Annotated in this window: 41 protein-coding genes and 3 pseudogenes (1 of these 44 only partly in view); 22 read left to right on the top strand and 22 right to left on the bottom strand. The window is 69.7% G+C overall.

What is annotated here, in order from left to right; all coding sequences use genetic code 11:
* The 3 genes from ACWDEW_RS28685 to glgB all read left to right on the top strand — a co-directional run.
* On the top strand, positions 1 to 1,156 hold a 1,156-nt coding region (locus ACWDEW_RS28685; protein WP_450516248.1), incomplete at its 5' end, for an alpha-amylase family glycosyl hydrolase.
* A 96-nt stretch (positions 1,157 to 1,252) separates the two neighbouring features.
* Entirely contained in the window at positions 1,253 to 2,626 is a 1,374-nt protein-coding gene (locus tag ACWDEW_RS28680; RefSeq protein WP_450516246.1) for a maltokinase N-terminal cap-like domain-containing protein, read from the top strand.
* A 25-nt stretch (positions 2,627 to 2,651) separates the two neighbouring features.
* Entirely contained in the window at positions 2,652 to 5,225 is a 2,574-nt protein-coding gene (gene glgB / locus ACWDEW_RS28675; protein ID WP_450516244.1) for a 1,4-alpha-glucan branching enzyme, read from the top strand.
* On the opposite strand, the gene ACWDEW_RS28670 is transcribed toward glgB, so the two are convergent.
* The 6 genes and pseudogenes from ACWDEW_RS28670 to ACWDEW_RS28645 form a co-directional block, all read right to left on the bottom strand.
* On the bottom strand, positions 5,222 to 7,459 hold the full coding sequence (locus ACWDEW_RS28670) for a HelD family protein (protein ID WP_450516264.1): 2,238 nt from the start codon (positions 7,457 to 7,459) through the stop codon (positions 5,222 to 5,224). The two genes, glgB and ACWDEW_RS28670, sit on opposite strands and share 4 nt — an antisense overlap.
* Before the next feature lie 167 nt (positions 7,460 to 7,626).
* Positions 7,627 to 7,941, bottom strand: coding sequence for a thioredoxin family protein (locus tag ACWDEW_RS28665; protein WP_450516262.1), 315 nt, complete (start codon positions 7,939 to 7,941; stop codon positions 7,627 to 7,629).
* A gap of 14 nt (positions 7,942 to 7,955) precedes the next feature.
* Positions 7,956 to 8,340: pseudogene (locus tag ACWDEW_RS28660) on the bottom strand (MerR family transcriptional regulator).
* 56 nt (positions 8,341 to 8,396) lie between these two features.
* Positions 8,397 to 9,890, bottom strand: a complete 1,494-nt coding sequence (locus ACWDEW_RS28655; protein WP_450516242.1) for an AAA family ATPase — start codon at positions 9,888 to 9,890, stop codon at positions 8,397 to 8,399.
* A 146-nt stretch (positions 9,891 to 10,036) separates the two neighbouring features.
* Complete coding sequence (locus tag ACWDEW_RS28650; RefSeq protein WP_450516260.1) at positions 10,037 to 10,801, bottom strand: DUF2127 domain-containing protein; 765 nt, start codon at positions 10,799 to 10,801, stop codon at positions 10,037 to 10,039.
* 210 nt (positions 10,802 to 11,011) lie between these two features.
* A complete protein-coding gene (locus ACWDEW_RS28645; protein WP_450516241.1) occupies positions 11,012 to 12,424 on the bottom strand; it encodes a cation:dicarboxylate symporter family transporter in 1,413 nt (470 codons plus the stop codon).
* 167 nt (positions 12,425 to 12,591) lie between these two features.
* On the opposite strand from ACWDEW_RS28645, the gene ACWDEW_RS28640 reads away from it, so the two are divergent.
* The 5 genes and pseudogenes from ACWDEW_RS28640 to ACWDEW_RS28620 all read left to right on the top strand — a co-directional run bounded on the left by ACWDEW_RS28640 (position 12,592) and on the right by ACWDEW_RS28620 (position 18,384).
* On the top strand, positions 12,592 to 14,304 hold the full coding sequence (locus ACWDEW_RS28640) for a sensor histidine kinase (RefSeq protein ID WP_450516239.1): 1,713 nt from the start codon (positions 12,592 to 12,594) through the stop codon (positions 14,302 to 14,304).
* Positions 14,301 to 14,984 carry a response regulator gene (locus ACWDEW_RS28635; RefSeq protein ID WP_450516238.1) on the top strand — a complete coding sequence of 228 codons (684 nt, stop codon included), beginning with the start codon at positions 14,301 to 14,303 and terminating at the stop codon, positions 14,982 to 14,984. Before ACWDEW_RS28640 ends, ACWDEW_RS28635 begins: the two co-directional genes overlap by 4 nt.
* Positions 14,985 to 15,195: 211 nt before the next feature.
* Positions 15,196 to 16,573: pseudogene (locus tag ACWDEW_RS28630) on the top strand (extracellular solute-binding protein).
* The gene (locus tag ACWDEW_RS28625; RefSeq protein WP_450516236.1) at positions 16,570 to 17,541 is read left to right on the top strand and encodes a carbohydrate ABC transporter permease; all 972 of its coding nucleotides are present in this window, start codon (positions 16,570 to 16,572) and stop codon (positions 17,539 to 17,541) included. Before ACWDEW_RS28630 ends, ACWDEW_RS28625 begins: the two are co-directional and overlap by 4 nt.
* Positions 17,542 to 17,544: 3 nt before the next feature.
* Complete coding sequence (locus tag ACWDEW_RS28620; RefSeq protein ID WP_450516234.1) at positions 17,545 to 18,384, top strand: carbohydrate ABC transporter permease; 840 nt, start codon at positions 17,545 to 17,547, stop codon at positions 18,382 to 18,384.
* Positions 18,385 to 18,481: 97 nt separating this feature from the next.
* Here ACWDEW_RS28620 and ACWDEW_RS28615 read toward each other — a convergent pair.
* Together ACWDEW_RS28615 and ACWDEW_RS28610 are read right to left on the bottom strand one after the other, a co-directional pair.
* Positions 18,482 to 18,652, bottom strand: a pseudogene (locus ACWDEW_RS28615) (IS3 family transposase); the annotation flags it as partial.
* A gap of 1 nt (position 18,653) precedes the next feature.
* On the bottom strand, positions 18,654 to 18,962 hold the full coding sequence (locus ACWDEW_RS28610) for a transposase (protein ID WP_450516232.1): 309 nt from the start codon (positions 18,960 to 18,962) through the stop codon (positions 18,654 to 18,656).
* A gap of 519 nt (positions 18,963 to 19,481) precedes the next feature.
* Between ACWDEW_RS28610 and ACWDEW_RS28605 the strand changes: the two genes are divergently transcribed.
* Positions 19,482 to 20,204, top strand: a complete 723-nt coding sequence (locus ACWDEW_RS28605; RefSeq protein ID WP_450516230.1) for a helix-turn-helix domain-containing protein — start codon at positions 19,482 to 19,484, stop codon at positions 20,202 to 20,204.
* A gap of 46 nt (positions 20,205 to 20,250) precedes the next feature.
* On the opposite strand, the gene ACWDEW_RS28600 is transcribed toward ACWDEW_RS28605, so the two are convergent.
* Complete coding sequence (locus tag ACWDEW_RS28600; protein ID WP_450516228.1) at positions 20,251 to 21,276, bottom strand: ATP-dependent 6-phosphofructokinase; 1,026 nt, start codon at positions 21,274 to 21,276, stop codon at positions 20,251 to 20,253.
* A 200-nt stretch (positions 21,277 to 21,476) separates the two neighbouring features.
* Between ACWDEW_RS28600 and pta the strand changes: the two genes are divergently transcribed.
* The 3 genes from pta (at position 21,477) to pyk (ending at position 26,288) form a co-directional block, all read left to right on the top strand.
* On the top strand, positions 21,477 to 23,576 hold the full coding sequence (pta, locus tag ACWDEW_RS28595; RefSeq protein ID WP_450516226.1) for a phosphate acetyltransferase: 2,100 nt from the start codon (positions 21,477 to 21,479) through the stop codon (positions 23,574 to 23,576).
* Positions 23,573 to 24,784 (top strand): acetate kinase, encoded by a 1,212-nt coding sequence (locus ACWDEW_RS28590; RefSeq protein WP_450516225.1) that lies wholly within the window; start codon positions 23,573 to 23,575, stop codon positions 24,782 to 24,784. The genes pta and ACWDEW_RS28590 overlap by 4 nt, the downstream gene beginning before the upstream one ends.
* Positions 24,785 to 24,857: 73 nt before the next feature.
* Positions 24,858 to 26,288: a pyruvate kinase gene (gene pyk, locus ACWDEW_RS28585; protein ID WP_450516223.1), complete on the top strand. Its 1,431-nt coding sequence runs from the start codon at positions 24,858 to 24,860 to the stop codon at positions 26,286 to 26,288.
* A gap of 99 nt (positions 26,289 to 26,387) precedes the next feature.
* On the opposite strand, the gene ACWDEW_RS28580 is transcribed toward pyk, so the two are convergent.
* The 4 genes from ACWDEW_RS28580 to ACWDEW_RS28565 all read right to left on the bottom strand — a co-directional run bounded on the left by ACWDEW_RS28580 (position 26,388) and on the right by ACWDEW_RS28565 (position 30,683).
* A complete protein-coding gene (locus ACWDEW_RS28580) occupies positions 26,388 to 27,701 on the bottom strand; it encodes a hypothetical protein (protein WP_450516221.1) in 1,314 nt (437 codons plus the stop codon).
* Positions 27,691 to 28,305, bottom strand: a complete 615-nt coding sequence (locus ACWDEW_RS28575) for a DUF6114 domain-containing protein (protein WP_450516219.1) — start codon at positions 28,303 to 28,305, stop codon at positions 27,691 to 27,693. Before ACWDEW_RS28575 ends, ACWDEW_RS28580 begins: the two co-directional genes overlap by 11 nt.
* A gap of 117 nt (positions 28,306 to 28,422) precedes the next feature.
* Positions 28,423 to 29,058 (bottom strand): DUF6230 family protein, encoded by a 636-nt coding sequence (locus ACWDEW_RS28570; protein ID WP_019073132.1) that lies wholly within the window; start codon positions 29,056 to 29,058, stop codon positions 28,423 to 28,425.
* Between the two features lie 647 nt (positions 29,059 to 29,705).
* Complete coding sequence (locus tag ACWDEW_RS28565; protein WP_450516217.1) at positions 29,706 to 30,683, bottom strand: tetratricopeptide repeat protein; 978 nt, start codon at positions 30,681 to 30,683, stop codon at positions 29,706 to 29,708.
* Between the two features lie 216 nt (positions 30,684 to 30,899).
* On the opposite strand from ACWDEW_RS28565, the gene ACWDEW_RS28560 reads away from it, so the two are divergent.
* The gene (locus ACWDEW_RS28560) at positions 30,900 to 31,541 is read left to right on the top strand and encodes a TetR/AcrR family transcriptional regulator (RefSeq protein WP_450516215.1); all 642 of its coding nucleotides are present in this window, start codon (positions 30,900 to 30,902) and stop codon (positions 31,539 to 31,541) included.
* 520 nt (positions 31,542 to 32,061) lie between these two features.
* On the opposite strand, the gene ACWDEW_RS28555 is transcribed toward ACWDEW_RS28560, so the two are convergent.
* Positions 32,062 to 33,762, bottom strand: coding sequence for an acyl-CoA mutase large subunit family protein (locus tag ACWDEW_RS28555; protein WP_450516213.1), 1,701 nt, complete (start codon positions 33,760 to 33,762; stop codon positions 32,062 to 32,064).
* 136 nt (positions 33,763 to 33,898) lie between these two features.
* On the opposite strand from ACWDEW_RS28555, the gene ACWDEW_RS28550 reads away from it, so the two are divergent.
* The gene (locus ACWDEW_RS28550) at positions 33,899 to 34,507 is read left to right on the top strand and encodes a hypothetical protein (protein ID WP_450516211.1); all 609 of its coding nucleotides are present in this window, start codon (positions 33,899 to 33,901) and stop codon (positions 34,505 to 34,507) included.
* 43 nt (positions 34,508 to 34,550) lie between these two features.
* Here the strand turns inward: ACWDEW_RS28550 and ACWDEW_RS28545 are convergent, their stop codons facing one another.
* The 3 genes from ACWDEW_RS28545 to ACWDEW_RS28535 form a co-directional block, all read right to left on the bottom strand.
* Positions 34,551 to 34,889, bottom strand: a complete 339-nt coding sequence (locus ACWDEW_RS28545) for a DUF3817 domain-containing protein (protein WP_200715382.1) — start codon at positions 34,887 to 34,889, stop codon at positions 34,551 to 34,553.
* An 88-nt stretch (positions 34,890 to 34,977) separates the two neighbouring features.
* On the bottom strand, positions 34,978 to 35,487 hold the full coding sequence (locus ACWDEW_RS28540) for a MarR family winged helix-turn-helix transcriptional regulator (protein ID WP_019073137.1): 510 nt from the start codon (positions 35,485 to 35,487) through the stop codon (positions 34,978 to 34,980).
* A gap of 11 nt (positions 35,488 to 35,498) precedes the next feature.
* Positions 35,499 to 36,776 (bottom strand): MFS transporter, encoded by a 1,278-nt coding sequence (locus ACWDEW_RS28535; RefSeq protein ID WP_450516208.1) that lies wholly within the window; start codon positions 36,774 to 36,776, stop codon positions 35,499 to 35,501.
* Between the two features lie 86 nt (positions 36,777 to 36,862).
* On the opposite strand from ACWDEW_RS28535, the gene ACWDEW_RS28530 reads away from it, so the two are divergent.
* A complete protein-coding gene (locus tag ACWDEW_RS28530) occupies positions 36,863 to 37,846 on the top strand; it encodes a DUF5937 family protein (RefSeq protein ID WP_450516207.1) in 984 nt (327 codons plus the stop codon).
* A gap of 454 nt (positions 37,847 to 38,300) precedes the next feature.
* Positions 38,301 to 39,293: a glycoside hydrolase family 6 protein gene (locus tag ACWDEW_RS28525; protein ID WP_450516205.1), complete on the top strand. Its 993-nt coding sequence runs from the start codon at positions 38,301 to 38,303 to the stop codon at positions 39,291 to 39,293.
* 12 nt (positions 39,294 to 39,305) lie between these two features.
* Here ACWDEW_RS28525 and ACWDEW_RS28520 read toward each other — a convergent pair whose 3' ends face one another.
* Both ACWDEW_RS28520 and ACWDEW_RS28515 read right to left on the bottom strand, forming a co-directional pair.
* A complete protein-coding gene (locus tag ACWDEW_RS28520; protein ID WP_450516203.1) occupies positions 39,306 to 41,261 on the bottom strand; it encodes a galactose oxidase-like domain-containing protein in 1,956 nt (651 codons plus the stop codon).
* A gap of 3 nt (positions 41,262 to 41,264) precedes the next feature.
* On the bottom strand, positions 41,265 to 43,049 hold the full coding sequence (locus ACWDEW_RS28515; protein ID WP_450516201.1) for a glycosyltransferase family 2 protein: 1,785 nt from the start codon (positions 43,047 to 43,049) through the stop codon (positions 41,265 to 41,267).
* A 233-nt stretch (positions 43,050 to 43,282) separates the two neighbouring features.
* Between ACWDEW_RS28515 and ACWDEW_RS28510 the strand changes: the two genes are divergently transcribed.
* Positions 43,283 to 44,248 (top strand): phosphotransferase enzyme family protein, encoded by a 966-nt coding sequence (locus tag ACWDEW_RS28510; RefSeq protein ID WP_450516199.1) that lies wholly within the window; start codon positions 43,283 to 43,285, stop codon positions 44,246 to 44,248.
* 8 nt (positions 44,249 to 44,256) lie between these two features.
* Here the strand turns inward: ACWDEW_RS28510 and ACWDEW_RS28505 are convergent, their stop codons facing one another.
* Both ACWDEW_RS28505 and ACWDEW_RS28500 read right to left on the bottom strand, forming a co-directional pair.
* Complete coding sequence (locus tag ACWDEW_RS28505) at positions 44,257 to 44,550, bottom strand: MTH1187 family thiamine-binding protein (protein ID WP_450516198.1); 294 nt, start codon at positions 44,548 to 44,550, stop codon at positions 44,257 to 44,259.
* On the bottom strand, positions 44,547 to 44,897 hold the full coding sequence (locus ACWDEW_RS28500) for a DUF3817 domain-containing protein (RefSeq protein ID WP_450516196.1): 351 nt from the start codon (positions 44,895 to 44,897) through the stop codon (positions 44,547 to 44,549). The genes ACWDEW_RS28505 and ACWDEW_RS28500 overlap by 4 nt, the downstream gene beginning before the upstream one ends.
* A gap of 123 nt (positions 44,898 to 45,020) precedes the next feature.
* Between ACWDEW_RS28500 and ACWDEW_RS28495 the strand changes: the two genes are divergently transcribed.
* The 5 genes from ACWDEW_RS28495 to ACWDEW_RS28475 all read left to right on the top strand — a co-directional run bounded on the left by ACWDEW_RS28495 (position 45,021) and on the right by ACWDEW_RS28475 (position 48,080).
* Entirely contained in the window at positions 45,021 to 45,344 is a 324-nt protein-coding gene (locus ACWDEW_RS28495) for a DUF6191 domain-containing protein (RefSeq protein WP_450516194.1), read from the top strand.
* A gap of 88 nt (positions 45,345 to 45,432) precedes the next feature.
* The gene (locus ACWDEW_RS28490) at positions 45,433 to 46,065 is read left to right on the top strand and encodes an AIM24 family protein (RefSeq protein WP_317880806.1); all 633 of its coding nucleotides are present in this window, start codon (positions 45,433 to 45,435) and stop codon (positions 46,063 to 46,065) included.
* Position 46,066: 1 nt separating this feature from the next.
* Positions 46,067 to 46,717 (top strand): AIM24 family protein, encoded by a 651-nt coding sequence (locus ACWDEW_RS28485; RefSeq protein ID WP_450516193.1) that lies wholly within the window; start codon positions 46,067 to 46,069, stop codon positions 46,715 to 46,717.
* Positions 46,714 to 47,511, top strand: a complete 798-nt coding sequence (locus ACWDEW_RS28480) for an AIM24 family protein (RefSeq protein WP_362981862.1) — start codon at positions 46,714 to 46,716, stop codon at positions 47,509 to 47,511. The genes ACWDEW_RS28485 and ACWDEW_RS28480 overlap by 4 nt, the downstream gene beginning before the upstream one ends.
* A 92-nt stretch (positions 47,512 to 47,603) precedes the next feature.
* A complete protein-coding gene (locus tag ACWDEW_RS28475) occupies positions 47,604 to 48,080 on the top strand; it encodes a MarR family winged helix-turn-helix transcriptional regulator (RefSeq protein WP_362981864.1) in 477 nt (158 codons plus the stop codon).
* 96 nt (positions 48,081 to 48,176) lie between these two features.
* Here ACWDEW_RS28475 and ACWDEW_RS28470 read toward each other — a convergent pair whose 3' ends face one another.
* Positions 48,177 to 49,274 carry the 3' portion of an MFS transporter gene (locus tag ACWDEW_RS28470; RefSeq protein WP_450516191.1) on the bottom strand. 141 nt of this gene lie beyond the right edge of the window, so only the last 1,098 of its 1,239 coding nucleotides appear in the window; the start codon falls outside the window, past its right edge; it ends in the stop codon at positions 48,177 to 48,179.

The following is a 49,274-nucleotide window of genomic DNA, read 5'->3' as shown; positions in this document are numbered from 1 at the left end:
CTTCTCCCACCAGCCGGACCTCAACTACGAGAACCCGGCCGTCCAGGAAGAGATCATCTCGGCGCTGAAGTTCTGGCTGGACCTGGGTATCGACGGCTTCCGCCTCGACGCGGTCCCGTATCTGTACGCGGCCGAGGGCACCAACTGCGAAAACCTTCCGGCAACCCATGAGTTCCTGCGCCGGGTGCGGAAGGAGATCGACGCCCAGTACCCCGACACGGTGCTGCTGGCGGAGGCGAACCAGTGGCCCGAGGACGTCGTCGACTACTTCGGCGACTTCCAGAGCGGCGGCGACGAATGCCACATGGCGTTCCACTTCCCGGTGATGCCGAGGATCTTCATGGCGGTACGCCGGGAGTCCCGCTACCCGGTGTCGGAGATCCTCGCCAAGACCCCGGCGATCCCGTCGAGTTGCCAGTGGGGCATCTTCCTGCGCAACCACGACGAGCTGACCCTGGAGATGGTCACCGACGAGGAACGCGACTACATGTGGGCCGAGTACGCCAAGGACCCGCGGATGCGCGCCAACATCGGCATCCGGCGCAGGCTCGCCCCGCTCCTGGACAACGACCGCAACCAGATCGAGCTGTTCACCGCCCTGCTGCTGTCGCTGCCCGGCTCGCCGATCCTCTACTACGGCGACGAGATCGGCATGGGCGACAACATCTGGCTCGGCGACCGCGACGCCGTGCGCACCCCGATGCAGTGGACACCTGATCGCAACGCAGGTTTTTCGTCCTGTGACCCGGGTCGGCTGTCGCTGCCGACCATCATGGACCCCGTCTACGGCTACCAGGTCACCAACGTCGAGGCGTCGATGTCGTCGCCCTCCTCGCTGCTGCACTGGACGCGCCGCATGATCGAGATCCGCAAGCAGAACCTGGCGTTCGGCCTCGGCTCGTACCGGGAACTGCCGTCGTCGAATCCCGCGGTGATCGCGTTCCTGCGCGAGTACGAGGACGACCTCGTCCTGTGCGTGAACAACTTCTCCCGGTTCGCGCAGCCGACGGAACTCGACCTGCGGGCGTTCAATGGAAGGCATCCGGTCGAACTGTTCGGCGGGGTGCGCTTTCCGGCCGTAGGAGAGCTGCCGTACCTGCTGACCTTGGCAGGACACGGCTTCTACTGGTTCCGGCTCCGTAAGGAAGCCGCCTAGTCACCCCGTGGGGCGGGGTGGATCCGGTTTCCCCCGCCCCGCCCGGGGCACGCAACAGTGACACCCCACCACCCCCGGGGAAAGGAACGTGACGCCATGGCGGAAACTGTCACACTTTCCGGCCGGACCAGTCCCGGTCCCGGCCTCCTCGCGTCCCTCGACCCCCTCCTGCGGGAGTGGCTGCCGAGGCAGCGGTGGTTCGCGGGCAAGGGCCGTCCGGTCACCGGTTTCTCGCTGGTGGCCGCCACCGAACTCCTTCCGGCGGACGGCGCGCTCGGCCTCCACCACCTGCTGGTCCGCGCCCATCAGTCACCCGCTCCGGGCGACTGCTACCAGCTCCTGATAGGGGTGCGCGAGGCGCTGCCACCCCGGCTCGCGCCCGCGCTGATCGGACATGTGGAGGAGGGCCCGCTCGCCGGACGCACGGTGTACGAGGCCCTGTACGACCCCCGGCCCGCCGAGGTGCTCCTGGAGGCGCTGCGCACCCAGGCCCACATCGGCGGGCTGCGCTTCGAACGGGACCCGGCCCAGGAGATCGCGACCGGTCTCACCCCCCGTCTGATGACCGCCGAGCAGTCCAACTCGTCCGTCGTCTACGGCGATACGTTCATCCTGAAACTGCTGCGCCGGATCGTCCCCGGCACCAACCCCGACCTGGAACTCCCGCTGGCCCTCGCCCTGGAGGGCTGCTCCCGGGTGCCCGCGCCGACGGCGTGGCTGCGGGCGGAGTTCTCCGAGGAGCCGTACGTCCTCGGGGTGCTCCAGCCGTTCGTTCGGGGCGCGACCGACGGCTGGGAACTGGCGCTGCGCGAGCTGCGCAAGGGCGAGGACTTCGGCGCGGAGGCGCGGGCCCTCGGGCGGGCCACGGCCGAGGTGCATGTGGCGCTGGCCCGGGCACTGCCGACCGCGACCCTGGGCCGCGTACAGCTGGACCAGCTGGTCACGGGCATGACCGAGCGGCTCGACGCGGCGGCACAGGCGGTGCCCGCGCTCCGGCCGTACACGCCCGGACTGCGTACGGCGTTCTCGGCGCTGGCCGATCTCGCGGCCGAGGGGCACACCTGGACCGCCCAGCGCATCCACGGCGACCTGCACCTCGGCCAGTGCCTGCGCTCGCCGTCCGGGGAGTGGTCGCTGATCGACTTCGAGGGCGAGCCGTCCCGGCCGCTGGCGGAACGCCGGCTGCCGCAGCCGCCGGTGCGGGACATCGCGGGAATGCTGCGCTCCTTCGACTACGCGGCCCACTCCGCCGACCCTCCGGACCCGGCCTGGGCGAACAGGTGCCGGGCCGCCTACTGCTCCGGGTACGCGGAGGTCAGCGGCGCCGACCCGCGCACCGACCCCGTCCTGCTGCGCGCGTACGAGACGGACAAGGCGGTCTACGAGGTCGTCTACGAGGCCCGGCACCGCCCCGACTGGCTCCCGGTCCCGCTCTCCGCCGTACGCCGCCTCGCCAACCCCACCACCTGACCCACCCCGCCCAGGAGGCCCCGCCGTGACCCCGCGCACCCCGTCCAACGGACCGGATCCGAAGAAGGCCGCCGCGAAGAAGGCGACGGCCAAAAAGGGTGCCGGTGCCGGGAAGAAGAGCTCGGCGAAGAAGAGCTCGACGAAGAAGAACGCGCTGAAGAAGGCCGGGGGCCAGAAGGCTTCGGCAAAGAAGACGAGCGCCGCCGAGAAGGCCACGCGCAAGACGGTGACGGCCGACACGGGCACCGGCTCGCCCGCCACCGAGCCGACGCCGGCACTCACGCCTGCGCCGGAGCAAGACGCACCCGCGCTCACATCCGCATCATCACCCACACCCGAAATCGACCCCGTACCCACGCCCGCACCCGCACCCGACCCCGCCCCCGCACCCGCACCCGCACCCGCACCCGCACCCGCACCGGAGATCGCCATATCCCCTGCCCTCGATGCCGTGGACCGCGACCGCCTCCTCCACGGCACCCACCACGCCCCGCACTCCGTCCTCGGCGCGCACCCGGTCCCCGGCGGCGTCGCGTTCCGGGTGTTCCGGCCGTTCGCGCTCGGCGTGACCGTCGCGACGGGTGACTCGACGACCGAACTGCATGACGACGGAGACGGCTTCTTCTCCGGACTGCTCCCGCTCCCGGACGTACCGGAGTACCGGCTTCTCGTGGCCTACGACGGCACCGTGCAGGACACCGAGGACGCGTACCGGTTCCTGCCCGCGCTCGGTGACCTGGACCTGCATCTGATCGGCGAGGGCCGGCACGAGCAGCTGTGGCGGGCACTCGGCGCGGAGCCGATGACGCACCAGGGAGTCACCGGCACCCGCTTCACGGTGTGGGCGCCGAACGCCCAGGGTGTACGGCTGGCCGGCACCTTCAACTTCTGGGACGGCACGGGCGCCCCGATGCGCTCGCTCGGCGGCACCGGTGTCTGGGAACTGTTCCTGCCCGGCATCGGCGAGGGCGAGCTGTACAAGTTCGAGATCACCAGGCCCGACGGTTCCAAGACCCTGCGCGCCGACCCGATGGCCCGCCGCACCGAGGTCCCGCCCGCCACGTCCTCCATCGTCACGGCCTCGCACCACGAGTGGGCCGACGCGGAGTGGCTCGCGGGCCGCGCCGAAGTCCCCGCCCACGAGGCACCGTTCTCCGTCTACGAGGTCCACCTCGCCTCCTGGCGACCCGGCCTGACCTACCGTCAGCTCGCAGAGCAACTCCCCGCCTACGTCAAGGACTTGGGCTTCACCCACGTGGAGCTGATGCCGGTCGCCGAGCACCCCTTCGGCGGCTCCTGGGGTTACCAGGTCACCGGCTTCTACGCCCCGACCGCCCGCCTCGGCACGCCCGACGACTTCAAGTTCCTGGTCGACGCCCTGCACCAGGCCGGTATCGGCGTCCTGATGGACTGGGTGCCGGCCCATTTCCCGCGCGACGACTGGGCGTTGGCCGAGTTCGACGGACGGCCCCTGTACGAGCACGCGGACCCGCTGCGGGCCGCGCACCCCGACTGGGGCACCCTGGAGTTCGACTTCGGCCGCCGCGAGGTGCGCAACTTCCTGGTGGCGAACGCCGTGTACTGGTGCGAGGAGTTCCACATCGACGGCCTGCGCGTGGACGCGGTGGCCTCGATGCTCTACCTCGACTACTCGCGCGAGCCGGGCCAGTGGACCCCGAACGAGCACGGCGGCCGGGAGAACCTGGACGCGGTCGCCTTCCTCCAGGAGATGAACGCGACGGTGTACCGCAGGGTGCCCGGTGTCGTGACGATCGCCGAGGAATCCACCGCCTGGGACGGCGTGACCCGCCCCACCGACACCGGCGGCCTCGGCTTCGGGTTCAAGTGGAACATGGGCTGGATGCACGACTCGCTCGACTACATGACCCACGACCCGGTCCACCGCCGGCACCACCACGGCGAGATGACCTTCTCGATGGTGTACGCGTACAGCGAGAACTACGTCCTTCCCATCTCCCACGACGAAGTGGTCCACGGCAAGCGCTCGTTGGTCTCCAAAATGCCCGGCGACTGGTGGCAGCAGCGCGCCGACCTCCGCGCCTACCTCGCCTTCATGTGGGCCCACCCCGGCAAGCAACTCCTCTTCATGGGCCAGGAGTTCGCCCAGGGCGCCGAGTGGTCCGAGACCCACGGCCCCGACTGGTGGCTCCTCGACCCGGCCTACGGCGCCGAAGCCGACCACCGGGGCGTTCGCGACCTGGTCCGCGACCTCAACACGGTCTACCGCCACACCCCCGCCCTCTGGCAGCTCGACACCACCCCCGCCGGCTTCCAGTGGATAACCGGCGACGCCGCCGAGGACAACGTCTTCGCCTTCCTCCGCCACGACGCCGACGGCTCCCCCCTCCTCGCCGTCAGCAACTTCTCCCCCGTCGTCCGCCACGACTACCGCCTGGGCGTCCCCGACGAAACCCCCGCCTGGCACGAAACCCTCAACACCGACACCGCGGTCTACGGCGGCAGCGACGTCACCAACCCCGACCCGCTCAAGCCGGAACCGACCCCGTGGCACGGCCGGCCGGCCAGCATCCGCCTGACGCTGCCACCGCTGGCGACGGTGTGGCTGCGGCCGGCCTAGAGCGTCTCCGGTACGGCAGCGAGCGCGCGTGGCAACGGTCCCGTGTGCACCACCCCGAGCCGCTGAGTCGCCCGGGTCAACGCCACGTACAGATCACTCGTGCCGTACCGACCGGGCTCGACAACAAGCACGGAGTCGAACTCCAGGCCCTTGGCCTGGCGCGGGTCGAGCAGGACGACGGTCCGGGTCAGGTCCGGCTCGGCGCCCGCCGTCACGCCGTCCAGGCGCGCGGCCAGCCGACGGTGCAGGTCGCGCGGGGCGATGACGGCCAACCGGCCCTCGGCGGGAGTGAGTTCGCCGACGGCCTTGGCGACCGCTCCGGGGAGGTCGTCTGTGGCGCGCACCCAGGGGCGTACGCCCGTGGACCGTACCGAACTCGGCGGTTCGAAGTCGGGGTGCTCGGCGCGGACGACGGCCGCGGCGAGGTCCATGATCTCGGCGGGGGTGCGGTAGTTGACGCCGAGACGGGTGTGGGTGAAGCGGTCCTCGACGTAGGGGGCGAGGATCTCCGACCAGGAGCCGACGCCCGCCGCCTCCGCCGTCTGGGCCGGGTCGCCGACCAGGGTCATGGAGCGGGTGGGGCTGCGCCGCATGAGCAACCGCCAGGCCATCGGGGAGAGTTCCTGTGCCTCGTCGACGATGATGTGGCCGAACGCCCAGGTGCGGTCGGCCGCCGCGCGCTCGGCGGCGCTGCGGTGGTCCTCCTCCTCGTGCCGCTCGGCGAAGCGTTCGGCGTCGATGATGTCGTGCGCGGACAGCACCTCGGAGCCCTCGGGATCGTCCTCCTCCTTGTCCTCGAACTCGAAGGTCCGGGAGGCGAAGGACACGTCCAGCACGCCCTGCGCGAAGGACACTTGCTCGGCGCGCTCGCGTTCGGCCCGCGCCCGGACCACCCGGTCGTCCCGGCCGAGGAGTTCGGCCGCCTCGTCGAGCAGCGGTACGTCCGCCACGGTCCACTCGCGGGTCACCGGGCGGCGGATGGCGTCCGCGTCGTCGTCGGAGACATACCCGACGGGGTCGGCGAGGAAGTCCGCGACGAGGTACTGCGGGGTCAGCCGCGGCCACAACTGGTCGATGGCGGCCCAGACTTCGGGGTTCTCGGCGAGTTCGTCGCGGATCTGCGTGATGTCGCTGGGGTCGAGCAGGTTGCTGCCGTCGAAGGGGTCGGTGCCGATGCGTTCGGCGACCATCTCGGTGAGCGTGTTGAGGATGTGCCCCTCGAAGTGCTCGCGGGCCGCGTTGTGCGGGAGTCGGGCCTCGCGGGTGCGGTCGCGGGCCATCCGTACCAGTCCGTCGTCGAGCATGAGGATCTCGCGGTCGTGCTCGATCGCGATCACCGGGTCGGGCAGGGACTGCCAGTCGCGTACGACGGCGGCGAGGACACCCGCCATGTCGGCGCGGCCCTTCACGGCCGCCGCCGCCCGGCTGTCGGTGGCCGTGGCCTTCACCCCGGGGAAGAGCTCGCCGACGGTGGCGAGGAGCACGCCGGTCTCGCCGAGGGAGGGCAGCACCTCGCCGATGTAGCCGAGGAAGGCGGGGTTCGGGCCGACGATGAGCACCGCGCGTTTGGCGAGCAACTCCCGGTGTTCGTAGAGCAGATACGCGGCCCGGTGCAGCGCGACGGCGGTCTTGCCCGTGCCGGGTCCGCCCTCGACGACGAGCACTCCGCGGTGCGGCGCCCGGATGATCTCGTCCTGCTCGGCCTGGATGGTCTGCACGATGTCGCTCATCCGCCCGGTGCGCGCGGAGTCGAGCGCGGCGAGCAGCACGGCGTCACCGCTCGGATCCTCGTGGCCGGTGCGGGTGGCGTCCCCGAGGTCGAGGATCTCGTCGTGCAGGGCGGTGACGCGGCGGCCGTCGGTGGTGAGGTGCCGGCGGCGGCGCAGGCCCATCGGGGTGTGGCCGGTGGCGAGGTAGAAGGGGCGGGCGACCTCGGCCCGCCAGTCGATCAGGATCGGGGTGAGGTCGGCGTCGTCGGCGCGGATGCCGATACGGCCGATGTGGTGCCGGACCCCCGAGGTCAGGTCGATCCGGCCGAAGCAGAGCGAGCCGTCCACGGCGTTCAGCGCGGCGAGCAGCCCCGAGCGCTCGGCGACCAGGATGTCCCGCTCCAGCCGGGCCTGCATGGGCGTGTTGCCCTGCCCGAGCGCGTCCGTGACGGAGTCCTCGGTGGCGCCGCGCAGTGCGTCCACGCGTGCGTACAGACCGTCGATGAATTCCTGCTCGCCGTGAATTTCATCGCTGTTTGACAATTCCACTCCCGGACCTATATACTGTGCTCACTGAGCCTCTTTGCGATCTAATTCCCGTGAAGTCGCGAACCATTGAATATACGCAAAAGAATCCCCCGAGCGCAATTGCTCAGGGGATTTTTTCGTGCCGCCGGGTCATGCGGGCGGGTTCAGATCACGTCGGCCAGTTCCTCCAGCAGCCGACGCTTCGGCCGGGCTCCCACCATGGCCTTCACCGGCTCACCGCCCCGGAAGACCATGAACGTGGGCATCGAGAGAACCTTGTAGGCGTTCGTGGTCTCCGGATTCTGGTCCACGTTCAGCTGCACCACCTTCAACCGCGCGCCCTCCTCCGCGGCGAGGGCCCGCAGCACCGGCCCCATCTGCCGGCACGGAGGACACCAGTCCGCCGTGAACTCCACCAGCACCGGCAACTCGGCCCCGATCACCTCCGCCGAGAAACTCTCGTCCGTCACGTCCTTCACGCCCGCCACGTCGATCACAGCTCACGCCCTCCCAGTTCGCACAACGGTGACGGCTCCTCGGCCGACGCCAGCCGCACCCCGATCTCCGCCCGCACGGCCTGCAACTCCCCGATCAGGGAATCCAGTTCGGCCAGCTTGCGGCGGTAGACCGCGAGCGACGCCGGGCACGAGTCGCCCTCCGGGTGCCCGGACCGCAGACACTCCACGAAGGGCCGCGTCTCCTCCAGGTCGAACCCGAAGTCCTGCAGGGTCCTGATCTGCCGCAGCAGCTTCAGATCCCCCTCGTCGTACGTCCGACCCGTTGCCCCCACGCCGCGCGGGCAGCAGCCCCCGCGACTCGTAGTACCTGAGAGTCCGCGTCGTGGTCCCGGCCCGTGCGGCCAGCTCGCCGATTCGCATGTCCACGACGGTAATCCTTGACGTCGGCGTCAGGGCAACAGGGAGACCGCGGCGGCTCAGTAGCCGTCCGCGTCCGCGTCGCCGTCCTCCGGCCCGCGCACCCCCAGCAGCCGCCGCATCAACTGGTCGCGGTCGGAGAGGAGTTCGTCGAGGGCGGTACGCAGGTCGGACGGTTCCGTGCGCGGGGACTCGCGTTCGGCCGCGATCAGTACGGACCGCCGTACGAGTTCCTTCGTGAAGGACGCCGTCGTGCCCTCCGTGCGGGACACCACCTCCTCGGCGACCTCCTTGCCCAGGTCGAGCGCGGCGCCGTAGAGGGCGAGGAGGCGAGCACGGCCCTCGGCGTCCGGGAGGGGGATCTCCACGGCGAGGTCGACGCGGCCGGGGCGCTGGATCAGGGCCGGTTCGAGGAGGTCGGCGCGGTTGGTGGTGAGGAGGAAGGCCACGTCGGCGTCGTCGCCGAGGCCGTCCATCTCGTTCAACACCTGGAAGAGCAGGGGCTGTTCGCCGCCTCCGTGGTCGCGGGCCTCGGCGATCAGGTCGCAGTCCTCCAGGACGACCAGCGCGGGCTGGAGCATCCTGGCCAGGGCGCAGGCGGGCCCGATGGCGTCGATGCTCGTCCCGGAGAGGACGACGACCGTGAACCGCGGGAGGTGGGAGAGGAGATAGCGGATCGTGTGGGTCTTGCCGGTGCCGGGCGGGCCGTAGAGGAGGAGGCCGCGGCGCAGGTGCTGGCCGGCGGCGCAGAGCTGTTCGCGGCGGCGGGCGACGCCGACGACCTGGCGCTCGACCCGCTCCAGCAGCCCCTCGGGGAGCACGATGTCCTCGCGGGTCAGCCCGGGGCGCCGGTGGAAGCGGAACGGGCCCAGGCCGTGGCCGAACTCGGAGCCCTCGAAGGAGAGCACCTGCCCCCGGAAGATGTTGTGCTCGCGCACCAGCCGGTCGATCTCGGCGAGCAGCCGGTCCGCGAACTCCTTGTCCTGCGCGAGGACTTCGATCTCGACCTTGTTGCGCCCGTACTCGTCGGCCGGGCCGCGCAGCAGTACCGCGAACCGGTCGTCGCCGTCCGCGCCGAGGTAGAACCCGCAGGAGACACAGGCGAGTTCCTCGTCCGGTGAGATCGGCAGGTGCGCGTAGTCGACGGCCCCGATCGTGAACCGGTCGTAGCGGTCGGCGGCTTCGAGGATGTCGCCGAGGGTCAACTCACCGTGGTGCTGCGCACCGCGCATGCCGACCAGCTCGTACGACCGCCCGTCCCCGGCGAACCAGCGCTCCAGCGCGAGATGCACGTTCGGCAGGTCGTACGGCGGATACGCGGCCTTGACCACGGGCCGGTCGGCGGGCGCGGTGCCCAGGTGGTCGCGCAGGCGCTTGGAGAGGTTGCGGGCGGCCTCGTCCTCCTTGCGCCTGGGGCGAGCCACCGCCGTGAGGAACTCGTGGAAGAGTTCGTTGATCTGCTCCAGCGAGAGGGACGAGGGCTCCCGCTCCGCGCCGTACCTTCGTTCGTACTCCTCGGAGCTCACGATCTCCGGTCCGCCCGATTCCCCCATGCCTGCCTCCGCCTGCTCCGATGGGTCCGACCGGTCACGTCGGGTGTCCCAGCGTGCGGGTGAAGAGGGCGGCGGGTCAAAGCATTTGGGGTGATTGTCCCCGAAGGGGTCGGTAACGGGCGGCGGGTCGGAGGCCCGGCCGGGAGTCACACCATCACGCCGGCCGAGGTCTCCACCTCCAGCAGGGAGGCACTCTCCCGCTCCTCGTCGAAGGCCTTGCGTCCGCCGCGCAGCCCGAACAGGCGCTTGGCGAGGGCGATGTAGAGGACCGCGAGGATGTTGAGGACGAGGGTGGCGATCTTCAACCAGCTGATGTGCTCGGTGAGTTCGTAGATCTCCAGCGGCAGGAACGCTGCGGTCGCGACCACCGTCAGATACTCCGCCCAGCGCTTGGCGTACCAGAGCCCGCCGGCCTCGACGAGCTCGATCAGCGCGTACGCCAGCAGCAGTACGGCGACCAGGACCAGCGTGGAGTGCTTGTAGCCGAAGGTCTTCTGGATGGAGCCGACGACCGGCGAGTGGTCGAGGTCGTAGTGGAAGTGCTTGAAGACCGGGCGGAAGACATTCAGATATTCGTCGAAGAGCCTGCGCACCGAGTCCTGGCTGTTGCTGAACTTCCACACGGCGGCGGCGACCAGCACGATGAACACCCCGCGCACGGCCCGCTCGATCGCCAGGAACCGCAGGATGAACAGGTCCCGCAGCACCTTTCCGCGCGGCACCAGCGGGGCGTGTTCGGCGGGCCCGGAGCCGTGCGGTTCGCCGAGCACGAAGTCACCGCAGCGCAGACAGCGCCACGCCGTACCGAACCTGGTCTCGACGCGCAGCCGCTCCCGCAGCGCCGTCTCGTCGGGCGCGTACGTCACATGCCCGTGCCGTGCGCAGTGCCGCCGGTCCCAGTCGATCTTCATGCCCATGTCCCCCGTGACTCCCGCCGAACGAGAACGTGCCGTGCCGCGCCGGAGTTTTTCCGGCACGGCACGGCACGCTAGTGCATCCCCCGGACGGCCGGGGAGGTGGACCGGGCGGCTGAGCGACGGGGGGACACCCAGCCGCCCGGAGTCCGTGGGGCGTCCGGACCTTGTTCAGGTGGGCCCGGGCGCCCCGCTCTGGGGGGCGGGTCAGGCCTTGGCGAGTTCCTTCTCGCCGCCCTGCTCGGGCACTCCGTCGAGGTGCTCGTCGCTGTCCTCGTCGAGCAACGTCTTCTCGTCGAAGGGCAGTTCACCCGCGAGGACCCGGTTCACCCGCTCCTTGTCGACCTCGCCGGTCCAGGTGCCGATGAGCAGCGTGGCGACGGCGTTGCCGGCGAAGTTGGTGACGGCGCGGGCCTCGCTCATGAAGCGGTCGATGCCGATGATCAGGCCGACACCGTCGACCAGGGCCGGCTTGTGCGACTGCAGACCACTGGCCAGTACGGCGATACCGGAGCCGGAGACACCGGCCGCGCCCTTGGAGGCCACCATCATGAAGAGCAGCAGGCCGATCTGCTGGCCGATGTTCATCGGCTGGTCCATGGCGTCGGCAATGAACAGCGAGGCCATGGTCAGGTAGATCATCGTGCCGTCGAGGTTGAAGGAGTAGCCGGTCGGCACGGTGATGCCGACGACCGGGCGGCTGACACCCAGGTGCTCCATCTTCGCGATGAGCCGCGGCAGCGCGGACTCGGACGAGGAGGTGGAGACGATCAGCAGGAACTCCCGGCCGAGGTACCTCAGCAGCTGGAAGAGGTTGACCTTGGCGACCAGCTTGGTCAGCGTGCCGAGCACGACCACGATGAACAGGAAGCAGGTGACGTAGAAGCCGAGCATGATCGTGCCGAGCGCCTTGAGGGCGTCCATGCCGGTCTCGCCGATGACGGCTGCCATCGCTCCGAATGCACCGACGGGCGCGGCCCACATGATCATGCCGAGGATGCGGAAGACGAGCTTCTGGATGTACTCGACCCCGCGCAGCACCGGCTCGCCGGTCCGGCCCATGGCCTGCAGCGCGAAGCCCGCGAGGAGCGCGATCAGCAGGGTCTGCAGGACCTGGCCCTCGGTGAAGGCCGACACGAAGGTGGTCGGGATGATCCCGAGCAGGAAGTCGACGGGGCCCTCGGCGGCGGCCTGGGCCTGCGTGTGTCCGACGCCCTTGACGGCCTCGGTCAGGTGCATGCCGCTGCCCGGGTGGATGATGTTCCCGACGACCAGGCCGATGGCCAGCGCCACGAACGACATCGCGACGAAGTAGCCAAGCGCGAGTCCGCCGACCTTGCCGACCTGTGCGGCCTTCCGCACGGAGCCGACGCCGAGCACGATCGTGCAGAAGATGATCGGCGAGATCATCATCTTGATCAGCGAGACGAAGCCGGTACCGATCGGCTTCAGTTCCTTGGCGAAGTCGGGCGCGATGAACCCGACGGCGATGCCGAGGGCGACCGCGACGATCACCGCGATGTAGAGGTAGTGGGTACGGTCCCGCTTCGCGGGGGGTGCGGCAGGTGCGGGAGCGGTGCTGGCCACGGCTGCCCTCCTTGACGACGTCGTCGGCATCATCCGGCGTGCGGCTCACGACCGGCGGAATCCCGTTGTGCGGCTCACATCCGGGAAGATCCGGGAGATGGGGGCTCCCAGGGGGTTGCGGTGACTATCTCCCGGCTTGTGAGGCCGGTCACCCTTCCGTTCATTTAGTTCACGCCATGTCTGAGAGGCACACTGACGGCATGCGCCTCCCGCACGTCCCCCGCCCCCGCAGCCTCGCCGGTCAGCTCTTCGGCATGCAGGCCGTGCTGATAGCGGTCGTCGTCGCCGGGTACGCGCTGTTCACCTACGTCAGCGACCGCAGCCAGGCCGAGGACGCGGCCGGCCGCCAGGCCACGGCGGTGGCCCGCTCGGTCGCGGACTCCCCGTCGGTGGTCGCGGCGATCGGCACGTCCGACCCCACCGCGCACCTGGAGACGTACTCCCTGCGCGTCCAGCGCGACACCCAGGTCGACTTCGTCACGATCATGAACACCAAGGGCATCCGCTGGACCCACCCGGACCGGAACCAGATCGGCAAGAAGTTCCTCGGCCACATCAAGCCCGCGCTCAAGGGCAAGTCCTTCACCGAGACCTACACCGGTACGCTCGGCGCGTCCGTCCGCGCGGTCACCCCCATCTACGACACCGGGCACACCCGGATCATCGGCCTGGTCAGCGCCGGCATCCGGGTCGAGGCGATCACCCAGCGGGTGCAGGACCAGGTGACGGCCCTGATCGGGGTCGCGGCCGGCGCGCTGGCACTGGGTGCCGTAGGAACGTACGTCATCAACGCCCGCCTCCGCCGCCACACCCACAACATGAACGCGACCGAGCTGAGCCATATGCACGACTACCACCAGGCCGCGCTGCACGCGGTACGGGAAGGGCTGCTGATGCTCGACGGCCAGTACCGGGTGGCGCTCATGAACGACGGCGGGCGCGAACTCCTCGGAGTAACAGGTGACGTGGTCGGCCGCTCGGTCGCGGACCTGGGCCTGCCCGCACCACTGACGGGGGCGCTCCTGTCGTCGGAGGAACGGGTGGACGAGGTACATCTGACGGCGTCCCGGGTGCTGGTGGTGAACACCTCACCGGTGTCGGGCGGGGAGCGTCGGGGAACAGTGGTGACCCTTCGGGATGTCACCGAACTCCAGTCCCTGATGGGCGAGTTGGACTCGGAGCGCGGCTTCACCCAGGCGCTCCGCTCACAGGCGCACGAGGCGGCGAACCGCCTCCACACGGTCGTCTCGCTGATCGAGCTGGGCCGGGCCGAGGAGGCGGTGGACTTCGCGACGGCGGAACTGGAGCTGGCCCAGACCCTGACCGACCAGGTCGTCGCGGCGGTCAACGAGCCTGTGCTGGCTGCCCTGTTGCTGGGCAAGACGGCCCAATCGAACGAGCGGGGCGTGGAGTTGGTGGTGTCGGAGGACAGCGGATTGGACGACGGCCTGTTGCCGGACTCCTTGTCCGCACGGGACTTGGTGACGATCCTCGGGAATCTGATCGACAACGCGGTGGACGCGGCGCAGGGGAGCCTGCGGGCGCGGGTCACGGTGACTGCGCGGACGGAGGCGGACGCGACGGACTCCGGCTCCGGCTCCGGCTCGGGCTCGGAGCTGGTGCTGCGGGTGGCGGACACCGGGACGGGGGTGGACCCTGCCCACGCGGAGGCGGTCTTCCAGCGCGGCTTCTCGACGAAGCCGGCGGGACCGGGTGGCCGGGGGCTGGGGCTGGCGTTGGTCCGGCAGGCGGTGAACCGGCACGAGGGGACGTTGACGGTGGCCGAGGCGGAGGGGGGCGGGGCGGTGTTCGAGGTGCGGTTGCCGTTGTGGGGGACGACAGGTGAGGGCGAGGGCGAGACCGGTGTCCGGGCATCGTCCCAGGGTTCCGTTTCCGAAGGTGGTACCTCATGACTACGACCGACCCGATCCGCGTCCTCGTCGTCGAGGACGACCCCGTCGCCGCCGACGCGCACGTCATGTACGTGGGCCGGGTGCCGGGCTTCGTCGCGGTGGGCAAGGCGCACACGGGGGCGGAGGCGAGACGGGCGCTGGAGCGGACGCAGGTGGATCTGCTGCTGCTGGATCTGCACCTGCCGGACGCGCACGGCCTGCAACTGGCTCGGTCGCTACGGGCCGCCGGCTACCACGCGGACGTGATCGCGGTGACGTCGGCGCGGGATCTTGCGGTGGTGCGGGAGGGGGTGTCTCTGGGTGTCGTCCAGTACGTCCTGAAGCCGTTCACGTTCGCGACGCTGCGGGACCGGTTGGTGCGGTACGCCGAGTTCCACGCGGCGGCGGGCGAGGCGAGCGGCCAGGACGAGGTCGACCGCGCGCTGGCGGCTCTGCGTGCCCCTTCGCCTGCGGCGCTGCCGAAGGGGCTGAGCGCGCCGACCCTGGAGAAGGTGACGGTCGCTCTGCGGGACTGCGGGGAGGGGCTTACCGCGACAGGGGTGGCTGAGGCGGTGGGGATCTCCCGGATCACGGCTCGGCGGTACCTGGAGCATCTGGTGGAGGCGGGGAGGGCGGCGCGTAGTCCGCAGTACGGGACTGTGGGGCGGCCCGAGTTGCAGTATCGGTGGGTCAAGGGGTAGGCGGGCGGGGCGAGTTGGACGGCCGCGCGTAGCTCGCCCCGTCGGCGCCCGCTCCAGTCCGCCGACGCCTGCACCCGAGCCAACGCCCCCGCCGAAGCCGCTCTCGCCCAATCCCACGCAGACTCATTGACCTGACTAGACCACTCCACTTACCTTCACCGGGCAGCCATTCCCCAGGCCCAGGTCACAACGATGTGAGCCGTAGGAGGTCGTGCCCGTGCGCCCCACCGCCGTCGCCCTCGCAGCCATCTCAGCCCTAGCCCTCGCCGCAACAACCCTCACCGCCTGCGGCAGCGGTTCCGGCAGCAGCCCCGACACCGTCAAGATCTCCTTCAAGCAGTCGACGGACAACTCCATCAAGGTGATGGACACCTACCTCGCCGACATGAAGAAGCAGTTCGAGAAGCAGTACCCCGGCAAGAAGGTCGAGCTCGTCCCGATCAAGGCCCCGGACTCGGAGTACTACACCAAGCTCCAGCAGATGCTCCGCTCGCCGAAGACGGCCCCGGACCTGGTCTACGAGGACACGTTCCTCATCAACAGCGACATCACGTCCGGCTACCTCAAGCCCCTCGACTCCTACCTCTCCAAGTGGCCGGACTGGAACCAGTTCGTCGACACGGCGAAGTCGGCCGCGAAGGCCGAGGACGGGAAGACGTACGGCGTCCCGGACGGCACGGACACCCGCGGGCTCTGGTTCGACAGGGGAATCTTCAAGAAGGCCGGCCTGCCCGCGAATTGGCAGCCGAAGACGTGGGACGACGTCCTCGCCGCGGCCCGCACGATCAAGCAGAAGGTCCCGAACGTCACCCCCCCTCAACGTCTACACCGGCAAACCGGCCGGCGAAGCGGCCACCATGCAGGGCTTCGAGATGCTGCTCTACGGGACGAACGACGGCACCACGGACCCCCTTTACGACAAGTCGTCGAAGAAGTGGATCGCGGGAAGCCAAGGCTTCAAGGACGCCCTCTCCTTCGTCCACACGGTCTACAAGGAGAAGCTCGGCCCGGACGTGTCCGACGCCCTCGACCCCAACATCCAGACCTACGTGGCCGGTGAGCTCCTCCCCAAGGGCAAACTCGGCATCGCCCTGGACGGATCGTGGCTGCCGCAGGCGTGGTTGAAGGGCAGCGGTCACGAATGGCCGGACTGGTCAAAGGAGTTGGGCCTCGCGTACATGCCCACGCAGAACGGCCAGGCCCCCGGCAAGGTGAGCATGTCCGGCGGCTGGACCTGGGCGATCCCCTCCAAGGCCGGCAACCCCGACCTCGCCTTCGACTTCATCAAGACCATGCAGACGAAGGCGAACGCGGAGAAGTGGTACATCGCCAACTCCGGTATCTCCGTACGCAAGGACGTCGCCGCCGACCCCGCCTACGCCAACGCCCAGCCCGGCATCAAGTTCTTCACGGACCTGGTCGCGAGCACGCACTACCGCCCCGCCTACCCGGCGTACCCGAAGGTCTCCACCGCCATCCAGGAGGCGATGGAGGGCGTGACGACGGGCGACATGTCGGTTGACAAGGCGGCGAGTTCGTACGACGACGAGCTCAAGTCGGCCACGGACAACCAGGTCACCCAGAAGTGACCACCGCACCCCGGCAAGCGGCGGGCCCGGACGCGACGAAGTCCACCCCGGGCCCGGCCCTCCAACAGTCCGCGCACCAGCCGCCGAACCCCCGCAACGACCACCCCACCCTCCGCCGCGTCCTCACCCAACTCCTCCCCCTCTCCCCCGCCCTGACCCTCCTGCTCCTCTTCCTGGCCGTCCCGATCGGCTACTGCGCCTACATCGCCTTCACCGACCTCCAACTCACCGGCCAGGCCCACTCGTCCTTCGTGGGCTTCGCGAATTTCCGTACGGCCTTCAAGGACTCGGAATTCATCAACGCGGTATGGCTGACGCTGGTGTTCACGGTGTTGTCGTCGTTGATCGGCCAGAACACCCTGGGTCTGGCGCTCGCAACCCTCATGCAGCGCGCGTCAAAACCGGTCCGCACCCTCACCGGCGCGATCGTCATCACGGCCTGGGTCCTCCCGGAGGTCGTGGCCGGCTTCCTCCTCTACGCCTTCTTCCGCCGCGAGGGCACCCTGAACGCCATCCTGGACTGGCTCCATCTCCCGTCCCAGAACTGGCTGTTCACGCTCCCGATCCTGGCGGTGTCCTTCGCGAACGTGTGGCGGGGAACGGCGTTCTCGATGCTGGTCTACTCGGCGGCCCTCAACGAAATCCCCAAGGAGATCACGGAAGCGGCGGAAGTCGACGGCGCGGGCGGCTGGCGCCGGATGTGGCACATCACGCTCCCGATGATCCGCCGCTCGATCGGCACGAACCTCATGCTCAACACCCTCCAGACCCTCTCGGTCTTCGGCCTGATCTGGGTGATGACGAGAGGCGGCCCGGGAAACAAGAGCCAGACCCTCCCCCTCTACATGTACGAACAGGCCTTCCAGAACAGCATGATCGGCTACGCCACGGCGGTAGCCCTGCTCCTCCTCTTGGTCGGCTCCCTCTTCTCGGTGATCTACATGCGCCTGCTGCGAACGGAGGTCTGACCCATGGCCCTCCCCCTCTCCTCCCGCCGCAGAAGCCGACGCCTGGCCGCGGACGCGGGGCTGCTGGTGGTCGCGGCGACGTTCGCGCTCCCGCTGCTCTGGGTGATCCTGTCTTCCCTCGACGCCCACGCGAACCTCAAGGTGAAGGCCCCCGACGGCCTGACCCTCGACAACTTCCACGCGATCCTGAACTCGGACATCACCTTCACCCCCCTCCTCAACAGCCTGATCCTGTGCGGCTTCGGGACCCTGCTGACGGTGGTGTGCTCGGCGCTGGCGGCGTATCCGCTGTCCCGCTTCCGGTCGCGGCTCAATCGTCCGTTCCTACTGACGATCCTCTTCGCGACAAGCCTTCCGATCACGGCGATCATGGTGCCGGTGTACGCGTTGTTCGTGCAGGTGAACCTCATCGACACCATGCAGGGCACCATCTTCTTCTTCGCCGCCTCCCAACTCCCCTTCGCCATCTGGCTGATGAAGAACTTCATGGACGGCGTACCGCAGGAGTTGGAGGAAGCGGCGTGGACGGACGGCGCGTCGTCATTCCAGTCCCTCGTGCGGATCGTCCTTCCGCTGATGGGACCGGGCGTCGCGGTGGTGACCGTCTTCTCGTTCGTGATGATGTGGGGGAACTTCTTCGTCCCGTTCATGCTGCTGCTCACGCCGGACCAGATGCCGGCGAGCGTGAGCATCAACGAGTTCTTCGGGAATCGGGGGATGGTGGCGTACGGGCAGTTGGCGGCGTTCTCCGTCGTCTATTCGACACCGGTGATTTTGTTGTACGTGCTGGTGGCACGGCGGTTGGGTGGGGGGTTTGCTCTGGGCGGGGCGGTTAAGGGGTGAGTTCTTCGGTCCAGGCGCGGGCTTGGGCGGCTTCGGTGGGGGCATTGGCGCGGGTGTAGGCATTGGGGTCTGAAGCAGGTTCGGGTGACAGGTGTGGTCAGGAGGCCTGGAGGGCCGGTGTGGTCATGACGGTCTCGAATTCGACGGGGGTCAAGCGGCCGAGTGCGGCTTGTCTGCGGCGCCGGCGGTAGGTCCTCTCGATCCAGATCACGATCGCGATCCGGAGTTCTTCGCGGGTGGCCCAGGCACGGCGGTCGAGGACAGCTCTTTCACGAGCGGATAGATCCTTTTCCCGGCAGATGGGCCTGCGACAGGTAGGCCGCGGCCCGGCGCAGGACCTCGTTCTCCTGCTCCAGCAGCTTGATCCGCCGGCGTGCTTCCCGCAGTTCCGCGTTGTCCTGGCTGGTCGTTCCGGGCCTGGTCCCGTCTTCGATGTCCGCGCGACTCATCCATTTCCACAGCGTCATCGCGTGCACTCCGAAGTCGGCGGCCACCTGATCCACCGTCACGCCCGGGCCGCGGTTCCTCGCAACCCGTACGACGTCCTCGCGGAACTCTTGCGGACAAGGCCTGGGCACGGCGACATCCCTCCCACCCGCCCCACAGGGCAAGCCAGCTCAGATGTCACCCGATCGTGCGGCAGGGCCATCACCCGCAGCACATCCTCACCGACACCCGCGAAACCCTCCGCACCCTCATCCCAGACATCAAGGCCGGAAAAGCCGACCACCTCCTCTGACCCCCGTCCGCCGCCACCGTCGATATCCCGCCACCCCCCACTTCCCCCCACACCCGATCATCACCCCCACCACAAACGCACTCCCCTTCGACCCCCGCCCACACAACCGAAACCACCCCTCCACCCCCGACCCCTCGGCCAATGCCCCCCGCCCCGGCAAATGGCAAGGTAGAACGGCATATTCACCGCACCCCGGTCACCATCCGACTCCCCCAGCCACCACTCACCGTCACCACCCACCCCCGCCCCAGCCGCATTCGATCCCCCCCACCCGACCGAATCCGTACGTTCATACAATCCGTAATCCTGGCCGAACAGACCGTAGTCACCGCACCCAGGCGCCCCTAACTTGTGCCCCGTGCGCCGACCCCCAGCTCAACCCAGCCAGTCCACGCCGCCCACACCGCCGTTCAACGCCCCCGCCGCCCGCAGGCTCAGGACCGCCCTGAACATGGGTCCCGAACACGTCGCGTACGGAATGCGTGTCTCGTTCGGGCTGCCCTATGTCACTCCGGACCTGGTCATCGCCTGGGAGCGTGGGCTCACCGCTCCCTCCGGTCCCGAACTCACCGCGCTCGCAGGCGTGTTGTGGTGTTCCGCGAGTGAACTCATCGGCAGGCCACGCACGCTGCGTGAGCACCGGCTCGCCTGTGGCCTCGCGCCGGAGGACATCGCGCGTGCCGTCGGCCTCGAACTCCTCGTGTATCTGCGGATGGAGGAGAACGACGAGTGGCGCGGCACCGAGCGCCAGTCCGCCGCGCTCGCCGACGTGCTCGACCTCTCGTTGCCCGCCTTCATCAGCGTCACCGGACGCGACGCCAAGCTCGCGGAGCTGCTGCGGAGCGCGGTGACCACCCGCTGGCAGGCCTACGTGCGGCCGATCGGCAAAATGGTGCCCCTGGACCGGCGCCTCCTGGAGGACTCCCTCAGGGAGCTCCACGAGGACTACCAGGGGCAGATGCTCGCCACCCTCAGCTGGGCCGGCGGCAACTCCCCGGGCGACGCCGGCGAGGCCGGCCGCGACTTCCTCGACCAGATCATCGACCGCTTCTGGGCCATGGTCGAGAGGAGTGCCTACTGAACGCGCCGGACCGAACCGCCGCCGTATCGAACCCGCCGTACCGGATCTAGAAGACCGACTCCGCCTCGTCCATCCGGTCCTTCGGCACCGTCTTCAGCTCCGTGACCGCCTCCGCCAGCGGCACCATCACCACGTCCGTGCCGCGCAGCGCCGTCATCCGCCCGAACTCGCCCCGGTGCGCGGCCTCCACCGCGTGCCAGCCGAAGCGCGTCGCGAGGACCCGGTCGTACGCGGTCGGTACGCCGCCGCGCTGGATGTGGCCGAGGATGACCGGCTTGGCCTCCTTGCCGAGGCGGCGCTCCAGTTCGTACGCCAGTGCCGTGCCGATGCCCTGGAAGCGCTCGTGGCCGAACGCGTCGATCTCGCCCTTGCCGTAGTCCATGGAGCCCTCGGCGGGGTGCGCGCCCTCGGCGACGCAGACGACGGCGAAGCGCTTGCCGCGGGCGAAGCGGGCCTCGACCATCTTGACCAGGTCGGCGGGGTCGAAGGGGCGCTCGGGCAGGCAGATGCCGTGGGCACCCGCCGCCATCCCGGACTCCAGCGCGATCCAGCCCGCGTGCCGGCCCATGACCTCGACGACCATCACTCGTTGGTGGGATTCCGCGGTCGTCTTGAGGCGGTCCATCGCCTCCGTCGCGACCCCCACCGCCGTGTCGAAGCCGAAGGTGCGGTCCGTGGACGAGATGTCGTTGTCGATCGTCTTGGGGACCCCGACCACCGGCAATCCGGCATCCGACAGCATGCGCGCCGCGGTCAAGGTGCCTTCCCCACCGATCGGGATCAAGGCATCGATCCCGAAGTCGCGCGCGATGTCCAGCGCGTTCTCGCAGGCCTCGCGCAGCCGGTCGCGCTCCAGGCGGGAGGAGCCGAGGATCGTGCCGCCGCGGGCGAGGATGCCGCTGACGGCGTCGAGGTCGAGGGTGCGGTAGTGGCCTTCGAGCAGTCCGGCGTAGCCGTCCTCGAAGCCGATGACCTCGTCGCCGTAGTTGTCGACCGCTCGGTGCACGACCGATCGGATCACTGCGTTCAGGCCGGGGCAGTCGCCGCCTGCGGTGAGAACTCCGATGCGCATCGTGCTGTGTCTCCTGCTCGCTGTTGAGACCGGTGAGCCGGACCCGATTGTTTCATGTCCTCCAGGGCGCCGGCGCTCCCGTCGGACCGGAGGGCGTCGTAACCACCCCCGGAGGTATTGTCAAGAGGGTTCTGCTCACCTCGGTGGGCGATTTTTATGACCACCGGATGTGACCGCCGAAACGAAGCGAGGTAGCACGCGTGACCCGCAGCGTGTACGTGACCGGGATCGACCGCGGCGACGGCCGTCAGGTCGTCGAGCTGGGGGTCATGGAACTCCTGACCCGGCAGGTCGACCGGGTGGGGGTGTTCCGTCCGCTCGTCCACGACGATCCCGACCGGCTGTTCGAACTGCTGCGCGCCCGTTACCGGCTCTCCCAGGATCCGGCGACCGTCTACGGCATGGGCTACCACGAGGCGTCCGCCCTCCAGGCCGAGCAGGGCACGGACGAGCTGGTGTCGACGCTCGTCGAACGGTTCCATCTCGTCGCCCGTGACTACGACGTCGTCCTCGTCCTCGGCACCGACTTCGCGGACACCCAGTTCCCGGACGAGCTGGCCCTCAACGCCCGTCTCGCCAACGAGTTCGGCGCGTCCGTGATCCCGGTCGTCGGCGGGCGCAAGCAGACCGCCGAGTCCGTGCTCGCGGAGACGCGCAACGCGTACCGGGCCTACGACGGCCTCGGCTGCGACGTCCTCGCCATGGTCACCAACCGGGTCGCCCCCGAGGACCGGGAGGAGATCTCCCAGCGCCTCACCGCCCGGCTGCCGGTGCCCTGTTACGTCGTACCGGACGAGCCCGCGCTCTCCGCGCCGACCGTCGCGCAGATCACCCACGCCCTCGGCGGCAGGGTGATCCTCGGGGACGACTCGGGGCTCGCGCGGGACGCGCTGGACTTCGTGTTCGGCGGGGCGATGCTGCCCACCTTCCTGAACGCGCTGACGCCCGGCTGTCTCGTCGTCACCCCGGGCGACCGCGCCGACCTCGTCATCGGGGCGCTGGCCGCGCACAGCGCCGGCACCCCGCCGATAGCCGGCGTACTGCTCACTCTGAACGAGGTGCCGAGCGACGGGATCCTCACCCTCGCCGCCCGTCTCGCACCGGGCACCCCGGTGATCTCGGTGGCCGGGAACTCCTTCCCCACCGCCGGTGAACTCTTCGCCCTGGAAGGGAAGTTGAACGCGGCCACCCCGCGCAAGGCGGAGACCGCGCTCGGCCTCTTCGAGCGGTACGTCGACACCGGCGACCTGCTCAGGCGGGTCTCCGCGCCCAGCAGCGACCGCCTCACCCCGATGATGTTCGAGCACACGCTCCTGGAGCGGGCCCGCTCCGACAAGCGCCGGATCGTCCTCCCCGAGGGCACCGAGCCCCGCGTCCTGCACGCCGCCGAGGTGCTGCTGCGCCGGGGCGTCTGCGAGCTGACGCTGCTCGGCCCCGTGGACCAGATCCGCAAGCGCGCCGCCGACCTCGGCATCGACCTCAGCGCCGCCCAGCTGATCGACCCGGGGACCTCCGAACTCCGCGACCGCTTCGCCGAGACGTACGCCGAACTCCGCGCCCACAAGGGCGTGACCGTCGAGCTGGCCTACGACGTCGTCGCCGACGTGAACTACTTCGGCACCCTGATGGTGCAGGCCGGGCTGGCCGACGGGATGGTCTCCGGCGCCGTGCACTCCACGGCCGCCACCATCCGCCCCGCCTTCGAGATCATCAAGACCAAGCCGGACGCCGACATCGTCTCGTCCGTCTTCTTCATGTGCCTCGCCGACAAGGTGCTGGTGTACGGCGACTGCGCGGTCAACCCGGACCCGGACGCCGAGCAGTTGGCCGACATCGCCGTCCAGTCGGCCGCCACCGCCGAGCAGTTCGGGGTCGCGGCGCGGATCGCGATGCTGTCGTACTCGACGGGTACGTCCGGCTCGGGCGCCGACGTCGACAAGGTGCGCGAGGCCACGGAGCTGGTGCGGCTGCGGCGGGCCGATCTGCGGATCGAGGGGCCCATCCAGTACGACGCCGCCGTGGAGCCGAGTGTCGCCGCCACCAAGATGCCGGAGTCCGAAGTCGCGGGCCGGGCAAGCGTGTTGATCTTCCCCGACCTGAACACCGGCAACAACACCTACAAGGCCGTGCAGCGTTCGGCCGGCGCGATCGCCGTCGGGCCGGTGCTCCAGGGGCTGCGCAAGCCGGTCAACGACCTGTCCCGGGGCGCTCTCGTCTCCGACATCGTGAACACCGTCGCCATCACGGCGATCCAGGCGCAGAACCCGAAGACCCCGAACGAGAAGGCTCCCCAGCAGTGACCGCTACCCGTGTCCTCGTCCTCAACTCCGGCTCCTCGTCCGTGAAGTACCAGCTGCTCGACATGCGCGGCGGCGAGCGGCTGGCCCTGGGGCTCGTCGAGCGCATCGGCGAGGAGACCTCCCGGCTCAAGCACACCTGCGTCACGACCGGTGCCGTACGGGAGTCGATCGCGCCGATCGCCGATCACGAGGCCGCCCTGAAGGCCGTAGCGGAGCAACTGGCCGCGGACGGGCTCGGGTTGGACTCTCCCGAGCTGGCCGCCATCGGGCACCGGGTCGTGCACGGCGGGCAGACCTTCACCGCGCCCACCGTCATCGACGACGCGGTGCTCGCGGAGATCGAGCGGCTGATACCGGTGGCTCCGCTGCACAATCCGGCGAACCTGGTCGGGATCCGGACCGCGACGGCGCTGCGGCCCGATCTGCCGCAGGTGGCCGTGTTCGACACCGCGTTCCACACGACGATGCCGGAGTCGGCCGCGCGGTACGCGATCGACGTGGCGACCGCCGACGCGTACCGGATCCGGCGGTACGGGTTCCACGGGACCTCGCACGCGTATGTGTCCCGGGCGACGGCGAAGCTGCTGGGGAAGGCGCCCGAGGACGTGAACGTCATCGTGCTGCATCTCGGGAACGGGGCGTCCGCCTCGGCCGTGCGAGGCGGTCGGTGCGTGGACACCTCCATGGGGCTGACCCCGCTGGAGGGGCTGGTGATGGGGACCCGGTCGGGAGACCTGGATCCGGCCGTCATCTTCCATTTGATGCGTGTTGGCGGAATGTCCACCGATGAGATCGACACTCTTCTCAACAAGAAGAGCGGTCTGATCGGGTTGTGCGGGAACAACGACATGCGCGAGATCCGGCGCCGGATCGACGAGGGCGACGAACGGGCGGAACTGGCCGTCGACATCTACATTCACCGTTTGAAGAAGTACATCGGCGCCTACTGCGCGGTACTGGGCCGGGTGGACGCCGTCGCCTTCACTGCGGGAGTCGGGGAGAACGACAGCGACGTACGGGAAGCCGCCGTCGCGGGCCTGGAGCTGCTGGGGCTTGAGGTCGACGGCGCGCTGAACGCCGTACGGAGTGACGAGCCGCGGCTGATCTCGCCGGCGACGTCACGGGTCGCGGTCGCGGTGGTGCCGACGGACGAGGAATTGGAGATCGCCACACAGACCTATGCACTGGTCGGAAATTACAACGCCTGAGCGCATGCCCGCCCATTTGTATCTTCCGCCAGACGGAATATTCCGTAGCGAAACAAACCGATAGGATCGTCCCATGCGCCGTTCGAAAATCGTCTGTACTCTCGGCCCCGCGGTCGACTCCCACGAACAACTGGTGTCGCTGATCGAGGCCGGCATGAATGTGGCCCGCTTCAATTTCAGCCACGGCACCCACGCCGAGCACCAGGGCCGGTACGACCGCGTCCGTGCCGCGTCCAAGGAGACCGGCCGTGCCATCGGCGTCCTCGCCGACCTGCAGGGCCCGAAGATCCGTCTGGAGACCTTCGCCGAGGGTCCCGTCGAGCTGGTGCGCGGTGACGAGTTCACCATCACCACCGAGGACGTCCCGGGCGACAAGACCATCTGCGGTACGACGTACAAGGGCCTGCCCGGTGACGTCTCCCGCGGCGACCAGATCCTGATCAACGACGGCAACGTCGAGCTGAAGGTCCTGAGTGTCGAGGGCCCCCGGGTGAAGACGATCGTCATCGAGGGCGGCGTCATCTCCGACCACAAGGGCATCAACCTGCCCGGCGCGGCCGTGAACGTGCCCGCGCTGTCCGAGAAGGACGTCGAGGACCTGCGCTTCGCGCTGCGGATGGGCTGCGACATGGTCGCCCTGTCCTTCGTGCGCGACGCGAGCGACGTGTACGACGTTCACAAGGTGATGGACGAGGAGGGCCGCCGGGTCCCCGTCATCGCCAAGGTGGAGAAGCCGCAGGCGGTCGCGAACATGGAGGCCGTGGTCGCGGCCTTCGACGCGGTGATGGTGGCCCGCGGCGACCTCGCCGTCGAGTACCCGCTGGAGAAGGTCCCGATGGTGCAGAAGCGCCTGGTGGAGCTGTGCCGGCGCAACGCCAAGCCGGTGATCGTGGCGACCCAGATGATGGAGTCGATGATCACCAACTCCCGCCCCACGCGCGCCGAGGCCTCCGACGTGGCCAACGCGATCCTGGACGGCGCGGACGCGGTCATGCTGTCCGCCGAGTCGTCGGTGGGCGCCTACCCGATCGAGACCGTGCAGACGATGTCGAAGATCGTCCAGGCGGCCGAGGAGGAGCTGCTCAGCAAGGGCCTGCAGCCGCTCGTGCCGGGCAAGAAGCCGCGTACGCAGGGCGGTTCGATCGCGCGTGCCGCGTGCGAGATCGCCGACTTCCTCGGCGGCCGGGCCCTGGTGGCGTTCACGCAGTCCGGTGACACCGCCCGCCGGCTGTCCCGCTACCGCGCCTCGCAGCCGATCGTCGCCTTCACCACCGACGAGGGCACCCGCAACCAGCTGACGCTCAGCTGGGGCGTGGAGTCGCACGTGGTGCCGTTCGTGAACAGCACGGACGAGATGGTCGACATGGTGGACGGCGAGATCGCCAAGATCAACCGCTTCAACCCGGGCGAGACCGTCATCATCACCGCCGGCTCGCCCCCCGGCGTGGCCGGCACGACGAACATGCTCCGCGTCCACCACCTCGGCGGCGGCGAGGGCAACTGACGCACCGCTGAAGGCTCTTGTACGGCGCTGAGGGCGCCCCCTGGGAAAAGGGGGCGCCCTCAGTTCGTGCGCGGCTCCCGAACGGGCTTGTGGGGACGCTCAGTCCTGGTAGCTCTGCAGCCCCGGGACGGTCAGCGTGCCGCCGAACTGGCCTGCCTGGACCACCTTCACCTTGGTGAAGTAGATCAGCGGGATGTTCAGCGGGGGCGGGTTGTCCGGGTCGAACGTGATCGGGATCAGTCCGAACAGGTTGCCCGAGATGGACTCCGTGTACATCACGGTGTCGCCGTCGCGGATCGTGGAGGTCGAGCCGGAGGCCGCCTTCACGTGGTACGTCTTGCCGGACTGCTTGTCGTTCACCGTCTGGTGCAGGTCGCCGATGTCGGTGCCGCCGGAGATGACGTACTTCAGGACCTTCTTGACCTTGCCGCTGGCGGTCTTCACCTCGACGACGCCCTTGTAGTCGGCGCCCTTGAGCAGCAGCGAGCTGGCGTTCAGGTACCAGGGGTCGTCGGGCACCAGGATCTTGTTGTCGACGCCGCTGGTGTCGTCCGTGGCGACCGGGCAGTCCGAGGTGTCGGCGCTCGCGCTCGCGGACGGGCTGGGGGTGGCCGTGGCGGTGGCCGTGTCCGCTGCGGCCTTGGTGGCCGCGTCGGCCGCCTTGGTCGCCGTGTCGGTGGTGTCCTTCACGGTGTTCTCGACCGTGTCGGTGACCTTCTTGGTGGTGTCCTTGACGGTGTCGGACGCGCTGGAGGAGCCGTCGTCGGAGCCCGTCGAGGCGGACGCGGACGCGGTGGGCGTCGGCGTGGCACTCGCCGTGGAGTCCGAACTCGACGAACCGCCGGTGAGGATGCCGGTGATGGCGTCGCCGATGGTGTCCAGCAGGTTGCCGCTGCTCGCGGACGCGGAGGGCGTCGCGGTGGCGGTGCTGCTCGACGAGCCGCTCGTGTCGGTCGACTTGCTCGCCGAGGCGGACGGCGTGGGCGTGGCCGTGTCGTCGGAACCCGAATCCGACGAAGAGGTCTTGCCCGTGTCCTTCGTGCCGGAGTCCGTCGCGGTCGCCGAGGGCGTCGCGTCGTCCTTCGCGGAGTCGCTCGCACTGGTGGACGGCGACGCCGAAGGAGTGGCACTGGCCGTCGACCCGGCGAGGGCCGAGACACAGTCCTTGTACTCGTCGGCGGTCAGGCTCTTCGACGACGGCGAGGTCGTCGAGCCGTTGTCGGCCAGCGCCAGGGAGGACGTGAAGCCCATCCCCATGATGACGGCGGTCGGCATCGCCACCGTGGCTATCGCCTTGCCGGCGGGCATGTGGAGCCTGGTGAACAGCGGCTTCTTGGGCGCCGCGTGCCGCGGCCCGGTTCTCACACGGGACGCGTCCACGTCAGTCCCGTGGGTCACCTCGTCAGCCGGCACTGTGCCTCCCGTTCGCCCCGTTGTTCACCGGGCTCGTTCCTGACAGATCCTTGGGCTCGTCCGCGTCGTCGGCGGACTCGTGCGGCGCTGACTCGTGCGGCGCGGCTTCGTAGTACGACGCGGACTCGTGCGGCGCGGCCTCGTACGGTGCGGCTGCGGGCGTACCGCCCTCTCCCTGCGTGTCCTCGGCCACCGCCTGCGGCTCCGGCGGTGCGCCCGGCGCCCACGACACGGCCAGCGCCCCGCCGACCATGGCGAGGAGGAAGCCGATGAGGAAGCCGCCGAGGTTGGACACGGGGATGGACACCAGCGCCAGCAGAATCGCCGCGACACCCGCGAAGGTGCGCACGTGCTTCTGGAACCAGAGGCTGAAGCCCAGGACGACGAGCAGTACACCGATGATCAGGGACCCGGCGCCCGCAGTGGTGGCCATCGCCAGCGTCAGATGCCCGATCTGGAGATGCGCGTACGGGAAGTAGGCGATCGGGAGTCCGCCGAGCATGACGTACAGACCGGCCCAGAACGGCCTCGTGCCACGCCAGGCACGGAACTGCAGCCTCCGGCGGGTGAACTGGCCGGGTGCGGCAGGAGTCTCGGCGCTCATGGAAAACAGCTCCCTGGTACGGCGTTGCTGTGGTGGAGAGTTGCACCTCGTGTGAAGGTGCGGGTGGAAGATGGACGGGCGGGGGCGCCACCGGCTCCCCCGCCCGCCGTCACGTGCCTAGTAGCACTCGTGGGTGCCAGTCGACACCGACATCTTCAGCCCGCTGAGCTTGAAGGTTCCGGCAGTGGTGGCCCACGCCGTCTGCTTCACGTTGGTCAGCGTGGCCGACTCTGCCTGCTGGGCGAATCCGTACGGGTTGGCAGCCTCGCTGCCGCCCTTCATGCCCGGACCCTTGGTCGCGTTGCCCGCGGCCACACCGATGTCGATGTTGTGGAACACCGCATCGGCGCTGAGGTCCTGGACGTCGATGTACAGGTTCTCGGCCTGGACCGGCGTACCGTCGCCGCCGGCCTTCAGCACGAGGCTGACCGATCCGAAGATCGGGATGTTCGGGGTGACCACCGACTGGCACATGTTGGTGATCGAGGCGGACTTGAACGCCGAGACGGCGACGGGGTGAGCCGTCTTGCTGCCGTCCAGGTTGTAGCCCGAGTCCAGGGCTCCGTACTGCGTGAAGCCCGTGCCGTCGAGCTGGTCGGCCGTCACCTTGAACGACTGGCCGGAAACACTGAACGACGCGGCAAGAGCGCCCTGCGCGAGGGCGACACCTATACACGCCGTAGCGGCGACGCTGGGCACCATGACCACAGCGAAGCGCTTCCATCTCGTCCCGCCACGCACCTGGGACTCCATATTTCCTCCTTCTCGGACGTACATCTCCTGGCCCTGACTGCCCCCAGATGGCGGCTCAGCCGGGCAGGGATGGGAGAAGTGCTACGTCCTCGGGAAGGGGAGCGCCTGTACCCGGAGGCGCGAACCCGCGCACCGATCACCGGCGATCACCCCCGAGCGACAACCACTGGTCGCGCCTGACGCACATCACGCACAACCTTGCTGGACAGGCTCCGCCGTACGGCGAAGACCCCCCTGCCCAAGAGCCGACTCCATTGTTTCCGGCTCTACTCGGTGGGGACCCAGGAGACCCCGTCGACCCGACCGGCTGTCGGGGTACGGAAACGGACCGAGCGTCGCCGATCGTGGTGCATTCTCGCCGCCCGCACAAGGGGCTTCGTTACTGGGTAGTAACGACCGGATAACCGAACAACGACCCGCCGGTATCGACCGGCGACGCTGGGTGTCATCGTGGGCCAGGACAAAACCGTTGATCCTCGGACGGAATCCGACAGAACAACGGCTCCGGCTTACTCCAAGTAACAGCGACCGCGATTACCAAGATTTGGTAAAGCGCGGTCGCAGTGACACTCCGTCGGCAAATCTTTCACACCGGCAACACCGTTCCCGAGGTTTACCGACTGGTCAGAACCGGCCCCGGACCCCGCTCAGAACAGCGCCCGCGCCAGCGCCCGCCGGGCCGCCGTCACCCTCGGGTCGTCGGCCCCGACGACCTCGAACAGCTCCAGCAGCCGCACCCGTACGGTGTCCCGGTCGTCACCCGCCGTGCGCCGCACGGTGTCGATCAACCGCCCGAAGGCGTCCTCGACATGACCGCCCACCAGATCCAGGTCGGCGGCGGCGATCTGCGCCGGCACGTCACCCGGCTTCTCGGCGGCCTCCGTGCGCACCTGCTGGGGGTCGAGCACCGACACCCGCTGCAGCAACTCGGCCTGCGCGAGCCCGAGCTTGGCCTCCGAGTTGCCCGGGTCGTCGCTCAGCACGTTCTTGTACGCCTGCACGGCCCCGCCGAAGTCCCCCGCGTCCAGGGCCTGTACGGCGGCTTCCAGCAGGCCGTCGTAGGGACCGGCCGGCACCTCGGCCGCGGCCTCGGGCCGCTCTCCCGGTACGGCCTCCGGGTCGACGTCAAGACCGGTGAGACCGAAGCGCTGCTCGGCGACCTGGATCAACTGGTCGAGGGTCTGGCGGATCTGCGGTTCGGCGGCGGCCCCCTGGAAGAGCGGCAGCGCCTGGCCGGCGACCACCGCGAAGACGGCCGGGATGCCCTGCACCCCGAACTGCTGCATCAGCATCTGATTGGCGTCGACGTCGATCCTGGCAAGGACGAAGCGCCCGTTGTAGTCGAGGGCGAGCCGCTCCAGGACCGGGCTCAGCTGCTTGCACGGCTCGCACCACTCGGCCCAGAAGTCGATGACGACCGGGACCTCGGTGGACCGCTGCAGGACCTCGCTCTCGAAGCCCGCCTCATCTACGTCGATCACAAGATCGGCCGGCGAGACGGCTCCGCCACCGCCCTGCCTGGCGGATTCGGCGCGCGCCTGCTCCGCCTTGGCCTTGGCCTCCTGGGCCGCCTTCACCGCGGCGAGGTCGACGACTCCGCTCATGGACATGTTCCGTGGCTGCATGCGTCTATCCTCCCCCGTCCGCGCGTGTGAATGAAAAGCGTTGTGAAAGCCGGTCCGGTCAGTGCTGTTCGGCAGGTTCTGTACGGCGTCGGGTCCCCACCCCACGCCCGTGGTTTCGCTACGGGTCGTAGCGTAATGGTGCCCGGTGTCTCGCGGAAAGGGATACCCCGTGATCTCCCTCACTGCACCACAGGAACCGCCGGTTATGGTCAGGGGATGCAGAGCCGCACTCCCGTCCCTCGCGCCGCGGGCCGCCCCCGCAGCACCACCGCGGACACCGCGATCCTCGCGGCCACCCGGGAGGCGCTCGTCGAACTCGGCTGGTCCAAGCTCACGTTGGGAGACGTGGCGACCCGCGCCGGGGTGGCGAAAACGACCCTCTACCGCCGCTGGGCGGGCAAGAACGAACTCGTCGTCGACGCCGTCGCCGAACTCTTCGACGAACTGGAACTCCCCGACCGCGGCACCCTGGCCGCCGACATCGAGGGCGTCGTCCTCCAGTTCGCGGCGATCCTGGCCCGCCCCGAGGCCAAGAGCGGACTGATGGCGGTGGTCGCCGAGTCCGTCCGCGACGACGCCCTGCGCGAACGTATCCGCGAGTCGATCGTCGACCGGCAGAAGTGCCTGGTCGTGGAGGGCAGGGCCCGCGCCCAGGCCCGCGGCGAACTGCCCCCCGAATCGGACCCGTTGGAAGCCGCCCGCACCGCCGACCTGATCTTCGACGTGGTCGCCGGCGCGGTCGTCCACCGCACCCTGGTCAGCGCGGAACCGGCCGACGAGGACTGGGTCCGCAGCTTCACCCAGGTCCTGCTGCTCGGCCTGACCTCGCTCAGCGGGGCTCAGGCGCCTCAGCGCTAACGCCGGTCCGGCGGATCAAGCCGCAGGAGAGCGGCGGGACCTGATCGGCGCCGGCGAGTGGGGCCCGGTGCGTTCAACTGCAAGGCGGAGGAAACGTCGACATCAGCGGCTCCGCCGCGGGCGACGCGGTGGAGGCACCTCCCGGCCGAAGGCTGGGCAACGTCGGCGACCGACGACAACGCCGCTGGGGGTCCCCCACGCCTTTGAGGCAGTGGCGGCACGTGCCACGCCCCGCGTCCGCGACAGGACCCGCCGGGCAGGTCCTGGCGCCGGTCCGCGGACCAAGCCGCAGGAGAGCAGCGGCACCTGAGCGGCGGCCGTCGCCGCGGGGCGACGCGACGGGGTCCCCTCGCGAGGTCGTTTCGAGCGCGGAGGAGTAGACGAGTGACGGCGACGGCGCCCCGGGTCCCCCACGCCCTCAAGGCAGTTGGGGACCGCGGCCGACTCCCCGCGTCCACGCCAGGACCCGCCGGACGGGCCCTGGCGCCCTGGCGCTCTGCGAGCCGGCGGGCTCGGTGTACTAGAACCCGGCGGGCTCCGTGTAGACCCCCCACTCCTCCCGCAGCACCCCGCAGATCTCGCCCAGCGTCGCCTCGGCCCGCGTCGCGTCCAGCATCGGGCCGATCATGTTCGACCCGTCCCGCGCGGCGGCGAGCATCGCGTCCAGCGCCGCCGCCACGGCCGCCTCGTCCCGCGCACCCTTCCGCGCCCCCAACTCCCGGACCTGGTCCCGCTCCACCTCGTGGCTGACCCGCAGGATCTCCAGGTCCCCGGTGACCGACCCGTGGTGCACATTGACGCCCACGACCCGCTTGTCGCCCTTCTCCACGGACCGCTGGTACTGGAAGGCGGCCTCGGCGATCTCGCCGGTGAACCAGCCGTCCTCGATCCCGCGCAGGATCCCGGAGGTGATCGGCCCGATCGGGTGCTGCCCGTCCGGGTGGGCCCGCAGCCCGCGCTCCCTGATCTGCTCGAAGATCTTCTCGGCGTCCGCCTCGATCCGGTCGGTGAGCTGCTCGACGTACCACGAACCGCCCAGCGGATCGGCCACGTTGGCGACCCCGGTCTCCTCCATCAGCACCTGCTGCGTGCGCAGCGCGATCTCCGCGGCCTGCTCGCTGGGCAGCGCGAGGGTCTCGTCCAGGGCGTTGGTGTGCAGCGAGTTGGTCCCGCCGAGCACCGCCGCGAGCGCTTCGACCGCCGTACGGACGACGTTGTTGTACGGCTGCTGCGCGGTCAGCGAGACGCCGGCGGTCTGGGTGTGGAAGCGCAGCCACTGCGCCTTCTCGGACCTGGCGCCGTAGACGTCCCGCATCCAGCGAGCCCAGATCCTGCGTGCCGCGCGGAACTTGGCGATCTCCTCGAAGAAGTCGACGTGCGCGTCGAAGAAGAAGGACAGGCCGGGCGCGAACACGTCCACGTCCAGGCCCCGGGACAGGCCGAGTTCGACGTACCCGAAGCCGTCGGCCAGCGTGTACGCCAGCTCCTGCGCGGCCGTGGAGCCGGCCTCGCGAATGTGGTAGCCGGAGACGGACAGCGGCTTGTAGGCGGGGATGCCGGTCGCGCAGTACTCCATGAGGTCGCCGATGAGGCGCAGATGCGGCTCCGGCTGGAAGAGCCACTCCTTCTGGGCGATGTACTCCTTGAAGATGTCCGTCTGGAGCGTGCCGTTGAGGACGGCCGGGTCGATGCCCTGCCGTTCGGCGGCGACGAGGTACATGCAGAAGACGGGGACGGCGGGCCCGCTGATGGTCATGGAGGTCGTCACGTCACCGAGCGGGATGTCCTTGAAGAGGACCTCCATGTCGGCGGCGGAGTCGATCGCGACCCCGCAGTGCCCGACCTCGCCGAGCGAGCGCGGGTCGTCGGAGTCGCGGCCCATGAGGGTCGGCATGTCGAAGGCGACGGAGAGTCCGCCGCCGCCGTTGGCCAGGATCTTCTTGTAGCGCTCGTTGGTCTGCTCGGCGTTGCCGAACCCGGCGAACTGCCGGATCGTCCAGGTCCGCCCCCGGTAGCCCGTGGCGTGCAGCCCGCGCGTGTAGGGGTATTCGCCGGGCCATCCGATCCGCTCGAAGCCGTCGTACCGGTCCCCGGGGCGTGGTCCGTACACCGGCTCCACGGGATCGCCGGAGAGCGTGGTGAAGTCGGCCTCGCGCTTGCGTGCGGCGTCGAACCGGGCCTGCCAGCGTCGGCGGCCCTCTGCGATGGCGTCAGCGTCCATGCTTCGAATTTACTTGGACGTCCTAGTAAATGTCGAGGATCGCCCCTCGGGGGTATCGGGCCACCCGATCCGAAACGAGCGCAAGGCGGGGTGCTACACACAGACGTGCTGTCCGACGCGAGGGAGGCCAGACGGAGTGCCACGCTTTACGGAGTTCGACTTCGGCGTGTCGTGGGTGATGGGGTTCTTCCATCAGGACGGGACCCACTACGGGGACACGGCCGCCGAGATCGTCGCGAACCACCTCGTGGGGGCGAGCAGTGAGGCGGCCCTGGCGGTGCGCCGTGACGCGCGGGCGCTCGGCAACCTCCCCTCGCCGACGCTGGAGGTGCTCTGGAACGCCGGGGCGGAGTACCTGCCGAGTTTCGAGACGCGGCTCGGCAGCGGGGCGGAGTGGACGCGGGCGCTCGCCGGCCTCTGCGACGCGCGGCTGTCCGCGGAAGCCGGTGTACGCCCGCTCGCGGGAGCGGACACGGAGGACGGCGCGGCCTGCCTCGACGCGGTCGTCGCCGAGATCGAGGAGAACCGGTTCCTGGCGGCCGAGGTGCGGGCGGCGCTGGTCGACTGCGCGCGCCGTTGCACTCCGGAGCTGGCGTTCCGGGTGCTGTTGAGGGCGTTGGTCCGCGCCTGGCCGGACGCCTCGTTGTCCCCGGGCCAGTACCGGCGGCTGGAGGCCGTCGGATCGGCTCTCCAGTACGGCGAGTTCGTGGTGGACAACGTCAGGTTCCTGGTCGAGGAGCCCTGACAGCGGCCCAGGGGCCCGCACGCGGCCGAGTGCGGGCCGGTCGCTACGCCTTCGCGGCGACCGGAGTCGGCTCGACGATCTTCGACTCCAGCTCGTGGCTGATCTTCCGCTCCACGAAGAAGGCGGCCGTCGGGATCGTCCCCGCGAGCAGCACCCAGAGCTGCTTGCCGACCGGCCACTTCGCCTTGGAGCCCAGGTCGAACGCGAAGAGCAGGTAGACGACGTACAGCCAGCCGTGCGCGATGGCGACGACCTCGGTGAAGCTTCCGGCACCGTCGATCTTGAGGAGGTACTTGGCGATCATGCTGAGGCACAGCAGGACCAGCAGGACACCCGTGACGTACGCCATGACGCGGTAGCGGGTCAGCACGCTCTTTTTCATGAGGACGAGCGTAACGACCGGTTCCGGGCGATCTTTCCCCGGGGCGGCCCTCGTCCTCTGCCCCAGTCGGTCCTCGTCCTTTGCCGGGTCAGTCCTCGTCGAAGTCCGCCGCCGCGACCCTCAGCGGCCGCAGCATCGCGAAGATCTCGGCGCACTCCTCGGCGTCGTAGGCGCTCAGCCCGAAGTCCATCTCCATCAGGTCGCGGGTGGCCGCGTCGCAGACCTCGCGGCCCTTGTCGGTGATGGAGGCGAGGGTGCCGCGGCCGTCGTTGGGGTTGGGGCGCTTGTCGACGAGCCCGGATCTGACCAGCCGGTCCACGGTGTTGGTGACGGACGTGGGATGCACCATGAGCCGCTCGCCGATCTTCGACATCGGCAGCTCACCCGCCTTGGAGAAGGTGAGCAGCACCAGCGCCTCGTACCGCGCGAAGGTCAGTCCGTACGGTTTGACGACCGCGTCGACCTCGGCGAGCAGGATCTGCTGTGCCCGCATGATCGAGGTGATGGCGGCCATCGACGGTACGTTTCCCCAGCGCTGCTTCCAGTGTTCGTCGGCACGGGCGATGGGGTCGAAAGGGAGACTGAGCGGCTTCGGCACGTCACCAGACCTTACCGGCCGGTCACATCGTGGTCAGCCCCGTCTCGTCTTTCGGTCCCCCGGCGGTCGTCCGACTGTCCTGCGGCGGTCCTGTGGGCTTCCGCGGCGAGCAGGGCACAGCACACCGTGCCGAGCGCCCCGGCGCCCACGACCGCCCCGCGCACCCCGGCGAACTCGGCGGCCACACCGGCCAGTGCCATGCCCACGCCCTGGATGGTCATCAGCCCGGCGGTGAGCAGGGTCATGGCCCGGCCGCGCAGTTCCCGGGGCACGTCCCGTACGAACCACTGGTCGAGGCCGAGCGTGTACGCGGACCCGGCGCCCGCGACCGCCAGCAGCACGAGGGAGAGGGCGAGGCCCGGCCGGCACGCGTAGGCGAGGTAGGGCAGCAGGGTGCAGCAGACCAGTGGGAGGGCGATGCGCTCACGGGTGGCGGGGCGCAGCCGGGAGCCGGCGTACAGCTCGCCGGCGATCGTGCCGACGGGCAGGGCGCACATCAGCAGCCCGAGTCCGGTGGAACCGGCGCCGAGTCCGGCCGCGTAGGGAGCGGCCAGGGCCTCCGGGGCGACGGAGAACATCGCGGGCAGCCAGAACAGCAGGAGCAGCGCCCGCGCCCGGCGGTTGGCGAGGACCTGCCCGGCGCCCTTGAGGGAGTCGGCGAGCAGGGCACCGGCGCCGCTCGCCCGGGCGGGGCGGTGCCGGGTGCCGAGGCGCAGCAGGGCGGCAGAGGTGAGGAAGGTGCCCACGGTGATCAGCAGGGCGTGGCGCGGAGAGACGACGGTGAGCAGCAGGCCGCCCAAGCCGTACCCGACGAGCAGCGCGCTCTGCGACACGATCCGCAGCAGCGAGCGGCCGAGCACGAAGAGGTCGCCGTCGCCGAGGATGTCGGCGAGCGTCGCCATACGGGTGCCCGCGAACACCGGTGACACGACGGCGAGCGCGCAGCGGAGCATCAGCAGTACGGCGATGCCGGTGCCCGGCACGACCATCGCGGCGACGCAGCCCGCGCACACCAGGTCGCAGACCACGAGCACGCGTCGGGCCGGGTAGCGGTCGGCGACCCCGGCGAGGAGCGTCCCGCCGACGAGATACGGCAGGAAGCCGACCGCGAACGCGAGCGCGCTCATCAGGGGCGAGCCGGTGAGGTCGTAGACGAGGACGGAGAGCGCGATCTCGGTGACGATCACGCCGAACAGGGACAGCGCGTGCGCGGCGAAGACGACGCGGAACTCGGGGACGGCGAGGACGCGACGGTAGCCGGGGGGCGGCGCGGGCGGGGCTTGGAGCATGGACGGCAGCGTGCTCGGCGGCGGCCTCCGGCCCTAGAGTTTCGGGCAGGGCCGAATCTTCCGAACCGATTCTTCCAGGGGTGGGCATGCCGTCGCGGCTGTATTTCGGGGAGGACGACTTCCTCCGGTGCCGGTTCGCGGTGTCGCCGCTCTGGGAGACGCAGGAGGTCGTACGCACGCTGAAGCGGCCGGAGCGGCACGGGTATCACGCGGACTGGCTGCGGCGGACCCGTACGGCGGCGGCCGGGCTCGATCTCGGGCCGCTGTGGCTGCTGATGCCGCAGACCGGGCCCTGTCCCGACTGGCTGTGCCCGCCGCCGATCGGTCCGGCGGCCACCTTCGAGCAGGAGATCGCCGCAGTGCGCGCGGCCGATCCGGCCGAGGCCCGGGAGGACACGGCCAGGTCGCTGGCGGCCACCCCAGGTGCGCCGGAGTCGGCGCGCGGCCGGGCCTGGCTACGTGAACCGGCCCGCATGATCGAGGAGTTGGCGGACGCGATGGAGGCCGTCTGGCACACCCTGGTCGCGCCGGACTGGCCCCGGCTGCGCGCCCTGCTGGAGGCGGACATCGCCTTCCACTCGCGCCGCCTCGCCGAGGTCGGGCTGGGTGTGCTGCTCCCGGAGATCAGCCGGCACTGCGCCTGGGACGCGGGGACGCTGACCGTGGAGTTCCGGGGCGAGCACGAGCGCGATCTCGGCGGTCAGGGCCTGGTCCTGCTGCCGAGCGTCTTCATCTGGCCGAACGTGGTGAGCACCTTCGAGCACCCCTGGCAGCCGACTCTGGCCTACCCGGCCCGCGGCATCGGCGCCCTGTGGTCCGAGCCCGCCGACCGCACCCCGGACGCGCTGCTACGACTGCTGGGGCGCGGCCGGGCCACCGTACTGACCGCACTCGACGAACCCGCCTCCACCACCGCCCTCGCCCACCGCCTCCGCCTCGCCCCCTCGTCCGTGTCCGCCCACCTGACGGTGCTCCGCGACGCCGGCCTGCTCACGGCACGACGCTACGGCCATCAGGTGCTGTACGAACGAACCCCGCTGGGGATCGCGCTGGCCTCGGGCGGGGGCTGACCGGCACGTCGGGCCCCGGCACGGTGGGCCGGCAACACCCGACACAGTGCAGCAGCACCCGACACCGCGCGCCGACGGACCGCGCCTGAGATCCGCACCCACCGCAGGCGCCGGCCGACCGACGCACCGATACGCGACCCGCTCCGCGAACCCACACCGCCAGGAGCCCGCGCCCGGCCCCACTCGGCACCCGCCCGACGCGCCAGGCCCGGCACGGGACAGCAACTCCCGGCACCGCGCGCCGACAGACACCGACGGCGATCCGCACCGACCTCGGACCGCGGCCGACCAGCGCACCGGCACCCGACCCGGTACGCGAACCCGCGCCACCGGAAATCCGCACCCGCCTCAGGCACCGACCGCCCGCCCGGCGCGCCAGGGCCCGGGGCGGTGGCGGATCGTCCACAATTGCCGACGAATCGTCACTTAATGTCCCCTCGCGCAAGGGAGCGGCATGTCCCGGCTGATCCGCACGTTCGCGGTGGTCTCGGTGTTCGGGCTGGCGGTGGGCTGTTCGTCCGCCGCCGATGTCGACGAGGCGTCCGTCGCCGGTGCCCGGTCCAAGGACCCGGCGCACACCACGTCGTTCTGGGTCGACCCGGCGAGCCCGGCGGCCGAGCAGATCCAGATGTGGGAGCGGGAGGGACGTAAGCACGACGCCGAGCTGCTCAAGCGGATCGCCGAGCAGCCGACCGCGCTGTGGCCGGCCGGCGAGCTCGACCCCGGCCCGGTGATCCGGGCGGCGACGGCGTCCGCGCGCCAGGAGGGGCGTACGCCCATCTTCGTGGCGTACGACATTCCGCACCGGGACTGCGGTCAGCACTCGGCGGGCGGGGCGTCGGACGCGGACGCGTACCGCGCGTGGATCGGCAAGTTCGCGGAGGCGCTGGGGAGTTCGAAGGCGCTCGTCGTGCTGGAGCCGGACGCCGTCGCGCACATGGTGGACGGGTGCACCCCGGGCGAATACCAGGGCGAGCGGGAGCAGTTGCTGAGCGAGGCGGTCGTCCGGCTGAAGCAGCAGTCCGGTACGACGGTGTATCTCGACGCGGGCAACCCGGCCTGGATTCAGGACCCTTGGAAGCTCGTGGAGCCGCTGAAGCGCGCCGGTGTCGAGGAGGCCGACGGGTTCTCGCTCAACGTCTCCAACTTCCAGACGGACGCGGTGACGAAGAGGTACGGCGTCCAGTTGTCGAAGGACCTCGGCGGCAAGCACTTCGTCGTCGACAGCAGCCGGAACGGCAACGGGCCGCTGGCCGGTGCCTGGTGCAACCCGCCGGGCCGGGGTCTCGGCACCCGCCCGACCACCGACACCGGCGAACCCGCCCTGGACGCCTACCTCTGGATCAAGCGGCCCGGCGCCTCGGACGGCACCTGCGAGGGCGGTCCCGACGCGGGGCAGTGGTGGCCGGAGTACGCCTTGGAGCTGGCGCGCAACTCCAAGGCGTAGCGACCCGGTCGGTCACTGGACCTGAATCCACTTGGCCTCCGACGGCGTGCCCTGTGCGTCCGTCACGAACAGCATGTACCAGCCGGGCGGCACCAGTGCCCGGTCGTTCGGCACGTCCACCGTCACCGACTTCCCGTCCTTGACCAGACCCAGCTCGATGGAGCGCTGCTCGACGTCCGTCGTGTGCGTGACCGAACTCGGCCGCATCAGACGGGCCTTGACGACCCGGTCGGGGTGGTCGGTGCGGAAGGTCGCCCGGTGGTGCCGGTCGAGGGTCTCCGGTCCGTCCTGGAGTACGGGTCTGTTGGAGCCGTTCTTGTGCAGCGCGGGCGGGGTGAAGATCTCCATGCGCTGCTCGAAGTGGCCGAGTTTGGTGTTGGCCTGGTCGTCGAAGAGCGGGTCGGAGCCGAACGTGACGACGCGGCCGTCGGGCAACAGCAGTGCCTCGGAGTGGTAGTTGCGGCCGACCATCGGGGCGGCGGCCTCGCGGAAGGCGTTGCCCTTCGGGTCGTAGAACTGCGCCTTGAAGATGTTGCTGGCGCTGCGGCCTCGGTAGTCGGAGGAGCCGTTGGTGGTGAAGACCGAGTCGTCCGGCATGATCACGCTGTTCAGGTACCGGGTGCCCTGGGGGAGGTTGGGGCCGTCCTTGAAGACGGGGCTGTCCTGCTTGAGGTCGACCACGGCGGTGCGCGGGGTCGACTTCTTGGACTCGCCGACGCCTCCGCCGCCGAGGATCATCACCTTCTGGTCCTGTGCGGGCGGCAGCAGCAGGGAGGACGAGGTCTCGGTCTCGTCGGGGTCTCGCAGGCCGGCCACCGTGGTGAACTTGTTGGTCTTCAGGTCCCAAATCCCCGGCTCACGGCCCTTGTCGGCGGGTCCGTAGCCGGCGTTCGAGGCCGGGTAGAAGAGCTTGCCGCCCTTGGTGAGGAAGAGGGCCGGGTAGGTGGGGAAGTAGCGCTTGGGGCCCGGGGTCCACTTCTTGGTCTTCGGGTCGTAGATCTCGTTGTCGCCCTGGTCGATGACGCCGACGTCGTCGAGCCCGGAGACGGCGAGGACGCGGCCGTCGTCGAGGCCGACCAGGGTCGGGTACCAGCGGGCCTTGTCCATCGGGTCGACGGCGATGTACCGCTCGGCCTTGGGGTCGAACTCGTAGGCGGCGCGGATGCCTTGGTAGTCCTGCTTGTCGAGGGTGATCTTCTCGGAGAGGCCGTACGTGTTGTTCGCGTCGATGCCCTTGAGGCCGACGATGTCGTACTGGGCCTGGTTCTCGGTGACCGACATCGGGCCCGCCTCGGCGGCCTCGACGAAGACGCGGACCTCGCTCGCGGTGACCTTGGTCTGCCAGGGCTGCATCACACCGCGGGCGTTGTACGTGACCTTGAACTCGCGCTTGGCCTTGGGGACGGTGACGTCGAACTTGCTGACGTAGTCGACGCCGGCCGGTGAGCGGAAGACGGTGCCCTTCTTGAGGAACATCGGCTTGTTGGGGTTCTCGTTCTTGACGCGCATGCCGCCGCCGGCCCGTTTGACCTCGCCGTCGAGAAGTTCGTAGCGGGCGGTGCCGCCGGCCACCAGCAGGTTGCCGCTGGGGAGTTGGCTGTGTCCGCCGCAGAAGAAGTCCACCGGGGTGGGGATCTTCTTGAAGGTGTTGGCCTTCGGGTCCCACAGGACGGTGTCGAAGGACCCGGCGTTGAACTTCTTCTGCTCGTTGCCCGAACCGGCCACGATCAGCACCTTGCCGGTGTGCAGCAGCGAGGCGTGGATGGCGTTGGTGCGGTACTCCTTCGGGATGTCGATCTGGTCCCAGGAGCCGTACTTGGCCATGTAGTCGGGCCGGGTGATCTTGTACTCGTGGTACTGCTCGCCGGCGAATTCGAGGGCGGCCGGGGCGTTGAGACCGGCCAGGACGGCGACGCCGCCGATGCCGAGTACGGTCTTCCTGGTTTTCTGGGACGGCTGGTACGCCATGTTCTAGTTGCCCCCTGTCGTGGTGCCGGAGACCGACGGGCCGGCCCCGGTGGTGGCGAGAGCGGGTTCGACGGTGTCGAGGGTGCGCGTGGCACCGAGCAGCGAGTGCCGTTCCCGGCGCTCCTTGACCAGCGAGCCGACCCAGACGCCGAGCGGCGCAAGGGAGATGCCCATCGCGAGGACGGCCCAGGTGCGCATGGCCGCGTGGGTGTGGTCGAGGACGACGGAGGCGGCCAGCGAGGTCGCCAGGAGGATCGCCCAGAAGAGGTGGATGCGGAAGGTCATCACCCGGTCCGGGCTGGCGTCGCCGCCCTTGGGGGTGACGACGAACCGGCTGGGCCGCCGGATCAGCGCCTCGCCGAGGGACTTCAGATAGATCGGCGCGGAGAGCGCCGACATCGCCATGCCGGCGAGACCGCCCGAGCCCTCGGGTTCGTGCGGGGAGACGTTGTGCCGCCGGTTCCAGAGATACAGCCCGATCTGGAGAGCGGCCGCGTCGCTGTAGAGCATCAGCCACACGGACGCGGCGACCTGGGTGCCGGATGCCCCGAACCACAGGAAAAGGAAGCAACTCATGATGCCCAGCAGCCAGTTGACGGCCGTCATCGGGTAGTAGACGAGCATCATCGTGTACGAGAACAGCCGCCCCGGAGGCATCGTGAACGGCGCCTTCCAGTACTGCTTGATCAGCGTCTCGTACGTTCCGCGCGACCACCGCATCTGCTGGGTGAAGAAGTCGGTCCAGGAGGCCGGCCCCTCCCCCACCGCGAGCACGTCCGGGGTGTAGACGGACCGCCAGTGGGTGCGGGTCAACGGGTTGCGGTGGCGGTGGAGTTCGAAGCCGGTGGCCATGTCCTCGGTGATGGAGTCGTAGAGGCCGCCGATCTGCTGGACGGCGGCGATCCGTACGACGTTGTTCGTGCCGACGAACATGGGGGCGCGGTAGCGGTTGCCGGCGCGCTGGATCAACGCGTGGAAGAGGAACTGCTGCGACTCGGCGGCCTTGGTGACGGGGTTGTGGTAGTTCCCGTACACCTGCGGTCCCACGACGAAGGCCACGTCCGGGTCGCGGAAGTAACCCATCATCCGCTCAAGGAAGTTGGGGAGCGGAACGTGGTCGGTGTCGACGGAGGCGAAGAACTCGTAGTCGCCGCCGTGCATCGCGATCCAGGCGTTGTAATTCCCGTGCTTCGTACGGGCCTTGTGGACGCCCTTGGGCCGGTTCCACTCCGGAACCCCGTGCCGGGTGAAGTGCCGTACGCCCAACTCGGCGCACAGTGCCTTGGCCTGCTCGTCGTCACCTTCGTCGAGGAGCCAGACGTCGACGGGTCCGGTGTGCGTGACCCCGACCGCGCCCTCAAGTGTGGCGCGCACCATGGACAGAGGCTCCTTGCCCGGGACGTACGTCGTGAGGAAGGCGACGCGCGTGCCGGCCTCGGGGACGACCGGGACGGGGTCGCGGGCGACCAGGGTGGCGTGGGCGACGGAGGCGACGTTGACGACCATGAACAACTCGATGAGGCCGATGGCTATCAGCATCGTGATGTCGAGCCCGACCATCCATTCCTGGCCTCCCTCGCGCTCCACCCAGTGGGTGGGCCAGACGAGGTAGACGAGCAGGGCGGCCGTCAGCACCGGGGCGAGGCTCATCAGGAGGACAGCGCGTATTCGGTGGGGCTCGCGCGCGAGGAGCGAGGTGTACTGCACCTGGTACGACGCACCGGACGGCTCACTGAGCGGTCCGGCCAGCCGGCTGTAGGTGTCGTAGTCGTAGCCCTCCGGCCGCACAGCGCCCTCCAATGATTGAGGAGTGATCGACGCCCGGGGGACCGGCGGAACCGTTGGGCTCCGAAGATCGAACGGGCCGATACCCACACACAAGTGGAGAATTGAGGGCGTGTCGAACTGGGCGCGTCCAGGTGGGTGGGGCGTTGACCCCGGCGGCGGAACGGGCGGAGAGACAGGGGGAGGGACGGCTCCGGGAGAATGCCGCGACGATCACCACTCCGAAGGGCACCCGCATGCACGACACCGCCGATCTCATCGCCGAGACCTACGCGCTCGGCGCCGGACCATGGACGCTGACACCGGTCACGCGGGGCGCGCTGGGGCAGATCTGGAAACTGTCCGGAGCCGGCACCTCCTGGGCCGTCAAGGAACTCCTCTTCGGCTGCGACGAGGAACAGGTCCGCCGCGAGGCCGCGTTACGGCAGGCCGCCGAGCGGCTGGGCATCGCGTCGCCGCGGCTCCTGCCCGACCGGCAGGGATCGTACGTCTCCCGCCTCGGCTCCGGCTCCCCCGTCAAGCTGTACGACTGGATCGACGGCACCCCCGCGGACGCCTCCGACCCGGACGTCCTGGACTGGTTCGGCCGGACCATGGCCCTGCTGCACCGGGCGGGAGCGGGCGAGACCGAGCCGCCGAGCGGCTGGTACGAGCGGTGCCCGCGGGACGACGAGTGGGCGGCGCTCGACACGGAGGTCCGGCGGGCGGGGATGCCGTGGGCGGACGCGCTGGGCCGGTTCATCGGCGCCTCCGCACGGGAGCTGGCGCGGTGGGTGACGCCGTCCGGCCCCGGTGACCTGGTGACGTCCCACCTCGATCTGCAGCCCCAGAACGTGCTGGTCGGCGCGGACGGTCCCGTCCTCCTGGACTGGGACAACGCCGGATCCGCCTCGGCGGAACGGGAGTTGGCCCGCGCCCTGTTCGTGTGGTCGGGCGGGAACGAGGGGGACGTCGAGGCCGGGGTGCGGGTGGCACGGGCCTATCGGAGGGCCGGCGGGCAGGCCGTCGTGCAGGGGCCGCAGTCGTTCTCGATGCTCTTCGCGACCGCGCTGAACTACGTCCGGGTACAGGCCGAGTGCGCCGTCGACCCGACGGTGACCGCCGCCCAACGGGAGTTCGCGAGCGGCCAGGTCGTCGCCTCGCTGGGCTGGGTTCCGGACCCGGCGGCCGTGTCACGGTTGTGCGCGGCGCTGGACGGATGAGGTTCCGGCTAGTCCGCCAGGTGTCGTTCGACCGTCTCCACCTTGGAGGTGAGGCCGTCGGTCACTCCGGGGCGGATGTCCGCCTTGAGGACCACGGAGACGCGCGGGGCGCGGGCCTCCACGGCGGCGACCGCGCGCTTGACGACGTCCATGACCTCGTCCCAGTCGCCCTCGACGGACGTGAACATCGCGTCGGTGCGGTTGGGCAGGCCCGACTCGCGGACCACGCGGACGGCGTCGGCGACGTACTCGCCGACGTCCTCACCGACACCCAGGGGCGTCACGGAAAAGGCGACGATCATGCCTTCACGGCTCCCTGCTGCTCCTGGCGGGCGCGGGAGGCGATGAGCGCGTCCTCGGACTCGCGTCGCAGCTTGCGCTCGGCGAAGAAGCCGCCGGTGGGCAGCACGGAGAGGACGAAGTAGAGGGCGGCCGTCTTCGGGCCCCACTTGGTGCGGTTCCAGGCGTCGGCCCAGAAGAGGACGTAGAGGATGAAGAGGACGCCGTGGACCATGCCCATCACGGGCACCGCGTTGAAGTCCGTGGTCCGCTTCAGCACCGAGCAGAGGAGCAGCAGGAGGAAGGACACGGCCTCGGGGGCCGACACCAGGCGGAGGCGGCGGATTGCGGTGGCGGTCTTGATGTCCACAGGTCACCTTCGGTGGGAGAGACGTCCACAGCTTGTGAACGCGAGCACAAACGTTCGTCCATTGTGGCAAACGGCGGAGCGGGCCGAGACTGGGGGTCCGTCGTCGACGCCCCGGGAGTGACCGTGCAGTTCGTTTTCTTCATGACGCTGCCCGGGCTGGTCGTACTGCTGACGGTGTTCGCCTTCCTCGACCAGCTGCTTCTGCGGGCCGGGCGGGCCGGGGTGCTGCCCTGGCGGAACGCCGGGCGGCAGGGGCAGATCTCCGCGACCGGCTTCGAACAGCTGCACGCGAGCCTCTCGCCGGGCAAGCAGACCGAGTTGAAGGAACGCCGGAGCGCGCTGGTGATGCGGGACGACGAGGAGGACGGGGACCCGCCGTGGTCGACGGTCGACCTGCGGGCGGGCACGGCGGTCATCCGGCTGAACGCGCCCCGGGACACGCCGTAGGTCTCCCTTAGGGGGCAGGTCAGGGTCGTTGTCCACCCACAGGCCCTGTCCGCGGGCGTGCCCCTGCGGCTACCTTCGCACCGTGGCGATGTTTCGACTCCAGGGCAGCAAGGTGCTCGCCGTCGACATGACCGGGGACGCCGTGAAGGCGAAGAACGGCTCGATGGTCGCGTACGACGGGCAGATGGCCTTCAAGAAGATGAGCGGCGGCGGTGAGGGCATCCGGGGGATGGTCACCCGGCGGCTCACCGGTGAGCAGATGACGGTGATGGAGGTGAGGGGGCAGGGGACCTGCTGGTTCGCGGACCGGGCCTCCGAGATCAACCTCGTGAATCTCCAGGGCGACAAGCTGTACGTCGAGTCGAGCAACCTGCTCGCGACGGACGCGGGGCTCAGGACGGGCACGACGTTCACGGGCCTGCGCGGTGCCTCGCAGGGCAACGGGCTGTTCACGACGACCGTCGAGGGCCACGGCCAGGCGGCGATCATGTCGGACGGCCCGGCGGTGGTGCTGCGGGTGAGCCGGCAATACCCGCTGACCGTCGACCCCGGCGCGTACATCGCGCACCAGGGGAACCTGCACCAGTCCTTCCAGTCCGGTGTGACCTTCCGCACCTTCTTCGGGGAGGGCGGCGGCGAGGCCTTCCAGATCCGCTTCGAGGGGGACGGGCTCGTCTACGTCCAGCCCAGCGAGCGGAACACGATCGCGGGGGACGTGTGACATGACGTTCACGGAGATCAACTCGAAGATGATCCAGGCCACCGTCGTGCCGGGCCAGCGGCTGTACAGCCAGCGCGGCGCGATGCTCGCCTACAAGGGCGACGTCTCCTTCACCCCGAACATCCAGGGCGGCCAGGGCGGCGTCATGTCGATGCTCGGCCGCCGGGTGGCGAACGAGTCGACCCCGCTGATGACCGTCGAGGGCAGCGGCACCGTGATGTTCGGTCACGGCGGCCACCACATCCAGATCATCGAGCTCACCGGAGACACCCTCTATGTGGAGGCCGACCGCCTCCTCGCCTTCGAGGGCACCCTCCAGCAGGGCACGATGTTCATGGGCTCGCAGGGCGGCGTCATGGGCATGGTCCGCGGCCAGGTCACCGGCCAGGGGCTGTTCACGACCACCCTCCAGGGGCGGGGCGCGGTCGCCGTGATGGCCCACGGCGGGGTCTTCGAGGTGCCGATCACACCCGGCAGACCCGTCCATGTCGACCCGCAGGCCTACGTCGCCCACCACGGCGACGTACGCAACAAGCTGTCCACGGCGCTCGGCTGGCGCGACATGGTGGGCCGGGGTTCCGGCGAGGCGTTCCAGCTGGAGCTGAGCGGCAGCGGCGCGGTGTACGTCCAGGCGTCGGAGGAGAAACTGTGAGCCAGTACGCGGGGTCCGGCCCCACGGTCTTCGACCCGATGACCCTGCCGGTCGACGACAACGTCAACAAGTACACCTTCTGCGTGGAGCTCAAGGGGAGCCAGTGGTTCCTGCAGAAGGGGAAGATGATCGCCTACTACGGCTCGATGGAGTTCAACGGCATCGGGCACGGGCGACTCGACCGGCTTGTCCGTACGTCCTTTCATTCGCCTCTGCACGCGAGCGACTGGGTCGTGGCGGACGGCTCGGGCAAGATGCTGCTCGCCGACCGGGCCTTCGACGTCAACGCGTACGACCTCGAAGACGCCAACATGACCATTCGCTCCGGCAACCTGCTCGCTTTTCAGCCAAGTCTCGCTCTCAAGCAGTCGATTGTTCCCGGGTTTCTGACACTCATCGGAACCGGCAAGATCGTGGCCGCCTCCAGCGGGCCGGTGGTGTTCATGGAACCCCCGATCCGGGTCGACCCCCAGGCGCTCGTCGGCTGGGCCGACTGCCCCTCTCCGTGCCACCACTACGACCATGCGTACATGACCGGTCTGATGGGCGGCCTACGTGCGATGACGGGCATCGGCGGGGCCTCCGGGGAGGAGCACCAGTTCGAGTTCGTCGGGGCGGGTACGGTACTGCTCCAGTCCTCCGAGAACCTGATGCCCGAGCAGGCCACAGGGGTTGTGCCGCACGAGCCCGGGGTACCGGGCGGGGGCGGGGTTCCCACAGGCCCCTCACAGCAAGCGGGCGCACCGCGCCTTCCCGGACAGCTGGGAGATCTCCAGCGTCGCTTCGGGCTGTGAGCGGTAGTCTGCGGAGTGTGACGTCGAACGTGTGCGCGCCGTCACGCCACCCTCACTAGTTCGCCTTTCAACATTTTAGGTAGACTTCATTCATGGAGACCGAGACGGCCACGCGCTGGCTGACCGATGAGGAGCAGTGCGCCTGGCGCACCCACCTGGAGGTCAACAGGCTGCTGACGTACCAGCTCGAAAAGGACCTGCAGCCGTTCGGCCTGACGATGAACGACTACGAGATCCTGGTGAACCTCTCCGAGGCGGAGGACAAACGGCTGCGGATGAGCGACCTCGCCGCCGCCACGCTCCAGTCCAAGAGCCGCCTCTCGCACCAGATCACCCGCATGGAGAACGCGGACCTGGTACGCCGGGAGAACTGCGAGTCGGACCGCCGGGGACTGTACGCGGTGCTCACCGAACACGGCCTGGAGACGATGAAGAAGGTCGCGCCCCATCATGTGGCGTCCGTGCGGCGGCACTTCATCGACCTCGTGACGCCCGAGGGCCTGTCGGAACTCGACAAAACGCTGAAGCCGATCGCGGAGCACTTGCGGGGGCAGCGGGGGCGTCCGTAGCGGCAACTGACAGTCGGGCGGCCGGAGTTCGAACGGGACTCCGGCCGCCTTTTCATCCCCGGTCACGGCAGCGCCCTTCAGGGGCGCGGGGCTGTGTCAATGTGCGGCTCCGCCGCGTGGGCGCGACCAGCCACGACGAACCGGCAGACAGGACACGACCCCCGCCGCACCCGCCACCACCCCGGCGATCACAAAACAAACCCCCACCGGAACCCGCCCGATCAGCAGCCCCGTCACCACCGATCCCCCCGAACTCCCGGCGTTCACCGCCGTGTTGACCCACGCCCCGGCCTGCGTCCGCGCCTCGGGCGCGGCCACCTCGTCGGCCAGCAGATACGCGGTGGTCAGAGCCGGTGCGACGAAGAAGCCCGCGCACGCCACCGCCACGGTGAGTGACCACAGCCCCGCCGCCAGCCCGGCTGCGGCCAGCGCCAGCCCGAGCCCCAGCGCCGAGCACGCCAGCCGTGGCCGCGCGGCCGTACGCCAGTTCACCGCGCCGTTCAGCAGGCCGCCGAGCGCGCTGCCCGCCGACAGGGCTGCCAGCACCCAGGGCACGACGCCGTCGCCGTACCCCCGCTGATCCGCGAACGCCATCACCAGCAGGTAGACGGCACTCAGCGCGAGCCCCATCCCGGCGGCCACGACGACCGGGCCGAGCAGCCCGCGGATCCCGGAAAGCCTCAATCCCCGTCCGGCGCCTGCCGGAACGCGCACGCCGGCCAGCGCCGGTGAGGTGACGAAGGCGAACGTCCCCGCGCCGATCAGCACCGCGCTGAGCAGGACTCCGGCGGCCGGCGGGGCGAAGCCCATCAGCGCGCCGACCATCAACGGGCCGACGACGTACAGGAGTTCCTCCGCGACACCGTCGAGGCTGTACGCGCGCTGCAACAGCCCCCGGTCGCCGACCAGTTCGGCCCACACGGAGCGCATGGTGGGGCCAAGTGGGGGCGCGCACATGCCCGTCAGCGCAGCCACCGTGCCGAGCACCACCTCCGGTGTTCCGGGGCGCCAGGTCACCGCCGCTAGGACGCACAGGAGGGTGCCGTAGAGCAGGGCCATGGGGAGCAGGGCGCGGCGCGGGCCGTGGCGGTCGACCAGGGCGGCCCGGAGGGGCATCAGGAGGACGGCCGTGGCCCCGAAGACGGCCATCACCGTGCCGGCCGCCGCATAGGAGCCGGTGGAGTGGACGACGGC

Source organism: Streptomyces sp. NPDC001100 (assembly GCF_053598575.1).
Note: the sequence above shows the minus strand (reverse complement) of the source record. Positions and strands in the feature narration are given on the sequence as shown.

Excerpts from the sequence above, each read along its gene's own strand:
- ACWDEW_RS28620 (WP_450516234.1), top strand. The coding sequence starts at position 17,545 with ATGGCCCTCCCCCTCTCCTCCCGCCGCAGAAGCCGACGCCTGGCCGCG.
- ACWDEW_RS28640 (WP_450516239.1), top strand. The coding sequence starts at position 12,592 with ATGCGCCTCCCGCACGTCCCCCGCCCCCGCAGCCTCGCCGGTCAGCTC.
- ACWDEW_RS28570 (WP_019073132.1), bottom strand. The coding sequence starts at position 29,058 with ATGGAGTCCCAGGTGCGTGGCGGGACGAGATGGAAGCGCTTCGCTGTG.
- ACWDEW_RS28510 (WP_450516199.1), top strand. The coding sequence starts at position 43,283 with ATGCACGACACCGCCGATCTCATCGCCGAGACCTACGCGCTCGGCGCC.
- ACWDEW_RS28530 (WP_450516207.1), top strand. The coding sequence starts at position 36,863 with ATGCCGTCGCGGCTGTATTTCGGGGAGGACGACTTCCTCCGGTGCCGG.
- ACWDEW_RS28575 (WP_450516219.1), bottom strand. The coding sequence starts at position 28,305 with ATGAGCGCCGAGACTCCTGCCGCACCCGGCCAGTTCACCCGCCGGAGG.
- ACWDEW_RS28545 (WP_200715382.1), bottom strand. The coding sequence starts at position 34,889 with ATGAAAAAGAGCGTGCTGACCCGCTACCGCGTCATGGCGTACGTCACG.
- ACWDEW_RS28475 (WP_362981864.1), top strand. The coding sequence starts at position 47,604 with ATGGAGACCGAGACGGCCACGCGCTGGCTGACCGATGAGGAGCAGTGC.
- ACWDEW_RS28555 (WP_450516213.1), bottom strand. The coding sequence starts at position 33,762 with ATGGACGCTGACGCCATCGCAGAGGGCCGCCGACGCTGGCAGGCCCGG.
- ACWDEW_RS28520 (WP_450516203.1), bottom strand. The coding sequence starts at position 41,261 with ATGGCGTACCAGCCGTCCCAGAAAACCAGGAAGACCGTACTCGGCATC.
- ACWDEW_RS28645 (WP_450516241.1), bottom strand. The coding sequence starts at position 12,424 with ATGATGCCGACGACGTCGTCAAGGAGGGCAGCCGTGGCCAGCACCGCT.
- pyk (WP_450516223.1), top strand. The coding sequence starts at position 24,858 with ATGCGCCGTTCGAAAATCGTCTGTACTCTCGGCCCCGCGGTCGACTCC.
- ACWDEW_RS28485 (WP_450516193.1), top strand. The coding sequence starts at position 46,067 with ATGACGTTCACGGAGATCAACTCGAAGATGATCCAGGCCACCGTCGTG.
- ACWDEW_RS28655 (WP_450516242.1), bottom strand. The coding sequence starts at position 9,890 with ATGGGGGAATCGGGCGGACCGGAGATCGTGAGCTCCGAGGAGTACGAA.
- ACWDEW_RS28680 (WP_450516246.1), top strand. The coding sequence starts at position 1,253 with ATGGCGGAAACTGTCACACTTTCCGGCCGGACCAGTCCCGGTCCCGGC.
- ACWDEW_RS28505 (WP_450516198.1), bottom strand. The coding sequence starts at position 44,550 with ATGATCGTCGCCTTTTCCGTGACGCCCCTGGGTGTCGGTGAGGACGTC.
- ACWDEW_RS28600 (WP_450516228.1), bottom strand. The coding sequence starts at position 21,276 with ATGCGCATCGGAGTTCTCACCGCAGGCGGCGACTGCCCCGGCCTGAAC.
- ACWDEW_RS28490 (WP_317880806.1), top strand. The coding sequence starts at position 45,433 with ATGTTTCGACTCCAGGGCAGCAAGGTGCTCGCCGTCGACATGACCGGG.
- ACWDEW_RS28565 (WP_450516217.1), bottom strand. The coding sequence starts at position 30,683 with ATGCAGCCACGGAACATGTCCATGAGCGGAGTCGTCGACCTCGCCGCG.
- ACWDEW_RS28635 (WP_450516238.1), top strand. The coding sequence starts at position 14,301 with ATGACTACGACCGACCCGATCCGCGTCCTCGTCGTCGAGGACGACCCC.
- ACWDEW_RS28525 (WP_450516205.1), top strand. The coding sequence starts at position 38,301 with ATGTCCCGGCTGATCCGCACGTTCGCGGTGGTCTCGGTGTTCGGGCTG.
- ACWDEW_RS28560 (WP_450516215.1), top strand. The coding sequence starts at position 30,900 with ATGCAGAGCCGCACTCCCGTCCCTCGCGCCGCGGGCCGCCCCCGCAGC.
- ACWDEW_RS28650 (WP_450516260.1), bottom strand. The coding sequence starts at position 10,801 with ATGAAGATCGACTGGGACCGGCGGCACTGCGCACGGCACGGGCATGTG.
- ACWDEW_RS28535 (WP_450516208.1), bottom strand. The coding sequence starts at position 36,776 with ATGCTCCAAGCCCCGCCCGCGCCGCCCCCCGGCTACCGTCGCGTCCTC.